Origin of the sequence: Pseudomaricurvus albidus (genome assembly GCF_018863235.1) — a bacterium.
GTDB classification, from domain to species: domain Bacteria; phylum Pseudomonadota; class Gammaproteobacteria; order Pseudomonadales; family Cellvibrionaceae; genus Pseudomaricurvus; species Pseudomaricurvus albidus.
The window spans coordinates 173015-228161 of sequence record NZ_JAHKRS010000007.1 but is presented as its reverse complement, the minus strand read 5'-3'; the positions used below and the strand labels follow the sequence as shown (position 1 = coordinate 228161).

The 55147-nt window shown below is 51.8% G+C and carries 45 protein-coding genes, 2 tRNA genes and 2 riboswitches (1 of these 49 only partly in view); of the genes, 17 read left to right on the top strand and 30 right to left on the bottom strand.

Features of this window, described 5'->3' with window-relative positions:
* From KOI40_RS13095 to KOI40_RS13075, 5 genes are all read left to right on the top strand, one after another.
* The coding region (locus KOI40_RS13095) for a substrate-binding domain-containing protein (RefSeq protein ID WP_216097973.1) at positions 1-342 on the top strand (342 nt) is incomplete at its 5' end.
* Between the two features lie 159 nt (positions 343-501).
* Positions 502-1659 (top strand): N-acetylglucosamine-6-phosphate deacetylase, encoded by a 1158-nt coding sequence (gene nagA / locus KOI40_RS13090; RefSeq protein ID WP_216097972.1) that lies wholly within the window; start codon positions 502-504, stop codon positions 1657-1659.
* 43 nt (positions 1660-1702) lie between these two features.
* On the top strand, positions 1703-2494 hold the full coding sequence (gene nagB, locus KOI40_RS13085; protein WP_216097971.1) for a glucosamine-6-phosphate deaminase: 792 nt from the start codon (positions 1703-1705) through the stop codon (positions 2492-2494).
* 94 nt (positions 2495-2588) lie between these two features.
* The gene (locus KOI40_RS13080; RefSeq protein WP_216097970.1) at positions 2589-5231 is read left to right on the top strand and encodes a beta-N-acetylhexosaminidase; all 2643 of its coding nucleotides are present in this window, start codon (positions 2589-2591) and stop codon (positions 5229-5231) included.
* Between the two features lie 45 nt (positions 5232-5276).
* Entirely contained in the window at positions 5277-7250 is a 1974-nt protein-coding gene (locus KOI40_RS13075; RefSeq protein WP_216097969.1) for an alpha/beta hydrolase family protein, read from the top strand.
* 112 nt (positions 7251-7362) lie between these two features.
* Here KOI40_RS13075 and KOI40_RS13070 read toward each other — a convergent pair whose 3' ends face one another.
* From KOI40_RS13070 to KOI40_RS13055, 4 genes are all read right to left on the bottom strand, one after another.
* Entirely contained in the window at positions 7363-8871 is a 1509-nt protein-coding gene (locus KOI40_RS13070; RefSeq protein WP_216097968.1) for a tryptophan halogenase family protein, read from the bottom strand.
* A gap of 14 nt (positions 8872-8885) precedes the next feature.
* Complete coding sequence (locus KOI40_RS13065) at positions 8886-10193, bottom strand: sugar MFS transporter (RefSeq protein WP_233710251.1); 1308 nt, start codon at positions 10191-10193, stop codon at positions 8886-8888.
* 96 nt (positions 10194-10289) lie between these two features.
* Complete coding sequence (gene nagK / locus KOI40_RS13060; RefSeq protein ID WP_216097966.1) at positions 10290-11207, bottom strand: N-acetylglucosamine kinase; 918 nt, start codon at positions 11205-11207, stop codon at positions 10290-10292.
* A 220-nt stretch (positions 11208-11427) separates the two neighbouring features.
* Positions 11428-14100, bottom strand: coding sequence for a TonB-dependent receptor (locus tag KOI40_RS13055; RefSeq protein WP_216097965.1), 2673 nt, complete (start codon positions 14098-14100; stop codon positions 11428-11430).
* Between the two features lie 534 nt (positions 14101-14634).
* On the opposite strand from KOI40_RS13055, the gene leuS reads away from it, so the two are divergent.
* From leuS to holA, 3 genes are all read left to right on the top strand, one after another.
* Positions 14635-17256 carry a leucine--tRNA ligase gene (leuS, locus tag KOI40_RS13050; protein ID WP_216097964.1) on the top strand — a complete coding sequence of 874 codons (2622 nt, stop codon included), beginning with the start codon at positions 14635-14637 and terminating at the stop codon, positions 17254-17256.
* Between the two features lie 129 nt (positions 17257-17385).
* Entirely contained in the window at positions 17386-17952 is a 567-nt protein-coding gene (locus tag KOI40_RS13045; RefSeq protein WP_216097963.1) for an LPS-assembly lipoprotein LptE, read from the top strand.
* Positions 17933-18985: a DNA polymerase III subunit delta gene (gene holA, locus KOI40_RS13040; protein ID WP_216097962.1), complete on the top strand. Its 1053-nt coding sequence runs from the start codon at positions 17933-17935 to the stop codon at positions 18983-18985. The genes KOI40_RS13045 and holA overlap by 20 nt, the downstream gene beginning before the upstream one ends.
* Before the next feature lie 65 nt (positions 18986-19050).
* Here holA and KOI40_RS13035 read toward each other — a convergent pair whose 3' ends face one another.
* The 5 genes from KOI40_RS13035 to hemA all read right to left on the bottom strand — a co-directional run bounded on the left by KOI40_RS13035 (position 19051) and on the right by hemA (position 25601).
* Entirely contained in the window at positions 19051-21351 is a 2301-nt protein-coding gene (locus KOI40_RS13035) for a putative bifunctional diguanylate cyclase/phosphodiesterase (protein WP_216097961.1), read from the bottom strand.
* An 88-nt stretch (positions 21352-21439) separates the two neighbouring features.
* Positions 21440-22186 carry a HesA/MoeB/ThiF family protein gene (locus tag KOI40_RS13030; RefSeq protein ID WP_216097960.1) on the bottom strand — a complete coding sequence of 249 codons (747 nt, stop codon included), beginning with the start codon at positions 22184-22186 and terminating at the stop codon, positions 21440-21442.
* A 47-nt stretch (positions 22187-22233) separates the two neighbouring features.
* Positions 22234-23103: a peptide chain release factor N(5)-glutamine methyltransferase gene (prmC, locus tag KOI40_RS13025; RefSeq protein ID WP_304504221.1), complete on the bottom strand. Its 870-nt coding sequence runs from the start codon at positions 23101-23103 to the stop codon at positions 22234-22236.
* 25 nt (positions 23104-23128) lie between these two features.
* A complete protein-coding gene (gene prfA, locus KOI40_RS13020; protein WP_216097959.1) occupies positions 23129-24211 on the bottom strand; it encodes a peptide chain release factor 1 in 1083 nt (360 codons plus the stop codon).
* Positions 24212-24314: 103 nt separating this feature from the next.
* The gene (hemA, locus tag KOI40_RS13015; RefSeq protein WP_216097958.1) at positions 24315-25601 is read right to left on the bottom strand and encodes a glutamyl-tRNA reductase; all 1287 of its coding nucleotides are present in this window, start codon (positions 25599-25601) and stop codon (positions 24315-24317) included.
* A gap of 432 nt (positions 25602-26033) precedes the next feature.
* Here hemA and KOI40_RS13010 point away from each other — a divergent pair, with 432 nt between their 5' ends.
* The 8 genes from KOI40_RS13010 to ychF all read left to right on the top strand — a co-directional run bounded on the left by KOI40_RS13010 (position 26034) and on the right by ychF (position 33416).
* Positions 26034-27785 carry a tetratricopeptide repeat protein gene (locus KOI40_RS13010; RefSeq protein ID WP_216097957.1) on the top strand — a complete coding sequence of 584 codons (1752 nt, stop codon included), beginning with the start codon at positions 26034-26036 and terminating at the stop codon, positions 27783-27785.
* 59 nt (positions 27786-27844) lie between these two features.
* The gene (gene lolB / locus KOI40_RS13005; RefSeq protein WP_216097956.1) at positions 27845-28540 is read left to right on the top strand and encodes a lipoprotein insertase outer membrane protein LolB; all 696 of its coding nucleotides are present in this window, start codon (positions 27845-27847) and stop codon (positions 28538-28540) included.
* Between the two features lie 44 nt (positions 28541-28584).
* Entirely contained in the window at positions 28585-29427 is an 843-nt protein-coding gene (gene ispE / locus KOI40_RS13000) for a 4-(cytidine 5'-diphospho)-2-C-methyl-D-erythritol kinase (protein ID WP_216097955.1), read from the top strand.
* 23 nt (positions 29428-29450) lie between these two features.
* Positions 29451-29525: transfer RNA gene (locus KOI40_RS12995), tRNA-Gln, on the top strand.
* Positions 29526-29732: 207 nt separating this feature from the next.
* A complete protein-coding gene (locus KOI40_RS12990; RefSeq protein ID WP_233710265.1) occupies positions 29733-30662 on the top strand; it encodes a ribose-phosphate pyrophosphokinase in 930 nt (309 codons plus the stop codon).
* Positions 30663-30830: 168 nt separating this feature from the next.
* Complete coding sequence (locus KOI40_RS12985) at positions 30831-31469, top strand: 50S ribosomal protein L25/general stress protein Ctc (RefSeq protein ID WP_216097953.1); 639 nt, start codon at positions 30831-30833, stop codon at positions 31467-31469.
* A gap of 108 nt (positions 31470-31577) precedes the next feature.
* Positions 31578-32159, top strand: a complete 582-nt coding sequence (gene pth, locus KOI40_RS12980) for an aminoacyl-tRNA hydrolase (RefSeq protein WP_216097952.1) — start codon at positions 31578-31580, stop codon at positions 32157-32159.
* A gap of 165 nt (positions 32160-32324) precedes the next feature.
* Positions 32325-33416: a redox-regulated ATPase YchF gene (gene ychF, locus KOI40_RS12975; protein ID WP_216097951.1), complete on the top strand. Its 1092-nt coding sequence runs from the start codon at positions 32325-32327 to the stop codon at positions 33414-33416.
* An 85-nt stretch (positions 33417-33501) separates the two neighbouring features.
* On the opposite strand, the gene KOI40_RS12970 is transcribed toward ychF, so the two are convergent.
* The 7 genes from KOI40_RS12970 to cobO (KOI40_RS12940) all read right to left on the bottom strand — a co-directional run bounded on the left by KOI40_RS12970 (position 33502) and on the right by cobO (KOI40_RS12940) (position 38949).
* Positions 33502-34743, bottom strand: coding sequence for a sterol desaturase family protein (locus KOI40_RS12970; protein WP_216097950.1), 1242 nt, complete (start codon positions 34741-34743; stop codon positions 33502-33504).
* Between the two features lie 254 nt (positions 34744-34997).
* Positions 34998-35074, bottom strand: a tRNA-Met gene (locus tag KOI40_RS12965).
* 166 nt (positions 35075-35240) lie between these two features.
* Positions 35241-35615 carry an META domain-containing protein gene (locus KOI40_RS12960; RefSeq protein ID WP_216097949.1) on the bottom strand — a complete coding sequence of 125 codons (375 nt, stop codon included), beginning with the start codon at positions 35613-35615 and terminating at the stop codon, positions 35241-35243.
* Between the two features lie 68 nt (positions 35616-35683).
* Positions 35684-36229: a DUF2780 domain-containing protein gene (locus tag KOI40_RS12955; protein ID WP_216097948.1), complete on the bottom strand. Its 546-nt coding sequence runs from the start codon at positions 36227-36229 to the stop codon at positions 35684-35686.
* Between the two features lie 119 nt (positions 36230-36348).
* Positions 36349-37698: a cobyrinic acid a,c-diamide synthase CobB gene (locus KOI40_RS12950; RefSeq protein WP_216097947.1), complete on the bottom strand. Its 1350-nt coding sequence runs from the start codon at positions 37696-37698 to the stop codon at positions 36349-36351.
* Positions 37698-38309, bottom strand: coding sequence for a cob(I)yrinic acid a,c-diamide adenosyltransferase (gene cobO, locus KOI40_RS12945; RefSeq protein ID WP_216097946.1), 612 nt, complete (start codon positions 38307-38309; stop codon positions 37698-37700). Before cobO (KOI40_RS12945) ends, KOI40_RS12950 begins: the two co-directional genes overlap by 1 nt.
* Before the next feature lie 28 nt (positions 38310-38337).
* Entirely contained in the window at positions 38338-38949 is a 612-nt protein-coding gene (cobO, locus tag KOI40_RS12940) for a cob(I)yrinic acid a,c-diamide adenosyltransferase (protein WP_216097945.1), read from the bottom strand.
* A 222-nt stretch (positions 38950-39171) separates the two neighbouring features.
* Positions 39172-39340: riboswitch (cobalamin riboswitch) on the bottom strand.
* Positions 39341-39545: 205 nt separating this feature from the next.
* On the opposite strand from cobO (KOI40_RS12940), the gene KOI40_RS12935 reads away from it, so the two are divergent.
* On the top strand, positions 39546-40112 hold the full coding sequence (locus KOI40_RS12935; RefSeq protein ID WP_216097944.1) for a lipid-binding SYLF domain-containing protein: 567 nt from the start codon (positions 39546-39548) through the stop codon (positions 40110-40112).
* Positions 40113-40177: 65 nt separating this feature from the next.
* Here the strand turns inward: KOI40_RS12935 and KOI40_RS12930 are convergent, their stop codons facing one another.
* From KOI40_RS12930 to KOI40_RS12865, 14 genes are all read right to left on the bottom strand, one after another.
* Positions 40178-40912: a hypothetical protein gene (locus KOI40_RS12930; RefSeq protein WP_216097943.1), complete on the bottom strand. Its 735-nt coding sequence runs from the start codon at positions 40910-40912 to the stop codon at positions 40178-40180.
* A complete protein-coding gene (locus tag KOI40_RS12925) occupies positions 40909-41715 on the bottom strand; it encodes an FTR1 family protein (protein ID WP_216097942.1) in 807 nt (268 codons plus the stop codon). Before KOI40_RS12925 ends, KOI40_RS12930 begins: the two co-directional genes overlap by 4 nt.
* A gap of 11 nt (positions 41716-41726) precedes the next feature.
* The gene (locus KOI40_RS12920; RefSeq protein ID WP_233710250.1) at positions 41727-42095 is read right to left on the bottom strand and encodes a cupredoxin domain-containing protein; all 369 of its coding nucleotides are present in this window, start codon (positions 42093-42095) and stop codon (positions 41727-41729) included.
* Between the two features lies 1 nt (position 42096).
* Positions 42097-43461 carry an ATP-binding protein gene (locus KOI40_RS12915; protein WP_216097941.1) on the bottom strand — a complete coding sequence of 455 codons (1365 nt, stop codon included), beginning with the start codon at positions 43459-43461 and terminating at the stop codon, positions 42097-42099.
* Between the two features lie 17 nt (positions 43462-43478).
* Positions 43479-44144 (bottom strand): response regulator, encoded by a 666-nt coding sequence (locus tag KOI40_RS12910; RefSeq protein ID WP_216097940.1) that lies wholly within the window; start codon positions 44142-44144, stop codon positions 43479-43481.
* Between the two features lie 112 nt (positions 44145-44256).
* The gene (locus KOI40_RS12905) at positions 44257-44967 is read right to left on the bottom strand and encodes a tetratricopeptide repeat protein (protein WP_216097939.1); all 711 of its coding nucleotides are present in this window, start codon (positions 44965-44967) and stop codon (positions 44257-44259) included.
* A gap of 57 nt (positions 44968-45024) precedes the next feature.
* Complete coding sequence (locus KOI40_RS12900) at positions 45025-45810, bottom strand: SDR family oxidoreductase (RefSeq protein ID WP_216097938.1); 786 nt, start codon at positions 45808-45810, stop codon at positions 45025-45027.
* A 39-nt stretch (positions 45811-45849) separates the two neighbouring features.
* Complete coding sequence (locus KOI40_RS12895) at positions 45850-46521, bottom strand: iron-containing redox enzyme family protein (protein ID WP_216097937.1); 672 nt, start codon at positions 46519-46521, stop codon at positions 45850-45852.
* 17 nt (positions 46522-46538) lie between these two features.
* The gene (locus KOI40_RS12890) at positions 46539-48023 is read right to left on the bottom strand and encodes an AMP-binding protein (protein WP_216097936.1); all 1485 of its coding nucleotides are present in this window, start codon (positions 48021-48023) and stop codon (positions 46539-46541) included.
* Positions 48020-48775: a thermostable hemolysin gene (locus KOI40_RS12885; protein WP_216097935.1), complete on the bottom strand. Its 756-nt coding sequence runs from the start codon at positions 48773-48775 to the stop codon at positions 48020-48022. The genes KOI40_RS12890 and KOI40_RS12885 overlap by 4 nt, the downstream gene beginning before the upstream one ends.
* A gap of 201 nt (positions 48776-48976) precedes the next feature.
* Complete coding sequence (locus tag KOI40_RS12880; RefSeq protein WP_216097934.1) at positions 48977-49288, bottom strand: DUF2149 domain-containing protein; 312 nt, start codon at positions 49286-49288, stop codon at positions 48977-48979.
* On the bottom strand, positions 49281-49823 hold the full coding sequence (locus KOI40_RS12875; protein WP_216097933.1) for a MotA/TolQ/ExbB proton channel family protein: 543 nt from the start codon (positions 49821-49823) through the stop codon (positions 49281-49283). Before KOI40_RS12875 ends, KOI40_RS12880 begins: the two co-directional genes overlap by 8 nt.
* Positions 49824-49832: 9 nt before the next feature.
* Complete coding sequence (locus KOI40_RS12870) at positions 49833-54251, bottom strand: cobaltochelatase subunit CobN (RefSeq protein WP_216097932.1); 4419 nt, start codon at positions 54249-54251, stop codon at positions 49833-49835.
* Between the two features lie 337 nt (positions 54252-54588).
* Positions 54589-54773, bottom strand: a riboswitch (cobalamin riboswitch).
* Positions 54774-54853: 80 nt separating this feature from the next.
* Positions 54854-55147, bottom strand: partial view of a DUF411 domain-containing protein gene (locus KOI40_RS12865; RefSeq protein WP_233710249.1) — the 3' portion only. The gene runs 222 nt beyond the window's last position; the window shows 294 of its 516 coding nt (coding positions 223-516); the start codon falls outside the window, past its right edge; the stop codon is at positions 54854-54856.

Genomic DNA, 55147 nt, shown 5'->3' with positions numbered 1-55147 from the left:
GAGCGAACTCAAAAATTGCTGGATCAGGACAATCCCCCCAGTGCCATCTTTGCCTGTAACGATGAAATTGCCGCGGGTACTCTGTTTGCGGCACGTCTCCAAGGTGTTGAAGTGCCCAGCCAGCTATTCATTGTCGGCTTCGAAGACAGCCCTTTCTCCCGCCAGACCTGGCCCAAACTCACCACGGCTCGCCAGCCAAACAGTGACATTGCCGCCAGCGCCACGGCTCTGCTGATCCAGTCTACCCGCACGACACGAAGCGGTGAAAACCCGGATCAGAACATCGAAAGCGCGTTTCTCCCCCAACTGGTGGTGCGCGACTCTACAGCCAAACCCGGTTAAATCCTTCCAGGACAGCGGCTATTCTTATCCTCAGAACCGGATAATTCCGCCACACTCAAAGCCACAAAAGACAACGTTGTCCCAAAAACAATAGTCTGTTACAGTGGTGATCAATGCTTGGTCATAAATACTCAAACAACATTCCGAGAGCAAAAATCGATGCTAAAAGCCCTGACTGGTGCCCGTATCTTTGATGGCTATCAATGCCTCGACAACTATGCTGTTGTCCTCAATGGCGAGTGCATAGAACACCTGCTGCCCTGCGATCAACTGCCTGATGATATCGACTGCATTGAACTGGATGGCGGCGTACTGGCGCCAGGCTTCATTGATCTGCAAGTCAACGGTGGTGGTGGCGTACTGTTCAATAACGCACCCGACACCGAAACCATTGAGACAATGCTAAAAGGCCACCGGGCAACGGGCACGACCAGTATGCTGCCGACATTGATCAGCGATACTCCTGAGCAGTTACAGGCCGGTGTAAAGGCGGTGCAACAAGCCATTGCCCATTCAATGAAAGGGATTCTCGGCGTCCACATCGAAGGCCCGTTCTTTAATCCCGACAGACGCGGCACGCACAAAGCGGAATACATCCACGCCCCAAAGGCCCGGGACTTAAACTGGATTATCGACGCCAGCAAAAACAATCCCGAAATGACGATTGTCCTCACTCTGGCTCCTGAAACCACTCAGGCAGGACAAATAGCACAACTCAATAACGCTGGCATTTTAGTCTGTGCCGGTCACACCGATGCCGATACCGAAACCATCCAGAAAGCCCTTTCGGAAGGTCTGACAGGCTTTACCCACCTATACAACGCCATGCGTCCGCTGACCGGGCGCGATCCCGGTGTGGTAGGCGCAGCACTGGCGGACCGCGAAAGCTGGTGCGGAATCATTGCCGATGGACACCATGTGCATCCGCTCTCCATAGCCGTCGCCCTCGCAGCCAAACCGGCCGGCAAACTCTTTTTGGTGACCGACGCCATGGCCACCGTCGGCAGCGAGAAAAAAAGTTTCGACATCTACGGCGAAACCATCACCGAACAGGGCGGGCGCCTCATCAATGCCGAAGGACGCCTGGCAGGCAGTGCTATTGGCATGATTGACGGTGTAAGAATCTGTGTCGAGAAGGTCGGTATCTCACTGGAAGAAGCCTTGAGAATGGCTTCGCTTTATCCCGCGCAAATGATTCGTCACTCCGACACCCTAGGGCGTATTCGCAGTGGCTATCGTGCTGATCTGGTTCATTTCACTGACGCATTCAAGGTCACCCAAACCTGGTTAGCCGGGCAATCACAAACACATATTTAACCGCAGACACAATTACTTCGCTGGGCGAATTCAGGATCTCATCATGCAAGTTGTTATTTTAGACTCACCGGAAGCCGTAGCAGAATACGGAGCACAGATTTTCATCCGTCAGCTGAAAAAGCAGCCACATTCTGTGCTCGGATTGGCCACGGGCTCGACACCGGTTGCGCTTTACCAAAAGTTGATCGATGCCAATCAGAAAAACGAAATTTCATTCCGTGATGTCACCACCTACAACCTGGATGAGTACCTTGGACTGGAAGGTGATCACCCTCAAAGTTATCGCCACTTCATGAATCAACAACTGTTCGATCACATCGACATCGATAAAACCCGTACTTATGTGCCGCCTGGTAGCGCCAGCAATCCCATACAGGCCTGTGACGAGTACGAGCAAATGATCGCTGCCAGTGGCGGCATCAATATCCAATTGCTTGGCATTGGTCGCAATGGGCACATAGGGTTTAACGAACCCTCCTCCGGCCTGCTGTCTCGCACCCGTGTGAAAACTCTCACTCAGGAAACCATTGACGATAACGCCCGTTTTTTCAGCGAAGACGAATACCAGCCTCACCTGTCAATCACCATGGGCATAGGCACTATTCTGGACAGCCAACAGGTCGTCCTGCTGGCGACGGGCAGCAGTAAGGCCGATGCGATCTATCGTGCAGTTGAAGGCCCGATGTCCGCCTCATGCCCGGCCTCAGCTTTGCAGATGCATCAAAACGCGGTCATTGTTATTGACGAAGCCGCCGCGGCCAATCTGGAGCACAGGGAGTTTTACAAACACATTGAACGCGAAAACCAAAAACTGCTGGCACAGCTGGGTAACTGACCACTTAACAGGTTCTGACTCGTTGTCAGCACCACGCCCTTACCCGCAATGAACAACCAGTGATTTGAACCGCTCTGCCATTGAGAAGATCATCATGTCGATTCGTACTGTAAGCACGTTATTCCGTAAAACCACCCTGGTCATATTCATCAGCGCCGGTATTACTGGCTGCCTTCCTGAGCCATCGATTCAACAGCCTCAGTCATTGAATCAGCAGCAACTGGCAGCCATGGCGGATACACTGCAGGTGCAATATCAAGTGATCGACAATACCACCGAAAAAAAATGCGACCCGCAACGAGCTGATGGTTTCTGTTTTCGAGGAGAGCTCCAACTGAGCACCGACGAAGGTATCTTCTCAAAAGACTGGGCCATGTACTTTTCAGACATGACCCCTATTCAGTCTATTGAAAGTACTGAATTTACTGTGACTCACGTGAATGGTGATTTGCACAGGCTGGAACCCGGACCGGATTTTAAAGGCATATCACCGGGACAAGCGATCTCGGTTCCGTTTTACGGCAGCTATTGGCATTTATCCAAAACCGATATCATGCCCAACTATTATCTCGTCAGCGGCGAGCTGAAACCCGAAATTGTTGCAAGCACGATACCACAACAGGATCCCGATACCGGACTGGAGATACTTCCCCATGCCGGCAAATTCGTCAATCACGAAAAGCATCTGAAACGCACCCCTCAGGATCAAACAGAACTGGCAACCAGCCATCATCTGTTTGACAGTATCACCACACACACCCTGCCCAGACAACAACTTTCCCGCGTGATCATTCCAACACCGGCCAAGGTTACCTTCACCGATGAGCAGCTGTCACTGGCAGACGGCATTAAACTGACCGGCGACATTCCGGATGACGCCAGCCTTGCGCCACCTCTTGCCGAACTTCAACGCTACGGAGTAAAACAACAAGACGCAGGTATCACAGTCTCGTTCACACAAGTCAGCGAAGCACATGACTCCCCGGAGTGGTATCGGCTGGACATCAACAATCAGGGTATTGAAATCCAGATGAACCACACCACGGGGGCTGTCTACGCGTTACGATCACTGGCCAGCTTATTGTTTTCTGACAGCACACACGTGCCACAACTGAGTATTGAAGACAGCCCACGCTACCCGTTTCGCGGAATGCATCTGGACGTGGCACGCAATTTTCGGGACAAAGACTACGTCGTCCATCTGCTGGAGCAAATGGCTCGTTACAAACTGAATCGTTTACACCTGCATCTGGGTGATGATGAAGGCTGGCGACTGGCCATTAATGGTCTGCCAGAACTGACTGACATCGGCAGTCGCCGCTGCCACGATCCCGCCGAAACCCGGTGCCTGATACCACAACTGGGCAGTGGTCCCAATCCTGACAATCAAGCCAACGGTTATTACACTCGGGAAGACTTTATAGAAATACTGCAGGCAGCACGGGCAAGGCACATTGAAGTCATTCCTTCTTTCGATATGCCCGGCCATTCCCGTGCCGCCGTAGTATCCATGGAAGCCCGCTACCAACGACTGATGTCTGAAGAAAAAGCGTCTGAAGCCGCTGAATACCGGTTAATTGATCCTGAAGATACAACACAATACGAATCGGTTCAGTTTTATCACGACAACACCATTAATGTTTGTCTGGATTCCAGCTATCGGTTTATCGATAAAGTACTCAACGATGTTCAAGCGGTCTATCAAGAGGCTGGAGTTTCATTAACTCGTTACCATATCGGGGCGGATGAAACTGCAGGTGCATGGATAGAGTCTCCTGCGTGTCAGGCCTTGCTGAACGATCCTTCTCTCAATCTGAAAACGTCCCATGACCTGACCGGTTACTTTATCGAAAGAGTTTCCAACATGGTCGCTGACAAGGGCATTGTGCCCGCTGGCTGGAACGACGGCATGTCAGCGACACGGGCTGAGAACATGCCCTCAACCGTACAATCCAACGCTTGGACACCTCTGTTTTGGGATGGCCATAACAGCGCCCACGAACAAGCCAATCGTCAGTGGCAAGTGGTGATTTCCACACCCGATGTCACCTACTTTGATTTTCCTTACACTGCTGACCCGATGGAAAGGGGTTATTACTGGGGCAGCCGTGCCACCAGTGTCGAACAGGTTTTTGATTTTATGCCAGACAACCTTCCCGCTCATGCCGAACTGTGGCCAGACCGGCTGGGCAACCCAATGGTTCTGGATGATACCGACAGCCATTTAAGCAAAGGGGCAGAATTTTATGGACTACAAGGGCACCTGTGGACCGAAGTGACCCGCACCGATCAACAGGCAGATTACATGATCTTCCCACGACTGACCGCGCTTGCCGAGCGTGCCTGGCATAAAGCAGAGTGGGAACTGAATTACAACTACAGTGGACAAACCTATTCGCCGGACAGCAACCATTTTAGCGCTGAAGCCAAAGAACTACGGGATCAGCAATGGAACCTGTTTGCCAATACACTCGCACAAAAGGAATTACCCAAACTCGATCTGTATCGAGTGGCCTATCGCATCCCAACAGTGGGAGCAAAGATCATCGACGGCAAACTGCAACTGAAATCTCCATTGCCAGGGTTACCACTTCAATATCAGGACACGTTTAAAAACTGGCACTCCTATCACGCCCCGATCAGTGCAACCGGAACCCCTTTAATAAGAGCTCAATCGGCGGATAACAAGCGTAATGGTCGTGCACTGTCCACAGGGAGCGATTTCAAACAACAGTAACGCTTCGAGAAAATAAGAACGGTATCCACTTGGGAAGGAGCAAGGATGTTTAGACAGAAAGTCACAACAAAAGCCAAGTGCCTGCTGGCGCTTATGATTCTTTCGCCCAGCTATCTGGACGCAGCCAGTACCACTGGACCATCGATAAGCGACTATGGTTCACTGCCGGCTCTACAACTAATGACGCTGTCCCCCAGTGGTAAACATATCGCATTCAGGAATACCAAGGGCGACTCGGATGTAGTCGTTATCTATTCCCGGGAGAAGAAAAAAATGGAGGCTGCGTACGACATTTCTGCCGTATTGCCTTACAAACTCTCTTTTCTTGATGAGCAGCGACTTGTTCTGATCGGTTCACACTATAAGAAATTACCAGGCTATCGCAGAGCATTCAGCTTACAAACCGCATTCCTGTTGGACAAGCACAACAGCAAGCCTCTACAACTTCTCACGCCCGGCGATGTTATCTATAAGGGTCAAACCGGATCCGGGCGCATTATCGGTATCAACATAGAGAAAGATGAAATCTACATGCCGGCGTATGTAGGCAAATCAAATTCTGATCCGACGCCCAAATACTCATTGCTCAGAGTGGATCTATCGAGCCCCAAAGGCCCTAAAATCCATGAAAAAGGAAGCGATCACACAAAAGATTATTTTATCAATACGGATGGGGAAGTCATTGTCGAAATTATCTATAACAGACTTAAAGGTCAGCACTCTGTTATCGTCCACCATGAAGAAACCGAAAAAGTTATTTTTGAAGAACAGACCCCTCTACCCAGCTATCAGTTTGTTGCTCTCACTCCTACACTGAAATCAATTATTGCCATCCGCAAAGATCCCCAAACAGGACATGACTCTTACTATGAAATGTCACTGCAAGATGGCAAGGTGCAAAAAACAGCATATGGTAAAGCCCATGCCGATATTGAAAGTATCATCACGGACTTCAATCGTGTGGCTCAGGGTATCAAATACACTGGGTTTAACCCCAGCTATCACATGTTTGATCCAGAACTTCAAACACAGATCGATCAGATTGTGGAACAGTTTCCTCAGCAATCTGTACATTTGGAAGACTTCAATCAAAATCTGGGACAAGTCTTGATCTATGTAGAAGGACCAAGCTATTCCGGTGATTATTTTCTGTTTTCAAAATCCAGGAATCCCGTGCACCTGGGATCCACACGCCCCAACATTGCTGAAAATGCCATTCATCCTGTAACCCCGATCCAGTATCAGTCTCGGGACGGCCTTAACATTCCGGCCCTGCTTACAGTTCCCAGAGACAAGATTCAAACCTTAAAAAACTTGCCTGCCATCATACTTCCCCACGGTGGTCCTGAAGCTTACGATCCGATTCAGTTTGACTGGATCGCACAGGCTTTCGCCAATCAGGGTTATCTGGTTCTCCAGCCACAATACCGTGGCTCCAGCGGTTTTGGGGCAGGTTTTGCCAAAGCAGGATATGGAGAATGGGGGAAAAAGATACAGGATGACATTACCGATGGTGTCCAATTTTTATCCAGACAAAGCATTATTGACCCACAAAGAGTCTGTATCGTTGGCGCAAGCTACGGCGGATATGCCGCTCTGGCAGGTGGCGCCCTCACTCCCGAGCTATATCAGTGTATTGTGTCCATAAATGGCATTGGCAATTTAGTGAAGCTATTGGATACAGAAGAATTCAAGCACGGAAAAGACTCTATCAATCACAACTATTGGCAAAACATCATTACCAACAACAATCTGACCGAGGAACAACTTGAAAGTATATCCCCCGTAAATCTCTCAGAGAAGTTTCAGGCTCCTGTTCTTCTGATTCATGGGGAAAACGATGAAGTTGTTAGATCCCGTCAATCAGAAGAAATGTATAAAAGCCTAAAACGAGCCCAAAAAGAAGTCACATTCATTGAATTGGATAACGAAAATCATAACTTAATGAGCGAAGCAGGTAGACAAAGAGCCTTGCAGCAAACCATTGAATTTATCAACTCCCATATTGGCGAGAACTAAACCCTTCTCTTCTCAAGAAAAACCTGACAATACCCGACAAGAAACCAGGTAAAAAAAAAGGGTAAATGTATATTTACCCTAAGACCTTACAGACAGGAGAACAAAAAAAGATCTAATTTCCCATAGCCATAAGCCAACTGGCTTGATGAGTTTCGAATTTTTTAGCCGTCCGATGACACAGGCGTCTTGCTCTTTCAGCCGACAGAGTGTATTCCGGGACACTCTCTTCAAAATCGGGATAGCAGCCCATTCCGGAAAAAATCGAATACCAGGATGGGCGCATATAAATTTGATAAGACTTTTCTACAGCCAGTGCTGCATCAAAATCCTCACCTTGCTTCCAGGCCTCGATCAAATGCGTGAGACTGGCAGAGGTTTTGGCAATTTCTCGATTATCCTTCCAATACTGCGAATCCTCACGTGAATTCAAGCGATAATGCAGTGAGACATAATCCCTGGTCCCATCAAACGCCTTATTGACACTATCATTAAAGCCTTGTCGTTGGGCATCAGTGAATTCACCCTTCTCAAAATTGGCAATAAATTGCTCAATGGTAAATTGGATAAGACCGATAGCCGTCGCTTCCAAAGGCTCTATAAACCCCTGCGACAAACCTGCAGCGACACAATTACCCTTCCAGTGCTGAGAGACCCGGCCAACACGCATTTTCAAATGCCGCGCCTCAATGCCTTCAGCTTCGGCACCAAGTTTATTCCTCAGTTCCGACTCGGCCTCGTCTTCAGACAAGTACTGTGAAGAATACACATACCCGTTGCCGTATCGCGTAGTCAGAGGAATACGCCACATCCAACCGGCACTGGCAGCTTTGGAGACAGTTTCAGAGGGTATAGGTTTACTCGTATCCAAAGGTGTAGGCATGGCTACTGCCCGATCATTAAACAAAACATCTGAATAAGAAATAAACGGCTCATCCAGTGTCTTACCCATCAACAAGGAAGCAAAACCTGTGCAATCAAAAAACAAATCTGCCGCTAGCTCTCCGTGATTCTGAGTGACCAGATGAGAGATATTACCAGCTTCCGCTGTGATGACTTCCAACACGTTATCAATAACATGATGCACATTACGTTCGCGGGCATAATTCTTTAAAAAAGTCGCAAGACGACCCGCATCAAAGTGATAAGCATAGTCATGTTCATAAGCAAATGCCTGACGAGGTATCGGTGATTTCTTCTGTCGGGCCAGCTCTGCAGCCACGAAATAGTCATCCGGGTGGGCTGACACACGTTGCCCACGCCGACGTAAATTACAATTCCGGAAGAAATCTGCAGCGGGTTCCAAATCCATACGGGAGAAAAACGGATGAAAATAGCTTTCAAACCCAGGCTTGGTGGACCATTCTGGAAAGCTGATGCCGCACTTGTAGGTGGCACTACATGCCGGCATCCAATCTTTTTCAGCAAGGCCCAAGCGCTTGAAAAACTCTCTCATATAAGGCGTGGAGCCCTCGCCCACACCTATGGTATCAATATCAGCTGATTCGATAAGCGTGACCCTCGTTGGCTGCTCACCCTCACCCCAGGCATGATTTAACAAGCAGGCGGCCATCCAACCCGCAGTGCCACCACCAACAACAACTATATGTTCCGGTTTGCTCATCGATCCGATACCTGTTAACGGCCCCAGCTTTTCAGCTTATGTCCTTTAAGTGCATAAAAGAGAATAAACAGATAACACGGAATCATAATCCAGTAGGCGCTCTGTGAATCACCTGTGGTATCCGCGATGGCGCCATAAAGAAACGGGAATATGGCACCACCTGAGATTGCCATAATCAGCAGCGCAGAACCGGTACTGGTCAAGGAGCCCAGGCCAGCCAGCGCCATCGGCCAGATTGCTGGCCAAACCAAGGCATTTGCAAAGCCCAAAAGTGCAATAAAAAGCACAACGTTTGGAATCCCAGGTACACCCGTCCAGGCGAAAAGCGCATTCCAGACCGCATAACTCTCACCGCTGCCAAACATCACCAGGATAGAAAGCAGCAGCCCCAAAATTGCGGAGATTACCAATGCTGTTTCCTGTTTGATCCAGCGAGGGATGACCATCATGCCCACGATATAGGCCGTCACCATAAACACCATGGTGTAGGAGGTTAACTGACCGAAATTGGTCACGCCCATCTCTTTACCAAACAAACCGATGGTATCGCCGGCAATAACTTCAACGCCGACATAGAAAAACAGGGCAACCACACCAAGAATCAGGTTTGGATGCTGAGTCACTTTACGAGACGGTACATTGTCGCCATCTTCTTCAGTTGCAATCTCAGGAAGTGGAGAGAAATGGACCAATCCAGCCAGCACCAACAACATACCCGCCATGACCAGATAAGGCATAACCAGTCTGGATGACAACGCTTCCAGCTCTGCAATCTTATGAGCTGGATCCAGCGTCGCCAGATGTTCTTCAGTGAACTGGGACATGTCACTAAGGATAAAAGCGGTAAACACCAGGGGTGCAACGATACCCGCACCTTTATTCATCAGCCCCATAATACTGATTCGAACCGCAGCGGTTTCGTGTGGACCAATATGTACAATGTAGGGATTTGAAGCGGTTTGAAGGATCGTTAATCCAGTTCCAAGAACAAATAAAGCAACGAGAAAAATACTGAACATCCGCGCTTCTGCTGCAGGAATGAAGATCAACGACCCCACAGCCATGATGATCAAACCCAGCATCATTCCCTTACGGTAACCCGTACGGCGAAGAATCACCGACATTGGCAGTGCCATCACCGTGTAGGATATATAGAAAGCCATGGTGACCAGATAGGCCTCCATGTGAGTCAGTTCACAGGCAATTTGCAAGAATGGAATCAGAGAGCCATTCAACCAGGTTACAAAGCCAAAGATAAAGAACAATGTGCCTACAATAAACATAGGCATAAAGCTCGCTCCCTGCTTCTCCGTTTGACTCATTACTGTATCCATCTGCTCACCTTTATAAATATTATTTTACAGCTCACCTACAAGGTGAGCCTTTAACGTTATTTCTTTCAATTCTCACATGGCAGCTCAGACTACCGCACTCACCTGAGAAATACGTTCTTTATGACGCTCCCGGGCAAAGTACACTGCTCCCATTTCAGGCTGATCCAAAGGCTGCTCTACTTTCTCAGCAACTTCCGCTGACAACCATTTTTGTAAAGGAGCGGAAATCCCCCCTAACATTGACAGTCGGGGCGGTTCCAGTAAAAGCAGTTTTTTAGCCAGACGATCAATATAGCCAGCGCCCTGCTTCACAATGGTCGTCGCCACCTCATCACCGGCAACGGCAGCTGCCAAGACAGATGGCGCTAACCTGGCGAACTCAGAAGAAGACGCTTTGCTCATAGTTTCGACGATCTTTAAGCCATCAACGCCATAGATATCTGTGACTTTATCGACCAGCTCCGTCGACCCGGATAAACCGTCCTCTGCCATCAAAACGGCTTTGATGGCTTCCAGTCCCATCCAGGCTCCACTCCCCATATCTCCCAGTAAAAAGCCATGGCCACCCAGGGTCACACTTTCACCTTTTACCGAGGCAAAACCACAGGACCCGGTTCCAGCAACAATGACAGCGCCATCACCACCGCGATGAGCTCCCAAACAGGCGGCATGAAGATCAGTGGTTAAATACATCTCGGCAAACGGATGCTGCCATTCTTTCATTGCAGCAAACATACCCGGCAAATTAATACCGGCAAGTGCTACACCTGCGATGATTTCATTCATCTTTGCAGGCGAAACGGCCGCTGATTCCAGGGCTTGCTCAGCAGCTTCAGTTATCGAGGCCAAAGTCCGGGTTAAACCATGCAATGGGTTAGCAGGCCCGGACAGCCCTACACCCAGTATCTCTCCTGAGGATGACACCAGACAGGCACGGCACTTTGTGCCACCGCCATCCACACCCAAATATAAAGTGTCATCTGTTATTACTGTGGAAGACATTTCCAAACCTCTTGACCGCCCGTTAAAGTTTTAAACCAGGCAATCAATTAAATTCTTTAACTTACAGGTTACGCAGGCATGATAAGCCTTTTGCTATACACCCGATCCATCCCTGGATCGGGATCTGATGCTGGTAAGTGACTCGCACCAGACCGTCAGGACATTGCTTTAAATACTACCAATCAATGCCCATCCTGTATTTAACGCTCCAACTTCAAGCTTAGAACTTGAAACTGGCGCCCACAAAGAAACGGCGTCCGTTATAGATTTGAGTACCGGTGACTTCCTGACCATTGCCTGCACGGTAGATATCATCGATGGTTTCATCGGTAATATTCAGCAATTCCGCACGCAAGGTAATATTGTCAGTAATGGCATACGAGATCTGTGCATCCCACTGGACTTGCTCATCACCCAGCAACTCTCCGTTTTCCTGTAAAGTCTTGAAAAACTCGGAACGATAGCTGTAGTTCAGGCGAGCTGTGAAGTTGTTGCCTTCATAGTAGGCTGTTGCGTTGAATACATCTTCAGACAACATTGGGAAGGCAACATCACCCTCAGTTTGATTGGTATAGGTATAGTTAGCACCCAGACCAAAGCCGTTGTCGAAACTGTATTGTGCACTCAACTCGACCCCTTCCAGACCTGCATTATCACCGTTTTCAAAGGTAGTTAACGCATTAATGTAGGTACCATTAATCGTGCCTGACTTGGTAGTCGTGTAGATATAACCTTCAATATCTTTTTTGAACATGGTGGCACTGAGCAAAGATGCATCAGATAAGTACCACTCGGCACCAAATTCGAACTGCGTTGCCTCCTCCGGTTCCAATGCTGGATTACCCGCAGTACCAGAACTGGTTTCCGGAGTCAGGTTAACCGCGTAAGACAAAGCAAACGGCGCGGGGCGAGAGATCGATTTACCGGCAGCAAAACGCAGCAGCAAGTCATCTGTCAGATCATAAACAAAGTTCAGGCTTGGGAGTACATTATCGTAAGAGCCGTCAGCTGAAATGGCTTTGTCATTAGCCAGATCCCAGCCACTGGACGTGGTATCGGTTTCTACGTAGCGAAGGCCCACATTACCGCGGAAACGATTACCTTCAAACTTTGCCATGGCGTAGACTGAGTTGATGTCTTCATCAATCTCATACGAAGAAGCTCGCTCGATAGAATACTTTGTACGGCACAGGGTTGTGGAGCCAGAGGTACAGGTGGAGAGACCAAAAAATGCATCTCGCATAGCGCCTTCGTTCGGCAGAAATACTGTTGTTGAGCCCATACTGGTCTCGTCATGATCCACAGTAAAGCTTCCTGCAGCGAAATCGCCCGCCCAACCCAGAGATTCAGTACCTGGGGCTCCGTTCATCATTTCTGATTTGTAACGCTCTTGCTCAAAGCTACGAGAACGAGCTTTCGCCCCGAACTTTAATTCATTCACAGGCCCCAGAGCTACGTCAAAATTAACATCAACCTGAGCATAATCTTCAGTATCATCGGTCTTGTTGGTCTGATCAAATACTCCAGTAAGAGCCATTTGATCTGTTGGATTGCTTAACCATGGACTGCGAGAATAGTCGATCGATGGCGCATCACCACCCGGATTATAGAAATCAAAGTTAACGCGTGGATCTTGGGAATAAGCGAAGAATTCCGTAAAGAAATCGTTGTTCACGCCCTTACCAGAAGTAGTACCCACTTGCGCGCTGATAGCATAAGAATCACCCTGGAAGTCAAATTCCAGATCAAGGATTTCTGTCTCCATGGTCGAGCCATCACGATAAATATTATCGAAAGCCACATGGTTTGCCCAACCAGCCGGATCACCACCATCCACAGCCAACTCAGTAATAACACCGTTTTCAACGGTACCCTCAGAAACATTGTTTGGCCCGAACACGCCGCGGAAAGGAATACCAATCAGGTTGGAGTTGGTGTTATCAGCCTCCATTTCTGAATTGAAATAGTGCAGCCCTGTCGTGAAAGCATCGGTTGGAGCCCACTGCAGGTTGATATCAACACCGGTGCGCTCACGCTCCTGCTCAAATAATGCAGAACCCACACCCCAAGGCACCATACCTTGCTCAGTTTCACCAGCAGGCGGATTGAAAGGTGTCGCAGGATTCGTTGATGCATCCCAATCGCGATCGTACTGAGTAAAGTATGCAGGCGTGAATAACTCGGTGGTTTCACGTCGTACAGTTCGCTCCTGACGAGATACCGCAATCATCGCACCAAACGTTTCGCTTTCATTTTTCCAGCTGTACAAGCCAGAGAATGATGGATCGGTCTCTTCAGAAAGATCACTGTACTGTGCATCCACTGACAAATTGATGGTGTTAGCATCCAAGTCCAGAGGTTTACGGGTGTTCAGAATAACCGTGCCGCCCAGACCACCTTCATCAATATCCGCCTGTGCGGACTTGTATACTTCCACCGAGCCAATCATCTCGGGAGACAGCAATTCATAGTTAAAGTTACGGGTTGCATCAGCCAAAACGAACCACTGGGAAGTACCAACCGCCTGTCCATTGACCAGGGTCAGGTTACGAGAAGGCTCCATACCACGAATGGTCACCCCCTGGCCTTCACCGAAGTCTCGGGAGATAGCAACACCAGGAATACGCGCAAGAGATTCTGCGACGTTCTTGTCTGGGAACTTGCCAATATCTTCTGATGTAATGGCATCAACGACAGAGCTTGAAAAGCGCTTGATGTCCATACTCTTCTGAAGGCTTTGGCGAATTCCCAAAACCTCAATCTCTTCAATCCGTTCCAGCTTGTCTTCATCAGCCGCAAAAACAGCACCTGACAAAGCCATCGCACTTAAAGAACCGCCAACCAAAACCGCACTATTAATAGCCCGGATCGCACCCCGTAGATTTATCGCCATGATTTAGTCTCCTCAGACCTGGAGTTCATTTGCTCTTAACTTTTAGCAATATCGTTATTTAGGAAAACAACTCCCCGCCTCTTTAACCCTTGAGCAGGAGGACAACGTTGTCTTAAAAACAAAACTACACCCCTAAAGACAACGTTGTCAACAATATTTAACAATTATCCATGTAAACTCTCTGCACCCGCATTCCGCGCCTTCGTGGAGTGCGCAAACCTCGCACGGTGCACCAGCTGTAACCACTTGATCTGTCTGGGTTTCTTGAAAATTCCAGCGGCCCACTCCCGACTCGCTCAGTTTTTGAGCAACCACTTTCGTAATGACAACCCTCGCATGCGTCACAGGTCGCAGCGGGCAGTAATGCCGCATCGCTTTCTCACTCGACAGCGCCTATAATGTTGCGCTTTGCGGCGTTCCACCGGCCACACAGGTGCGACGCTCTCACGTATCATTTATTCCCGCGACATCAGACGTCCTTTATTTACCCTCTGATCGTCCAATTGCAGGTTCACAGACAGGTCCACGGAGACAATGGAAGAGCAATACCAACCATCGGCGATTGAAGCCCAGGCCCAGCAAGACTGGGACACACAACAGTGTTTTGAAGTAACCGAAGACGCATCCAAAGAAAAATTCTATTGTCTGGCCATGTTCCCCTACCCCAGCGGCAAGCTGCATATGGGACACGTGCGCAACTACACCATTACCGATGTGATCTCCCGCTATCAGCGCATGCAGGGCAAAAATGTTCTGCACCCCATGGGATGGGACGCCTTCGGCCTACCAGCTGAGAATGCTGCTATTGCCAACAAGACCGCACCGGCCAAATGGACCTACAGCAACGTTGAGTACATGAAAGGCCAGCTGAAAAGCCTGGGCTTTGGGTTTGACTGGAGTCGCGAACTGGCCACCTGCCAGCCGAGCTATTACAAGTGGGAACAATGGTTCTTTACCCGCCTGTACGAAAAAGGGCTGGTTTACAAGAAAATGGCCACCGTTAACTGGGATCCCGTGGATCAAACGGTACTCGCCAACGAACAGGTCATCGACGGTCGTGGCTGGCGCTCCGGTGCTCTGGTAGAGCGCAAGGAAATCCCCCAGTGGTTTATCAAGATTACCGATTACGCCGACGAGCTATTGACCAGCCTCGACGGTCTGCCGGATTGGCCCGAGCAGGTCAAAACCATGCAGAAGAACTGGATCGGCAAGTCAAAAGGCGTCGAGATGACCTTTGACCTGGCCACTCCGGTTGCCGGCCACAGCAGTTTTGATGTCTACACCACCCGCCCGGACACCTTGATGGGTGTGACTTATGTCAGCCTGGCTGCCGAGCACCCCATCAGCCTGAAGCTGGCCGAAGACAATGCCGAGCTGGCCGCCTTTATTCAGGAATGCAAAACCAACTCTGTGGCTGAAGCCGACATGGCCACCATGGACAAAAAGGGATTGGATACCGGACTGAAAGCCATTCACCCGCTGACCGGCGAAGAAGTCCCGGTATGGGTCGCCAACTATGTACTGATGGATTACGGCTCAGGTGCCGTGATGGCCGTGCCTGCTCACGACGAGCGGGATTTCGCCTTCGCCAACAAGTACGACCTGCCCATCAAACAAGTGATTGCCAGCACGGCCAAGGGCGATAACGATTTCTCGGGTACCGAATGGCAAGAGTGGTACGCCCGCAAGACCGATATTCAGCTGGTCAACTCCAGCCAGTTCGATGGCCTGACCTTTAAAAAGGCCTTCGACGCCATTGCCAAAGCGCTCTACGATGCCGGCAAAGGGTCGGTGAAAACCAATTTCCGTCTGCGCGACTGGGGAGTATCCCGTCAGCGTTACTGGGGTGCCCCTATTCCCATGCTGAACCTGCCTGAGGGCGGCGAAATTCCGGTTCCGATGGAAAAACTGCCGGTTTTACTGCCTGAAGACGTGATCATGGATGGCACCAACAGCCCCATCAAATCGGATACCGAGTGGCGCAAAGCCGACTGGCACAGTGCCGGTACGGAACACGAAACCGACACCTTCGACACCTTTATGGAGTCTTCCTGGTACTACGCCCGCTACACCTGTCCGGATTTCGAACAGGGCATGCTGGATCCAGAGCGCGCCAACTACTGGTTGCCGGTAGATCAGTATGTGGGCGGTATTGAGCACGCAATCCTGCACCTTCTGTACGCCCGTTTCTTCCATAAACTGATGCGCGACGAAGGCCTGGTTAACTCTGACGAACCCTTCAAGCAACTGTTGTGTCAGGGCATGGTGCTTGCCGACTCCTTCTTCAAGCAAAACGACGACGGCAGCAAAACCTGGTACAACCCGGCCGATGTTGAACTGGAACGCGACGACAAGGGTAAAGTCATCAAGGCCACTCACCCGGAAGCCGGCGAGCTGGAAATGGGTGGCATGACCAAGATGTCCAAGTCCAAGAACAACGGTATCGATCCGCAGACCGCCGTTGACCAATACGGCGCGGACACCGTTCGTTTGTTCACCATGTTTGCCGCACCCCCGGAGCAGACTCTGGAGTGGAGCGACTCCGGCGTTGAAGGCGCCAGCCGCTTCCTGCGCCGCCTGTGGAAAGCGGTTCACGGCCACCTGGCTGCCGGCGATGTTGCCGAGCTGTCCACCGACGTTGTCGAGTCACTGAACGACAGCCAGAAAGACCTGCGCCGCAAGGTACACGAGACCATCGCCAAGGTCAGCGACGATTACGGTCGCCGCCAGACCTTCAACACCGCCGTTGCTGCAGTGATGGAATTGCTGAACGAAATCAACCGCAATGCCGATCGCGCCACACCGGAAACCCGTGCGGTTGAGCGTGAAGCTCTGGAATCCGCGACCTTACTGCTGGCCCCAATCGTGCCACACATTGCCCATGCCCTTTGGCAGACGCTGGGTAACGGCGATCAGGTGATCGATGCTCCGTGGCCTCAGGTCGATGAAGCAGCGCTGGTCAAAACCTCGATTCAACTGGTGGTACAAATTAATGGTAAAGTACGGGCCAAGCTCGACGTTGCCGCCGATGCCAGCGAAGACAGCATCATCGAACTCGCCAAAAGCGACGCCAATGTGCAGAAATTCCTGGAAGGGAAAGAGATCAAAATGTGCAAGGTTATCCCCGGCAAGCTCGTCACTTTTGCCGTGAAATAGCACAGAAAGATGAGTTCATCGCGAGCGTGCACAGCAACAAGGTGAATTGCCTTAATGGCTCGTCACATGGCTTTGCCCCTCGCGATGACGTTATCCGACTTATACAGATAATCAGAAAATGGATATTTTATGAAGAAATTGCTCACCACCCTCGTAACTACGGTATTAACAGCGACCCTGCTGAGCGCCTGTGGCTGGCACCTGAGGGGCTCCATGAGTATGCCAATGGACCTTGAGAGCGTGTACGTGACTGCCGAAGACAGTCACGGTGCCCTGATCACCGATCTGAAACGCACTCTGGTATCCAACCATGTCGCTACCACCGACAGTTCCGCCGAAGCTCAATACAGCATTGCCCTGGGTAATGAGGAGCGCGAACGCCGCACGGTCTCGGTCGGCAACGATGCGCTGGCAGCAGAATACGAACTCAATATGAGTGTCGACTACCAAATCACTAATCAGGCTGGTGAAGTGATCGCTTCAAACAATGCGACAACTTACCGCTCTTACACGTTTGACCGAGATGCGGTTGTCGCCAAGGCTGAAGAAGAACGTCTGATTGAGCAGGAGATGCGCAACAACCTGGTTCAACAGATTCTGCGTCGTCTGCGTTTTGTCACCCAGGAACAATCCACTTCGGGCCCTTCAACTGACGCTCCTGCCGACACTGAAAACAATGGCCAAACTGCGCCCTGATCAACTGAACGGAGCCCTGCGCAAGCAACTGGCTCCTGTCTACCTGATCAGCGGGGATGAACCCCTGCTGGTGCAGGAAAGCTGCGACCAGATTCGGCAGGCCGCACGCAAAGCGGGCTTTAACGAGCGCGAACTGCATCATGCCGAAGCCAGTTTCGACTGGGATCAACTGCTGACCTCAGCCAACAGCCTGTCTCTCTTTGCCGAGCGCAAGATCATCGAGCTGCGTATCGACAATGGCAAACCCGGCGATAAGGGTGGCAAGGCCCTGATCAGCTATTGTGAAAATCCTCCCGAAGACACACTGCTGCTGATTGTGATGCCCAAACTGGACGGCAGCAGCCAACGCAGCAAGTGGTTCAAAGCCGTTGAAAAGGTCGCCGCCTTTGTGCAGATCTGGCCTATTGCACCGCAACAACTGCCGCGCTGGATTGATCAGCGTATCCAGCAGGCAGGCATGACTGCCAGTCACGACGCGATTGAAATGCTGGCCGCACGCATTGAAGGTAATCTGCTCGCCGCCGCCCAGGAAATTGAAAAGCTCAAACTGTTGGCAGCCGACGGCCAGATCAGCGCCGAAATGATTGCCGGCTCGGTGGCCGACAGCGCTCGCTACGATGTATTTACCCTGATCGACAAAGCCCTGCACGGCGATGCCCGGGCGGCGGTACGCACACTGCAAGGTCTCAAAGGGGAAGGAACAGACGCCACCGTTGTCCTGTGGGCACTGGCCAGAGAAATTCGCACGCTGTCTCAGGTTGCACACGCCATGCAACAGGGACAACCGCTGGACAGGGCTGCCAAAAGCGCCGGCGTCTGGGACAAGCGCAAAGCATTGGTATCCAACGCCCTGCGCCGCTTGAAGTTGTCTCAGTTACAAATGCTATTGCGCAAGGCAAACGGAATCGACAAGGCCATTAAGGGTTTGCGCAGTGCCGATGCCTGGGATGAACTCATGGATTTAACCCTGAACCTGAGCGGCACTTTCAGCTTGTCACCTCAGGTACAAAAGCTGTCTTTGGCTATCAATTAACCCAAGAAGCCTTCAAGCTCAGCCGCTGCAAACCAGAACTTCAGCACCAGCCAATACCCCTACCTCTATGCCAGCTGATTGAGCGGCACCACATTCGCCGATGAATAAAACTCACCACCCCGCAAATGCTGTCCCAGCAACGCAGCGGACATGGGCTTGGCGTACAAAAAGCCCTGAACCATATCGCAACCTTGCTGGCGCAACCATTCCGCCTGATCTTCATACTCAACCCCTTCGGCAACCACATTCAGGGCCATATTGTGAGCGAGATTGATGATGGATTTTGCAATCGCGGCATCATTTTGATCAGTGGCAATGTCATTGATAAAGCTGCGATCGATTTTCAGCTTTTGTATCGGGAAACGCTTCAGGTACGCCAGAGATGAATAACCGGTGCCAAAATCATCAATCGCCAGGGAAACTCCCATGGCATTGAGCTCATTCATCATGTTGATGGTTTGGCCTGCATGCTCCATTGCAGAGCTTTCCGTAATTTCGAGTTCAAGGTAGCGGGCAGGCAGTCCAGTCTCTCTGAGAATTTCCGCCACTCGCTTGGTAAAACTGCGCTCGCGCAACTGCCTGGGTGAGAGGTTTACAGAGACCTTTTGGCTGTATTTTCCCTCTCGCAACCAAATCTTTTGCTGCTGACAGGCGGCTCTCAAGACCCAGTCACCGAGATGAACAATTAAATCCGTCTCTTCCGCCAGCGGTATAAAGTGGGCCGGAGAAACCAGGCCTCGCTCGGGATGCTCCCAACGTACAAGTGCTTCCATCCCCAACAGACTGCCGGTTTGCAGATCAAACTGCGGCTGGTAATAAAGCAGCAACTGATCGGTATCGATGGCACGTCGCAGATCGTTTTCCAACAGCAGGAAGTTCACGGCCGACGCACTCATACCATCGGCATAGAATTTGAAATTGTCTTTACCCGCTTCTTTGGCTTTGTACATGGCAATATCAGCGTGTTTGAGCAAGCTGTCCGCCTCATCACCATCCTGCGGAAAGACACTGATACCAATACTGGCGGTCGTCGAGATTTCATGCTCCATGACGTTGATGGGATTTGCCACGCTCGCCAGAACCTTGCGAGCGACAAAGGCAATATCATCGTCAGAGTGAACCCCTTCAAGCACCAGTACAAATTCGTCCCCGCCAAGACGCGCGACCGTGTCCATATCGCGTACATTTTCTTCCAGGCGTTTGGAAAGTGCTTTCAGAAACAAGTCTCCGGCATCGTGGCCAAGACTGTCATTGATGTACTTGAAGCGATCCAGATCCAGAAGCATCAACGCCAGGCGATTGCCACTGCGTCGGGCTCTGGCCAAACCGTGGTTGATGCGATCGTAAAACAGTGCCCGGTTGGGCAGAGACGTCAGCGAGTCGTGGAACGCCATGTAATTAAGACGCGATTGCTGGTCACGCAGAGCGTCCTGGGCGTTTTTACGCTCTGTGATATCGGTACTGATGCTACAGAGGCCAAAGACTTTGCCCTTTTTGTCCCTCAGAGGGAAACGCACCATCCAATAGGAATGCATGGAGCCATCTTTGTGACGGATTTCTTCCTCGAGCTCAAGGGGTTCAAGCGTCTCAAGGACCTGCATATCCGCCGCATTGATTTTACTGGCGAGCTCGGGAGAATAAACATCCTGAATGTTTCGGCCCACATAACCCTCGTCCGAGACTCCGTCGATGTATTTGAAATGGTCGCTGGCCAAAACCACATTGCCATCGAGATCCTTCACAGAAATCAATGCCGGGGAGTAATACAGGATCGCATTCAGATAGGTTTCGCTGGCCCAGAGTGCCTGCTCGGCAATTCTGAATTTATCAGCCTGATCGGCATAGTGGCGCATCTGTATGACCTGATAAATCATCAGGCCACTGAATGCCCACAAGCTCTCCAGACGTTTCATAGCCACTTGCAACTGCGCCAGATCCTCTCTGGATTCACAGTAATATACTGCCACCGGGCTGTCCTGATCACCGACAGGCTGAACCGCCACACTGTTTACTTCCGACTTGATGGCACTGAGATTCAGTGACGGGGGCAGTTCAGCACCCGTAGAAATTGAAAAGTCCGCAGCCTCTCCGGATTGGAACACCTGGCGAATCAGACCCTGCGGTAGATTCTGAAAACTTTCCAGCGGGGCTGACAAGCTCACTGATGAGCCGCTCTCGGCCACCGACTCAACATGCAACTTATTGTCACGACAGACGACCAGCACACAGCGGTGAATCAACGGCTGAGTCACAACCAACGTCACCAAACGCTCGGCAATTTGCTTGTGGTCCAGGTCCTTGAACAGCTGCTGGAACTTGCGAATCAGTTCAACGGCCGTGTGCTTCGCCTCGGGTTTCGACTGCATATCTGTCAACTTATAACCGCCATTTCAATAATCAACCAACGCAAGAGACTCATCCCAACTTCCTGCACCAGCTAATCCCCATCTAACTTCAGCTTTTATGGCACACTGGACAAGCCGGATCACGAGGAAGCTTAAGTGTTCGCCAATCGGCACTCAGGCCATCAAACATCAATAATTTTCCGGTCAATGTCTCGCCTACCTGCGCCAGAACTTTCAACGTTTCCAGTGCCTGCATGGAGCCTATCACCCCCACCAGAGGTGAAATCACCCCACTCTCGGAGCAGCTCAGATTCTCATCCGACTCTTCGGCATAGAGGCAGCGATAACAAGGTGCCTCTTCATCTCTGGGGTCGAACACCGCCACCTGCCCTTCAAACCGAATCGCAGCCCCCGACACCAACGGTGTTCCACTGCTTACACAGGCCCGGTTAATGGCGTGCCGGGTAGAAAAGTTATCACTGCAATCCACTACTACATCGGCCGATTTCGCTTCTTCATGAAGTCTCATTTCGTCCAATCGCTCTGTAATTACGACGGTCTCTACCGTGTCATTAAGTGTTTTCAGGGTTTTCTGGGCCGACACCGCTTTCAAAGTCCCGATATCGGCGCTGCCATGAGCGATCTGACGCTGCAAATTGGACAGATCCACCTCATCAAAATCGGCAAGCACCAATTGCCCAACTCCCGCCGCAGCCAAATACATGGCTACAGGACAACCCAGACCACCCAGCCCTACGATCAAAACCCGGCTGTTTAGAATTTTTTCCTGCCCACCAATGTCCCACTGGGGCAACATGATCTGCCGGCTGTAGCGTAAGAGCTGTTCATCGTTCATGGCTGAAAATTCACCGTCACTTGATTCTTTTCCCTGCTACTCTTTTTCTACCACTCAGCAGAGCCTGTGTTCGGGGAGCGCCCGCGAGTGACCCGATCGTTATCGCCGAAGTCCCTCAGGGTCTCAACACCTTCGTAGCCCGCTTGCTCCATCAGACCGCGGACTGCGCCCCCCTGAGTATATCCATGCTCAAGAAAGAGCCAACCGCCGGGCAGTAAATGATCCCGTCCAGCCTCGATAATATGTTGTAAATCGGCCAATCCCTGATTCTTCGCTACCAGTGCAGACAGTGGTTCAAAACGCACGTCACCCTGAGACAGATGCGGGTCATCCTCATCAATATAAGGCGGATTGCTGACAATAAGATGAAAACGGCGGTCTGTCAGCTGAGAAAACCAGTCGCTGGCGAAGATTTCAACATTGTCCAGAGCCAGAGCACGCCGGTTACGCTCTGCCAGTGCGACGGCGGCCGAGGAAAAATCCACGGCTACCACAACCCATTCGGGGTACTCACTGGCCAGGGCCAGGGCAATGGCTCCTGTCCCGGTTCCCAAATCCAGAACCCTGGCGTTATCGGGCAACCCCAAATCCAGTACTGACTCCACCAGGGTTTCTGTATCTGGCCTGGGTATCAGGGTGGAATCATTCACTGCGAGGGGTAATCCCCAAAACTCTCGCTCTCCGAGCAGGTGTGCCACTGGCTGCCCCTCTCGTCGGGCCAGCAGCAATGCTTCAAAGGCCGAGAGCTGAGGCTCAGTCAGAATTTTTTCCGGCCAGGTGTAAAGGTAAGAGCGATCACGCTCCAGAACCGACGCAAGCAGCAGTTCGACATCGAGACGGGCCGAGTCACTGTCCGGTAATTCCCGGGCGCGCAGTAGGCACTGCTGAATGGTCATTGGTTGCGAGACGTCTGTCATGATGATCCCTGCCCGACCGTCGGGGTTATTCCGCCAGAGCCGCCAGTTGATCCGCCTGGTATTCATTCACCAGAGGTTGCACCACTTCATCCAGATCCCCTTCCATGACCTCACCCAGTTTGTAGAGCGTCAGGTTAATACGGTGGTCGGTGACACGCCCCTGAGGGAAATTGTAGGTTCGGATTCGCTCTGACCGATCACCGCTGCCCACCAGATTGCGCCGCTCGTCAGCAATGCTTTTCGCCGCCACTTCTTCCTGTGCGTTTTTCAGACGAGCTGCCAGCAATGACATGGCGCGCGCACGGTTTTTGTGTTGCGAACGCTCATCCTGACACTCCACCACAACACCGGTTGGAATGTGGGTAATGCGAATCGCCGAGTCGGTTTTGTTCACGTGCTGACCGCCGGCGCCGCTGGCCCGGAAGGTATCGATACGCAAATCCGCCTTGTTGATGTTCACCTCTTCCATTTCATCGGCTTCAGGCATGATGGCAACGGTACAGGCCGAAGTATGGATACGTCCCTGAGATTCGGTCTCCGGCACACGTTGCACGCGGTGAGCACCGGATTCGAATTTCAGTTTGGAGTACACGCCCTGCCCCACCACGCGGGTAATGATTTCCTTATAGCCACCGTGATCGCCTTCGCTTTCACTGAGAATTTCAATTTTCCACTTTTGGCTCTCGGCGTATTTGGAATACATGCGGAACAGATCGCCGGAAAAGATGGCCGCTTCGTCGCCACCGGTACCGGCCCTGATTTCGAGGAACACATTCTTTTCGTCATTGGGATCTTTGGGCAGCAGCAGTTTTTGCAACTCTTCCTCTAACGGCTCCAGACGCTCTTCGCTGTCCTTGAGTTCTTCCTGTGCCATTTCACGCATGTCCGCATCGCCGTCTTTCAGCAGCCCTTTGGCCTCTTCAATATCTTCGAGTACCTGACGGTATTCCTTGAAGCACTTCACCACCGGTTCCAGTTCGGCATACTCTTTGGATAATTCCCGAAACTTGTTTTGATCCGAGATAATACCCGCATCGCTGAGCAACGCGCTGACTTCGTCATAGCGATCCTGCAGGTTGTCGAGTTTTTCCAGTATTGAAGCTTTCATAGTGTGGTTCTCAGGTATTCGATTTCAAAAGAAAATGTTGGCATGGCGCCGCGTCGTTGCCAACAGAGTCACCAGCGTAGAGATGAAAGAAACCGTAGCGTCGCTACAAATCCCGCTCTTTGCTATCGCCGCGGGACAAATCAAACAGTTCGTGAGTCAGGTCAAGCAAGTGATTGTCGCCGGAGGCGCCAGCCTGCTTCAAGCGGGTAGTAGGGGCATGCAGGAGCTTGTTGGTCAAGCCGCGCGCCAACTGGTTAAGCACTTGCTCCGGTGCCGTGCCGGCCTCAAGGGATTTTAGGGCTTTGCTCAATTCCTGATCGCGCAGCTCTTCCGCTTTCTGGCGATAGGCACGGATGGTGGACACCGAGTCGAGAGCCCGCTGCTCACGCAGGTATTGCTCAACGCCATCGGCCACTATCGACGAGGCTTTTTCAGCGGCCTGTTGACGGGAGCGCATGCCCTCATCGATCACTTCACGCAAATCATCAACGCTGTAAAGGTAGACATCATCCAGCTCGCCCACTTCCGCTTCAATATCGCGGGGCACCGCTATATCCACCATAAACATGGGCTTGTGGCGACGCTTTTTCAGGGCAGACTCGACAGCGCCTTTGCCCAATAACGGCAACTGACTTGCAGTCGAGGTAATCACAATATCAGCCCGGTGCAAATGTTCCGGGATGTCCGCCAGCAAAACAGCTTCGGCGTTAAATCTTTCGGCCAACTGGCTGGCTCGCTCCAGCGTTCGGTTGGCGACGATGATTTGGCCGATTCCCTGTTGCGATAAGTGCTGGGCTACCAGCTCAATGGTCTCGCCGGCCCCAACCAACAGCGCGGTATCACGCTTGAGATCGGAAAAGATTTGTTGTGCCAACGCCACAGCGGCATAGGCAACCGAAACCGGGTTTTCACCAATCGCGGTTTCGGTGCGAACGCGCTTGGCAATTCCAAACACCTGATGAAAGGCATTATGCAGGGAACGGCCAACCGTTCCGGCATCACAGGCCACGGAATAAGCCGATTTCATCTGCCCCAGAATCTGTGGCTCGCCCAGCACAAGAGAGTCCAGACCACTGGCGACCTTCATCATATGACCGATCGCCTCACCATCGCAGTACCAGTAATGACAGGCATCCAGATCCTCGCGCTCCAGCTGGTGATAACTGGCCAGCCAGCTTTGCACCTGGTCCGGAGACGCAGTCGCGCCTGCCGACAGCTGGGCATACACTTCAGTGCGATTGCAGGTTGAAAGGATGGCAATCTCGTCCAGTTCCGGACAATTGCATGCCTGCAGCAGGGCCTCACGCATCTGCTCCGGCGCAAACGCCACCCGCTCCCGTATATCCAGAGAAGCGGTATTGTGATTAATGCCAAAAGCCAGAAGCGTCATAGAGTAATAGAGTTCACGGGAGTCATGTCGGTATGCGCCACTCGGGCGGCGTGATTTTCCGGTTACAGCGACCATCTGACAAGTGGCCAGCCCAAACAGGCGCCTATTATTACAAAGATAACGCCGGATTACTCGCAGATCCTGCACGAAATCAGGTCAAAAACCGGCCTCATCGGCTGCTTTTTCCCTTTCCTGCAAAATCAAACCTATACTGGCTATTGAGTAGAGCAACCTTTCAGGGATATGGTTGTCCTAATGTTTATGAGTTGAAACCTACGGCACCGGTCTGTGGAGAAGACTGACACAGACTTCACCCCATCCACTTGCCAACACACCCCGGCCGGAACGGGAAACACCGGCCAACAAGCCAGGTACGAACCCCCAGACAATGCAGACGAGAATCCTTTGCCCAACCAGAATAGCAGTCAACCCATGATCCGACGTCCCTTCACGACGACAGCCACATCCATTCTGGCCATCGCCGCCCTGTTTCTACAGGGGTGCTCTTATCTGACCTCTCAAGCCAGCACTGAAACTACCGCGGCAATCAGCCCACAGGAGCAGCCCAAGGCGCCAGAGCGGCCATTTCCCGCTGAAACCCTGTATGCACTGCTGGTGGCCGAAATGGCGGGCAGCCGTGAACGCTACGACATCGCACTGGGCAACTACATACAGCAGGCCCACAAAACTCGGGACCCCGGAGTTGCCGCCCGCGCCACTCGCATTGCTCGCTACCTCAATGCCCGTCAAGCTGCATTGAACACGGCCCTGTTGTGGGCAGAACTCAGCCCCGATGATCTTGAAGCCCGGTTCACCGCCGGTACCGAACTGGCTCTGAGCGGCCGACTTGAAGAAGCCATGACGCACTCCAATTATCTGCTGGAGCACCGCGGCGAAGGCATTTATCAGCCAATCGCAGCCCGGGCGGAGTCACTCAGCAACAATCAACGCGAGCAATTGATCCAGCAGTACCTGGACCTCCACAAGCAGCACCCCAAAAATACCGAACTCCTGATCGGCCTCGGCTTGCTGTACCAACAGCAAAACCAACTGGATGACGCCCTGACAATGGCCGACAAGGCGCTCGACATTGATGACCAACTGATGCCCGCGGTCATTCTCGAAACCCGATTACTGACCATACTGGACCGACAGGATGAGGCCATCGAGCGGGTTTCCTCGCTGCTTAAAAAACACCCGGACAACGAACGCCTGCGCCTTCAATATGCAAGGTTGCTGGCCTCTACGGATCTGGAAAAAGCCGAACAGCAATTTGATGAGCTACTGAAAAACAGCCCCAATGACCCCGAGCTCATCTACGCCCTGGCACTGATCAACAATGAACGCGGCGATCTGGAAGACGCCAAGGGTTATTTCCTCGAACTGACCGCTTTCGAGCATCATCGCTCGTCGGCCTATTACTATCTGGGGCAGATTGCCGAAAAAGATCAGCAATGGGATCTGGCACTGCAATACTTTCTGCAAGTAGAACCCGGCCCTGATTTTTTGCGAGCAACCTATCAGTCCACCGACATTCTGGTTCGCGGCGGTCAGGCCAGTGCCGCCAACAAGCGCATGGACGTTCTGCGCGAGCAATTTCCCGAGCAGGCAGAACGCTTTTATCTGCTGGAAGGCGAGGTACTGAGCAATCATCTGCAATTGACGGACGCTCAGAAAGTGCTGTCGGAAGGGCTTACCCGCTTCCCCAACAGTCCTCCGCTGCTGTACAGCCGCGCCATGATCAATGAACAACTCGATCGCCTGGACGAGATGGAAGATGATCTGCGACTGATTATTAAAACCGACCCGGATAACGCCACAGCGCTCAATGCTCTGGGTTATACGCTGGCTGATCGCACCACCCGCTACGACGAGGCCTACGTACTGATCGCTCAGGCACTGGAACTGAAACCCGATGACCCCGCCATCCTGGACAGCATGGGCTGGGTTCAGTATCGCCTGGGGAATTATCCGGAAGCCATAATGAAATTGCAGGAGGCCATGAAAGCTTACCCCGATCACGAAATCGCCGCACACCTGGGCGAAGTCTATTGGGTAAGTGGTCAGCGAGAGAAAGCGGAAGAGGTCTGGTCCGAGGGTCTGAAACTGAAGCCCAACAGCCGTGTTATCACTGAAGCCATAAACCGGTTGAAAGCCATTGAAAGCACCACTTCCAATCCTTAGAGTACGGTGCACCCGCAAGATTCTGAGATTTTCCTGACAACCTGATGCCCGGCAACCCTATGATTTCTGCCCAAACCTGCACTTTCGGCTCACCTGTCAGCCTGCGTCTGCCCCTGCTGGCCTGCATCGCGCTGTTACTCTCCGCCTGTGCCAGCCAGATGCCGGACCAGTCTTCCCAGTTGCCACCCATTCCGGCCGCCCCCTCCATTCAATCCCAGTGGCAGGAATACCAGCAACTGCTTGGCAGCCTTGAGTTCTGGAATCTAGAGGGCAAACTCGGCATCCGCACGCCCAACGATTCCGGCAGCGCCCACCTCAACTGGAAGCAACGACCCGAGCAATTTGCAATCCACCTGAGCGGGCCGCTTGGGCAGGGCTCTATCTGGATTCGCGGCGACGATACACAGGTATCACTCGAACGCTCGGGAGAGGAAACACTCTACGCCACCACCCCCGAACAACTGATGTACAATGCCATGGGCTGGTGGTTGCCCGTCAGTGATCTGCACTACTGGGTCAAGGGAATTCCCGCTCCGGACACCCCGATTGAAGAACAGCAACGCAATGACGACGGAACGCTCATGAGCCTGACCCAAAACCAGTGGCAACTGAGCTACTCCCGCTACCAGCAGTCAAAAGGCTGGTACCTGCCCACCAAGGTCATCGCCCAGCACTTCCCCGCCGGACAGGAGGATGCCATCAAGCTCACCCTGATCATTAAGGACTGGCAACTTAACGGATTTCCGCTGGATTAAGCCACAACCATGAATCACCAATAGACCAAGACGATTACAGCCCGATGGACTCTCTCACTCTGCCTTCCCCAGCCAAACTCAACCTGTTTTTGCACATTACCGGGCAGCGGGAAGATGGTTACCACACCCTGCAGACCCTGTTTCAACTGCTGGATTTTGGCGACGAACTCAGTTTTCAGACACGTAACGACGGTATTATCACCCTGCAACCTGATATTGAAGGCGTTGCCACAGAGGACAACCTGATCGTCAAGGCAGCACGCATCCTGCAAAACCAGAAACCCGACACACCTCTGGGGGTCGACATACAGCTGAACAAACGACTGCCAATGGGGGGCGGTATTGGCGGAGGCAGCAGCAACGCCGCCACCACACTGCTGGCACTGAATACCCTTTGGCAGCTGCAACTGGACCTTGACACCCTGGCCAACCTGGGCAGACAACTGGGAGCCGACGTTCCCGTCTTTGTCCGGGGACAAACCGCCTGGGCCGAAGGTATCGGCGAACAACTGCAAGCTGTTGAAATGCCTGAATATTGGTTTCTGGTGCTAACGCCAAACTGCCACGTTTCCACCGCTGAAATTTTTTCACACAAAGATTTGACAAGAGACACTTCGAACATTACAGTAGCGGCCTTTCTTGAGCAGGGTGGCCACAATGACTGCCAGCCACTGGTGCTAAACCTCTACCCCGAGGTCAAAAAAGCACTGGAATGGTTAAGCCAATATGGCGATGCCAAGATGACCGGAACAGGTGCCTGTGTTTTTGCCCCGTTCGACAACAAAGCCTCAGCTGAGGCAGTACTGGCCAAAGCGCCAGACAGCCTGCAAGGGTTTGTTGCTCGCGGAGTAAACCAATCACAAGTACATCAACTGTTAAACCGGTAAGTTAAGTTGCTAGACAACACTACTGGGGTGTAGCCAAGCGGTAAGGCAGCGGGTTTTGATCCCGTCATGCGAAGGTTCGAATCCTTCCACCCCAGCCATTTTTATGAACTCTGTCGCCAAGTACAGAGCCAAACAAGGACAGCTGATCTGAGAAGGTCGGCTGTTTTTGTATTAGCAGCCGTGATGGGCGCTCACAACAAGCAGACTACTCAATGTCGACACGTGGCCTCAATTTTCAAAAAACTGCTAACCTCTCATTACAGATTTGTTCAAACCAAGAAAAGGTACCGCTCGTGTCTGATTTAATGGTCTTCACCGGCAACGCTAACCCCGAACTGGCCAATCTGATCGTGGATCGCCTGGGCATCCCCATGGGAGACGCCACCGTCAGCAAATTCTCAGACGGCGAGATCAACATCGAACTGAATGAAAACGTTCGCGGACGGGATGTCTTCGTGGTGCAATCTACCTGCGCACCGACCAACGACAACCTGATGGAGCTGATCGTGATGGTCGACGCACTGCGTCGTGCCTCTGCTGCCCGCATTACCGTCGTGGTACCCTACTTCGGCTACGCCCGCCAGGATCGTCGGGTTCGCTCTTCACGAGTACCCATCACTGCGAAAGTGGTTGCCGACATGATGGTTGGCGCAGGCATTGACCGCGTTTTGACCGTTGACCTGCACGCCGAACAAATCCAGGGCTTCTTCGACGTACCTGTCGACAACGTTTACGGCTCCCCGGTACTGCTCGATGACATCAACAAACAGGGCTACGAAGACCTGATTATTGTCTCTCCAGACATCGGCGGCGTGGTTCGCGCACGCGCACTGGCCAAACAACTGGGCATCGAGCTGGCAATCATCGACAAACGTCGCCCGAAAGCCAATGTGGCTGAGGTCATGAACCTCATCGGTGACGTAGAAGGTCGCACCTGCCTGCTGGTCGATGACATGGTTGATACCGCGGGCACCCTTTGTGGTGCCGCCAAAGCCCTGAAAGATTTCGGCGCCAAGAAAGTCATCGCTTACTGTACGCACCCTGTCCTGTCAGGCAAAGCAATGGACAACATCACCAATTCCGTTCTCGACGAATTAGTTGTCACCGATTCCATTCCTTTGAGTGACGCAGCGAAAAATTGTGGTAGAATCCGCCAGCTCACATTGTCGGTCATGCTGGCCGAAGCGGTACGCCGCTTGAGCAACGAAGAATCTCTGAGTGCCATGTTCCGCTAAAATCGGGCAAAAGGTTTACTAACCTCCTGATTTAGTTAGCATTTCACTTGGAAAACGCCGCTAAAGCCTGCCCATCCCCGATCCGGGGCAAGACGCAGGCTTTAGTGTTTTTAAATCTGCCAGGTTTCTGGTCGCGGAACCTGAACAGAACTTTTTGAGGAAAGACACATGTCTGAAGATTTTGTATTGAATGCCACAGTCCGTGAGGATGCGGGGAAAGGTGCGAGCCGCCGCCTGCGTCGTCTGGAAGGCCAGGTTCCTGCCATCGTTTACGGCGGCAAGAAAAACCCAGCCAACATCCAGATCCCACACAAAGATCTGGTTAAGCAACTGGAAAACGAAGCGTTTTACTCGCACATTATCACCATTAACATCGGTGACAAGAGCGAAGACGTTCTGCTGAAAGACCTGCAGCGTCACCCTTCCAAAGCGCTGATCCTGCACGCTGACTTCCTGCGCGTCTCCAAGACCAAGAAAGTTACCGTTAAAGTACCTCTGCACTTCCTGAACGAAGAAACCAGCAAAGGTATTAAAGAGCAAGGCGGTAAAGCCATCCACACCATGACTGAGCTGGAAATTGAATGTCTGCCAGCCAATCTGCCAGAGTTCATTGAAGTTGATCTGGCCGGTGTTGAACTGGGTCAAACCATCCACATCTCTGAGCTGACCCTGCCAAAAGGTGTAACTTCTGTTGCCCTGTCTCACGGTGAAGATCACGACGGTGCGGTAGTTTCTATCATCAAGCCTAAAGGCATGGCAGAAGCTGACGAATCCACCGAAGAAGGTGAGGAAGGCGGCGCCGAGTAATATTCGGCACAAGCCTCTGGGGCTGGCGACTATGCAGCCCTTGACGAACGGCCGGCGAGTGGAGACACTCCCGGCCGTTTTTGTTTGTTTACACTGGAATTCTAGTTTATGGACACGCCCATTCAGCTGATCGTCGGGCTGGGAAACCCCGGCAGCGAATACGACCAGACACGCCACAACGCTGGCGCCGACTTTGTCACTGAACTTGCCCGCCAATGCGGAGCCAGCCTGACGCCTGAAAAGAAGTTTTTTGGCAATATCGCCCAGGTGTCTATCGACAACCGCCCCATCCGCCTGCTGATTCCGGCCACTTACATGAACCGCAGCGGTCAGTCGGTGAGCGCACTGGCCAACTTCTACAAGATCCCGCCGGAAGCGATACTGGTCGCTCACGACGAGCTGGACATGCCTCCCGGCGTGGCCAAACTGAAAATTGGCGGCGGCCACGGCGGCCACAACGGTCTGCGCGATATCATCAGCTCGCTGGGCAACAACAACGGCTTTGCCCGTCTGCGCATTGGTATTGGCCACCCCGGCAACGCCAAACAGGTGGCCAGCTACGTACTCAAAAAAGCCCCCGCAGACGAGTTTAACAAGACCGAAGACAGCATTTACGCCGCCTGCAAAGTCATGCCTCAACTCACACGCGGTGAGTGGAATGCCGCCATGAAGGAACTTCACTCCTCCTGATTGGCTGAGACGGGCTTATACCCTGCGACGGCAGACAAAAAGCCTCAGCACATTCACCACCTCTGGTGTAGAATGTGCGCCTTTAACCATTGCGCTCCGGGGCTTGGCAGCCTTTGCTTATGGCACTCCGGGCACAAACAGACACTACTGAGACGAGATTCCATCATGGGTTTTAATTGCGGCATCGTCGGCCTGCCCAACGTCGGCAAATCCACACTGTTCAACGCCTTGACCAAGAACGGCATCGCTGCGGAAAACTTTCCCTTCTGTACCATTGAACCCAATGAAGGCACCGTCACCGTACCGGATCCACGCCAGGACAAGCTGGCGGAGATCGTCAAGCCAGAGCGTGTGATACCCACCACCATGGAATTCGTCGACATTGCCGGTCTGGTAGCAGGCGCCTCCAAAGGTGAGGGCCTGGGCAACAAGTTCCTCGCCAACATTCGCGAGACCGACGCCATCGCTCACGTGGTTCGCTGCTTTGAAGATGAAAACGTCATTCACGTGGAAGGCAAGATCAATCCTGCCGATGACATCGATGTCATCAACACCGAGCTGGCACTGGCCGACCTGGAAACCTGCGAGAAAGCACTTACCCGCTTTACCAAGCTGGCCAAAGGGCAAGACAAAGACGCCATGAAGATGAAGGCACTGATCGAAAAGATCCTGCCGCACCTGAACGAAGCACAACCTCTGCGCAGCTTTGGCCTGAACGATGACGAATTAAAACTGCTTCGCGACCTGAACCTCCTGACCCTCAAGCCCACCATGTACATCGCCAACGTCGATGAAGACGGCTTTGAAGACAATCCGTTTCTGGATATCGTGCGCGAAATTGCGGCGAAAGAAAACGCCGTCGTTGTACCCATCTGCAACAAGCTGGAAGCCGAAATTGCCGAGCTGGACGACGACGAAAAGGCTGAGTTCCTGGAAGATCTGGGCATGGACGAACCCGGTCTTAACCGGGTGATTCGCGGTGGCTATAACCTGCTGAACCTGCACACCTACTTCACCGCTGGCGTAAAAGAAGTGCGCGCCTGGACCATCCCTGTAGGTGCTACTGCTCCGCAGGCAGCCGGCAAGATCCACACCGACTTCGAGAAAGGTTTCATCCGCGCCGAGATCGTAGGCTATGAAGACTTTGTTGCCAACAATGGTGAACAGGGTGCAAAAGACGCCGGCAAATGGCGACTGGAAGGTAAGGACTATATCGTTGCCGACGGCGATGTTATCCACTTCCGTTTCAACGTATAACGCATCCTTACGATGAAACCCGGGCGGGGGGATATTTCCCCTCGCCCAAATCCTGCCGCGATTTCCTGCCTACAGTACAACCCCGCTAACCATTCTCCGCACGTCGTTCTTTGAGCACAAACCTGTCGCTTTTGAAAAGCACCAAATACACTATCGAGTTCAGCAACAGATAACCACCAAACACCATCGCACTGTCTGGTGACATAAGGTTCCAGGCCAACGCCAGGACGACCCACGACACGATTAACCGGGTACTCTCCCACCCCTCTCTTCGCCCCTCCAGCAACCATGCGGTTGTAATTAAAGGCAATGTGATCAGAACAAACCCCAGCAGCACCTGACTGTAACTCAGCGCTTTATAGTGCTCCAGAAAGAACACCAGCAAAGGCACTGCCGCCGCCAACTGAAACAGACAATACCACTGGGCAACCCTGGGGGCAGAAGGGTTGTATTTGTGGAAGTTATCCAGATCACTGAGCTGTGAGGGATACGCCTGCTGCACATCAGCAGGCCGCCAGCCTGTTGGCATAAACCAGATTCGACACTTGTCCCACCAACTCGCGGTATGCCACGCATCGCGAACCAAAGAGAACCACACCTGGCAATTGGCCCACACAGGGTTTAGCGAATGCAACGGCGAGCGGGCACCATAGATCGTTTCCACATGATCCAGCTCAGGCTGAAAGGTGCCAAACAGCCGGTCCCATACAATGAACACACCACCGTGATTTTTATCGATGTACTCAGGGTTCTGTCCGTGATGCACCCGATGATTGGATGGCGTCACCATCACATGCTCCATCCACCCCAACTTATCGATATGCTGTGTGTGCACCCAGAATTGGTAAATCAGATTAAGCGCACCACACGTTAAGTACACCTCAAGCGGAATACCCAGCATCAACAGAGGCACGCCAAACACCCAGCCCCAGATTTCACTGCTGGTTTGCCGTAATGCGGTGGTGAGATTGTAATCTTCACTCTGATGGTGAATGGCGTGGCCCGCCCAGAACACATTCAGGGAATGGCCCGTGCGGTGTAGCCAGTAATACATAAAATCGTAGGCGACAAACGTGAACACCCACGTCCACAGACTGGAACTGTCCCACTCCATCAACCGAACCTGGGGCAGCAAGCGATCGATCACCAGACCACCCAGACTGAATATCACCAGAGTGCTGGAACGACTGAGAATCCCCAGAGACAGGCTGCCAAAGGCATCGTTAAAACGGTAATAGCCTGTACCGCGACGACGATCCACCCACAACTCCAGCGCAATAGCCAACAGAAACAAAGGCGTCGCCAGGAGCAAAATCAGATCTTTCATACAGACTCTCTTTTGTATGACCGCAACGGACAACCCGGTCAACTTATTATAGTGAGAACAATGTATGCCCAGAGGATAAGCGGCGCAATGACCAATACGGCCAGATAGAGGTCAATTCGTGACACGCAGGCTGCGACAGAAAATAAACCATTAAAGGTATTGTGAGGACAAACAGAAGGAAGAAAGGTACGGGGGAAATTTTTGATCCCCCAAAAACAAGAAAACCCGCATAGGGCGGGGTTTCTATCGAAAAATGGTAGCTAGGGGCGGACTTGAACCGCCGACCCCAGCATTATGAGTGCTGTGCTCTAACCAGCTGAGCTACCTAGCCATCGTTTCGAGGTGCGCTATTCTGCTTATTTGCCTGTTGCTTGTCAAGGCTCTAAGCAACTGATTTTCATGAATTTACGCGAGCCAGACAGAATAACCAATCCGGCTCTGGATATCTGCACTATAAACCTTTGCTAGCGTGGCTCGAAACCTCTGAAAGCGTGGTTTCAGGGAGCCTTGTCACCGCCATCGTTCCAGCGCCCCCCCCGAAACAGCTCAACGCCCTGGTCATCATAGAGATACATCAGTCCCTTATCCGACTTCCAGCTGTGAGCCCGCTTCAAGGCAGCAAGAAATCGACTTTCCTGCTCCATCAAGGCCCGTGGACATAATTTGCGGGTAGTCGCCAGCTCACCGACTACGATGGCTCCTTCTTCGATACGGTAGGTACCGTTAAACCGGTTACAGCTGGCGTTGCCGCTCAGGGTCATATCGTCCCCGAACTGGTAGTGGGCGGGGCTGTAATCCATGACGCCACGCCCCTCGATATAGTCTACATGCCATTTACCCGCTAACGGCGCTGCGTTATCAGATTCGTTCACCGCACACCCTCCTGCGACCAGTGTGAAGCCCAGGACAACAGACAATAGATAAGATTTTCTCATTGATATCACCATAACTCTTGCAGCGCTCCAACCAATTCACCACCACCATTGTCGCCCACGTAGGACTCAATCAGCGGGGTAAACTGATCCACCATGGACGGATCCATCCCCAGTCCACTGAAGGCTGTTTTCACGGAATCCATGCTGCTGACATTGCTCATAAGGCTGCCCATCAGACTGCCGGAGCCCGTTTCGCTGCCACTCTTATTAAAGGCCGGGAACATTTGATTTAGCTGATCAGCGTATTCCGGAGGGAGACTGGAGCTGGCATATCCCACCAGAGCGCCCAGACCTCCAATCGCCTGATTTTTGGAAATTCCCAACTGGTTGCTCACCATACCCACCAAGCCATCTGCCATTGCCGAGCCTGTGGTGGCGGTAGCCTCCTGAGTGCCGGAGACGGCTTCCGCCGCTGAGCTGGCCGCCTTCTGGACATCCGAATCCGTGCCGCCAAGCAGACCACCCAGGTCAAAAGCTTGAGCAGCAGAACTCAAAGCCAAAGCGGCAAGTAGAGGACAAAAAGTTTTTAATACATAACGAGATACCGTCATAGAGCTTTCCTTAAATCAGATTAGATCCATTGCTTTTAGAATATAGAAGAAAATGAGCCACTCACAACCAACAGAAAAATGTTCGCCCATTTTTCAACAACCCACTATGAAAGGGTGCGCTAAGCTTTAGACATCGAGCCAAATAGTCTGGCAATGGCTTCCGGGTTCGACGGAAAAAACAAATGCAGGTAACTGGCTGTCAGCCCTTGCTGACGATAGACTGATTCTCCCGGTGCGGGATGACGCTGGCGACGCCCATACGCCAGCGGCTCAGGGGTTGAGCGACTGAGTGACCGATGGTGAGAGTGACCACGAACATCACCTTCCGGCAAGGGTGCTGTTTGCATTCCCTGGCAACCGCCTTTGTTGCGCATCACCGCCTCGCCTGACAGCAATCCAAGCATCGGGAAAGATTGTCCCGCCAGATCAACCAAATGATCCAGGCAATACATAAACCCGCCGCACTCTGCCAGTATCAATTTTCCTGACTGATAAAATGCCTGAATGGCGTCACGCATTCGGCCATTTGCGGACAACTGTTCGACATGCAGCTCGGGATACCCTCCCGGTAACCAGAGTGCATCAGCATCCGGTAACGACGAATCAGTCAACGGAGAAAAGAACACCACCTCTGCGCCAAAGTGTTGTAGCAACTCCAGATTGGCGCGATAAATAAACGTAAATGCGGCATCCCGGGCCACAGCGATGATTTTGCCCTGCAGAACATCTTTGGTGTTGGCGTACGCCTTCAGACGATCTTCTTGCAGTGCTGGCGCAACCGGTGAAAACGCAACCGCGTCAGGCAACTGGGTTAATCCACTGGTTTGTAGCCAGTCTGCGCCACGCTCTAAACGCTCTTCAATTTCAGTTTCGACTTCACTGGGCTGAACCAACCCCAGATGACGTTCAGGCAATGCCACGGCATCATCCCGACCCAGGGTTGCCAACAGAGGCAGATCATCGGGAAGCGCCTCCTGAATTAACTGAGCGTGCCTTTCTGTCCCGCAGCCATTGGCAATCAGACCGGCGATCTGTAAATCGTCCCGGTAACCCGCCAGTCCAACCGCAATCGCCGCCGCGGTTTGCGCCATGCCTTTAACATCCATCAACAGCGCCACTGGCACACCAAAGGTCACAGCCAGATCGGCGCTGGAGGGCTCACCATCAAACAAGCCCATCGCGCCTTCAATCAGGATCAGATCGGAGATGACTGCAGCTTCATATAAAGCCTGACGACAGAAAGCTTCTCCGGACATCCACAGGTCCAACGGTTCAACCGGGTTCCCTGATGCCTGCTCGAGGATTTGCGGGTCCAGATAATCCGGTCCGGTTTTAAACACCCGGACCTTGTAACCCTGTCTCTTAAACAGGCGAGCCATAGCCGCTGTCACGGTGGTTTTTCCCTGACCCGAAGAAGGAGCCGCAATAAAGAGCGCTGGGCAAAAAGCGGTTGAAGACGCCGCAGTCATCAGAACTCAATGCCTTGCTGAGCTTTCACGCCAAGCCGAAAGGCATGGCGTTCATCCTGAATAACACTGATGGTATCGGCGATGTCCTGCAAGGGTGTGGCCATGGTGCGGCCGGTTATAATCACGTTTTGCATTTTAGGTCTCGCCTTGAGCGCCGCCACCACTGGCTCCACCTCAAGATAGCCATACTTGAACATGTAGCTCATCTCATCAAAAATCAGGATGTTGTAACTGTCGTCCTGCAACAACTTCTCAGCCACAGCCCAGGCTTGCTGAGCGGCCTCGATATCCTTGGCTTTGTCCTGTGTTTCCCAGGTAAAACCGTGCCCCATAACATGCCAGTCAATTTGGGGATGGTCCTGAAACAGCTTGTATTCGCCCGTTTGCAAACGACCCTTAATAAACTGAACCACCCCCGCTTTCTGACCATGCCCGACCGAACGCGCCATGGTGCCAAAGGCCGAGCTGCTCTTACCTTTGCCATTTCCCTTTAGCAGAATTAAAACACCACGTTCTTCCGTGGCTTTCGCAATACGCTCATCCACAATCGCTTTGCGTTTGGCCATCCGTTTCTGGTGAGCTGCCTGAGATTCATTACTTATGTCAGTCATCGCGTGTACTCAATATCTCAAACGGGGATCAGTAGTCGACGCCTTTACGCGCTTTAATGCCGGCTTTAAAGGCATGCTTGATTTCTTTGACTTCGGAAACGGTATCCATGATGTCTTTTAAGGCAGCGCCACCACCACGACCCGTGACCACCACACTTTGCTCGTAGGGTCTGTTTTTGATGGCGTTAATTACACGCTCTTCATCGAGGTATTTGTAGGCCAGCATATAGGTCAGCTCATCCATGACAACCAGATCGTAGCTGTCATCTTTCAACAAGGGCTCGACAAATGCCCAGGTTTCTTCTGCGGCTGCGATATCACCGCTGCGATCCTGTGTATCCCAGGTAAAGCCTGTTCCCATTTGATGAAAGGTAACTTCCGGGCAATGATCGCGCAGGTAAATCTCTTCACCGGATAATTGCTGGCCCTTGATAAACTGAACCACAGCCACCTTGTGACCATAACCCAGCGCACGCATGACGATACCGAATGCAGAGCTGGACTTGCCCTTGCCATTACCGGTCAACAGCAAAGCGACACCGCGCTCCAGTGACGCCTCTTCGATATTGGCATCTACTTTGGCCTTCTGTTTTTCCATGGCCGCTTTGTGTTTTTGATCTTTTTTATCTTGCTCAGACATGACTGTCCCCTGATCAGTGCCAACCCAAAACCTGAGAGGGCAATTCATCGATGTATACAAAGGGAAAATCAAAGAGGATAGATGCCCGTGAAAACCGGCATAAAAAGGAATCCACTTCGACGAGGCCCTCCGCGCTGTCGTCAGTTTAAAGCATCCCCGAAATGAGTTCTTGTCTGATCCGGCTAAACACAGCGTGTGAACCAAAAAAGTAGTCAAGGACTGTTTTCAGGAATGATCAGGGCTGGTATCGGGCTTCTGGTGTCAAAGGCAGCCATTAAAAATGACCAAAGATTAACCAGTTACCGTTGCGGGGGCAGCGTTGGACTTTAACCAAACTTCCCATTTAGCGAGGTACAGGCAAGTACTTCGCGCCCTAAATGTGGCAGGTACTGTATTCATACGGTGGTTTAAAGTCAACCAGCTCCCACGGGGCCGGGGTCGTCACGAGCCGTTGCCAACAGCGCAGTTTTCCGCAACAGATCACAGTTTTAATGATTACCGCGCCCTCTTCTATCGCTTGTTCATTTCGGTTCACAGTCCGTTCATTTTTTTTGTGATCTACTAAACTGGACTTAAGCAATCTCTTTGGAGTTTCTATGATGTACCGAATCAGTTCGTTTATTTTGGCTTTACTATTCACGGCAGGTGCCGTTGCAGGAACTGCCGATATTGAAAGAGAAAAAGCTCAAAAAATGCGCGCCGAGGTTCTGCAACGACTCTATAAAGAAGAGCCCGGCACAGAAGAGGATATTAAAAATGCTGCTGGTTATGCCGTTTTCTCAAACGTTGGCATCAACTTCGTTTTTCTCTCCGGTGCTGGCGGCACAGGCATTGCTCACAACAACAGCAACGGTAAAGACACTTATATGAACATGGCTGCGGCCGGTGTTGGCTTGGGTCTGGGCGTGAAAGATTTCCGTGCGGTGTTTATCTTCCATACCGCCGAAGCTTACCAAAAATTCATTGAAAGCGGCTGGGACTTTTCAGGCCAGGCTGACGCCGCTGCAAAATCCACAGGCAAGGGCAATGAAACCAGTGTGGCAGCAACCGCTGTACCCAATGTCACCGTATATCAGCTGACAGAAGCAGGACTGACCATTCAGGCAACCCTGCAAGGAACCAAGTATTGGCCAAGCAGCAAATTGAACAGCCCGAATTACTAAACGCTGGAATGGCCCTCCCGATTTACACGGGAGGGCTTTAAACTTGTTTATTTTCCCAGTGTTGCTCAGAACTCATACTCAAGTGAGAACTTCCAGGTCTGATCGGCCGTTTCACTATCGACACCCAGTATCACACCAAACTCCCACATCAGCTGTTTTCGACCACCCAACCTTTGAGTCCCGGAAACAACCGGCCCTACCCCTTGAGTAGCATCACTCCAATAGACCTCCAGGGCTGGTTCAAGAGTCGCCCGATACCGATACCGCAACTGACCTGAAAAAGCGGTTTCAAATTCGTTCTCGATATCATTGCCCCACTCGTATGCCAGCGTCAGGTTTGCCGTTCCAACCCAGCGCGACCATTGATGAAGCATGATCAATGTAGAGCTGGCTTCGCGAATATGTTGATCCCGTTCAGCTTCAAGTTCAAACATCAGTCCCCAATCACTGCTGTATTCGCCTTGCTCGGTCAGCTGCCACTTGAATTCAGCCTCAATAGCAGACAGATCAAAATCATCATCCGGAGTTTTGTCTCCAATAAAATACAACTCCGTAAACAGGCGATCGGACCAGGACATGCCTGCACCAAACTTATGGGTTTGCACATTATCTTTGGCTTTATCTTCGTCATTCTGATGCAAAAGCCGATATTCAAGTTCTTTTTCCAATTGATTGACGTACGGGTCATACACCTTATCAATGGTAGAACTGTCAGCCAGCACCTGCAAAGGCACCAAAGAGACAATCAGAACATAGCTTTTGCTTCTGGAAAGTAACCGTTTGATGTGAGGTATTTTCATGTTAACTCAGAAGAGACTCTGCGAGATTTCAAAAAATAATGGACACCAATCACAATGACTGGAATCAACAATAATGACCCTATATACATCAGGGCTTCTATCTGAGTCGGTGAGGCCTCATAACCAAATATGGCATACACCAACTGTCCGATAATGGAAGATTCAGACAAAAAGAAACTGGTATTCCAAACTGGCTCCGTAGATGGCAGCCAATCAACCTGTACCAGAAGCTGAGTCGCCTGAATAACCATTCCACCGGCCACCAGCATCATTAAACTCAATTGAATAATGCGAGATATTGGTTTTCTCTGCATCATGATGATGTAGTAACAGAGAGCACCCACACTGACACCAATCATCAATCCCACAAAGCCGCTGGTCATCGCTTTCACCATGACATCCCGGTCTGTCAGGTACCCGAGGAAAAAGATCATTATTTCTGATCCCTCCCTGACACAGGCCAAGACCACCGATATGCCCAGAAAGGTGGCCATAACATGTCGGGATGAGGGCAATGGTAATTTTTGCCAATTGAAACTCAGCACACAAATGACCACCAAACACCAATACAGCGAATACTGCAAAAGTGCATTAACAACCTCTTGGCCAGCATAATCAAACCACTGAGATATTGCCCCCAGATAGCGAGCATACAAGAACGATCCTGCAATACCGGCGATCAGGGCTACCGCAAACCAACGGCCTTGTATTTCCAGCTGCCGCCCTACTGTGAGCAACACACTCATCAGTATGCCGGCCTCCAGAGTTTCACGTAACACGATAACAATTGCATTTAACAGCACTCAGCACACTCCTACCGGGCTATGATTTTTCCCTGAGCGGTGGAAATATTAAACTCACCAAAAAAGGGATATTCACCCGGAGGCAAAGGTCCAACAAAAATAACCGTTTGGCTGTTTCCCAGAATGACCTTTTCCCGATTCAGCTCATAACTTTCAAACTCTTCCGGGGTGTCATCACGGTTAATAACCCTCAGACGCACTTTGGTATTCGCTGGAATAACAATTTCTGCGGGATAAAAAAGATGATTCTTGATTTCGAGAGTGAACGTAGGGGCAGCCCAAACAGCCCCGATAGACACGGCATTCATCAAAACAGTAAACACACAAAACCGTAACGTTGAAACCCACCTGCTTTGTAAAATAACTTTATTTTTAATCATTCTAATGAACCGGATTCTCTCGAGCAGGTAGGTTAATGGTGACACAAAGTCCGCCAAGCGCTTCAGACTGACCCAGTGTAATCGATCCCTTATGCAAACGGACAATATGCTCGACTATCGACAGCCCCAACCCACTCCCGATAATGTTGGAATCATGCTGGTCGCCTCCGAGACGGTAAAACCGGTCAAATACTCGCTTATGGCTGTCTTCTGGTATCCCTGGGCCTGAATCCTCCACCCGTAATACAATGCCATCCATTTCTGCTGTCTTATCACTCAATGGTTGCAGCGTTATCAAAATATCCCCCTTTTCAGGAGTGTATTTGACCGCATTGTCTACCAGATTTCTCAGCAAAGTCGTCATCGCTATCGGATCACTCTTTATACTGACCGAATCAGCATCCAGTTCGATTTTTTGATCTTTAGCCAGACAGCTTTCATAGAAACTGGCGACCACTTCACGGGCAATCTTAGTTACATTAACCACCTCGATATTCGAACTGTGCTCTTGTGAAGCCGTCCGATAAAGGGACAACAACTGCTCAATAGAGCTTCCAATTCTATCGGCACTGTTAATCAATGCCTGATAATCTTCCGCATCAATATGACTGTTACGCGCCAGATTGTGTAAATTGATTTTCAAGACAGACAAAGGAGTTCTTAATTCATGCGCAGCATCGGCTGTAAAACGCTTTTCCCTTTCAAACGCATCCGACAAACCATTTAACAATTCATTGGTAGAATCTACCAGTACCAACAACTCTGAAGGGTAACCTTCGCGGTTCAACACAGTAAAATCATCCGACTTTCTATGCCCCAGCAAACCTGCCAATCGATGCAGGGGCTTGAGACCAACACCGACAATGACCCAGATCAAAATGCCAAGCAACGGCAAAACCCAAATAATGGGCAATACGGATTCAAGAATAATCCCTTCTGTTAGCGCCGAGTAGCTGCTTTCCTGTACACCTACCACGACACGAACCGAGTTGCCCGTCGTATCATCAAACTCCCTGGAAATCACACGCCAGCTATGGCCCTGATAACTGACCCGATGCAATTGCTGATCACTGAGTGGACTTAAAGGCAGAAGTTCTTTGTCCGGAGCGTTTTCGGAGCGGAAACGGAGAGTGTTATCTTCCGACCAAAGCTGAAACCATATATCTGAAGAGTAATGATCCAGAATACGCGCATCATGGGTCTTCTCGATGACTGCAGCCAGCTTCCCCAGATCAACCAAATGACGATCAATAAGATCTTCGGCCTCAACCAGACTGCTGCGGTAACCATGCATTACAGCCACAAAAGTGACCAGACAAATGGTCGACAACAAGACAACAACCAAAAACGTTCTAATGGATCGCACGTCAACAACCGTCGATATCAGTTAGTAGGTTTACTGATACTGTAACCGACACCGCGCACCGTTTTGATAAAGTCAGCGGGTAATTTTTTTCGAAGATTACTCACATGCACCTCTATGGCATTGCTCACCACTTCTTCTCCCCAACCATACAGCTTCTGCTCCAGCATTTCTTTGGTTTGCACCCGACCGGAATTTTCCATCAGCGCCATCAACAACATATATTCTCGCCGTGAAACTTTGACAGGGATATTGTCTACCAACACCTCGTGATGACGTGTATCCAATGACACCCCATGCAATTCAATTTTGCTGTTTTGAGAAGTCCCAAGGCGGCGGGCAACCACTCTCAGCCTGGCCAGCAACTCATCCATTTCAAAGGGTTTGGAAAGATAGTCATCCGCTCCGGTATCCAATGCCATGACTTTATCATCAAGGCCGTCCCGGGCAGTCAGAATCAGAACCGGTAGCGAACGATGACTGCTGCGGATACCTTGAAGTACCTGCAACCCATCAATATCAGGTAACCCCAGGTCCAATATCACCATATCGGGTGCTTCCGTTTTTACCGAGAGAACTGCCTCGCGCCCATAAGGAACATGATTAACGGTAAACCCCTCCCTGCGCAGGGCTTTAACCAATCCGGCGGCCAAATCCAGATCGTCTTCTACCAACAGGACATTCACTCAAGATCCTTTTCTATCAATTCATTTTCCGGGAAAAACAGAATAGCAGAAGACCACTCATAGAGTCTTCTGCCTCTTAGCCCAGCATTGACCGACCAAAGCTAAACCTATCCTAGTTTAGCTTATTTTGTATCTCCCCCAGAGCCTTGTGGATTTCCGCCCTGCGGCCTTCATCCGCTAACGGCCGATCGGATCTTGCAGGAGCGTTGAGCGCTTTCTGATAATAGCGGTCTGCATCCTGATACTTCCCCTGATCCCGAAGGTATTCGGCGTAGAAGTAGTTAGGGTCGATGCCTTCAGGATTGACCTTTAAGGCCTGAGTGAGAAGCTCTTCAGCCTTATCGTCATCTCCGAACCCAAGCGGCCAACCGGGGACTTTGAAATACAGTGTACCAAGGCTTGTATAAGCCGAACCATCCAGTGCATTCGCATCAATCTTCATGGCTTGCTCAAGATCTTTCTTTGAGGCCTTGGCGTATTTTAAAGCGCCCAAACCACCTTTTACACCTGCATAACTGGATTCAACAATACCGCTCCAGATAAGTACCGCGGCATCGGCCGGGTAGTCTTTTTTGGCTTGCTCTACTGTATTCAGCAATGTCTCGTAGGCTTCTAACTGAGCCTTACCCTCTAACTGATAATTGGCGATTGCCCACTGTTGCTGCAGTGTGTGCACGGTATCGGAAGGGCTTGCCAGACAGATACTGCTGAGCAGCCACAATGGTGCAACAATAACGAGTAGACCTTTACTCCATTGTTTTCGGTTGCGCATATGGTTAAGGGAATTATTTTGCAGGCGGTTTGATGATACAAGCTTTTCCACACTCATCACTTTAACCCTCTCTGACTGATCGATTGTGTTGTTTGATAATTAAACCGGTTAACGAGCATAGGACAATACCGTTGGCAGCTGCTTCTTTAGCGCTCTATCCACCACACCGGGCAATACCGCATTAATGCGGACAAAGAGTTTTTCCGGCCAACCCAGATATTGCTCAGTGCAATTGGATTTTGAAATAACAGACAACAGCTGATTGGCCACTTCCCCTGGGTTATCCATCGCGGTACCCAGAGCTTGATTCATCGCCATCATCTGTTCGCTGTTTATGGATGTTGACGTCATTCTTGGAGCAAAATACACCACACGAATATTGCTGTCCGCCAACTCTCTTCTCAGTGATTCGGTAAACCCGCGCAGTCCAAATTTACTGGCACAATAGGTCGCTGATCCCGCCATGCCGATGCTGCCCATGATGGATCCCACATTGACAATCAAGGCCTCGGGACGCTGCATCAATACAGGAATCAACCGACTGCAGAGAATCATTGGTGCGCAGAGATTTACCGTCATCATGCGCGATATGGCTTCGGATGACATATGTTCGTGTGTCGCCAGCTGATTCACGCCGGCATTATTGATCAGAATATCCACGGCATGCTCTTCTGCGATGGATGCCAGCTCGTTCACTCCCTCATCACTGGCAACATCCAGTGCGACAGCAATATGCCCTTCGCCCGGCAGCTCTTGTTTGAGCTCTGCGAGCCGACCAGATGTACGTCCGGTCAGTATCAGCTTCGCGCCTGCAGCTGCCAAAACCCTGGCTATTTCCTGCCCTATACCGCCCGATGCTCCAGTCAGCAAAACGGTCTTATCGTTCACATTCATTGCTTAACCTCATCATTTCAGAACCCGCTACTTTTACCGTCAGGCTGCAAAGGGCAACGCCTGTTCCGGGCTTAATTGACGATACATATTGCTATACAACTGATAAAACATGCGTGCACTGTGGATAATCTGGTTTTGCTCATCCACATCGTCAATGCGATTCATCAGATTCTCAAAAAACACAATATGTTCTTGATCAATAGCACCATGTGAACGCAAATAACTGAAAGCAGTATCAGGAAGATGCAGTGCACTCTGGATTTTATCTGCCGCCAAATCCGCGATTTTGATACTGGTGCCTTCCAGCACCTGAACGGACCCGAAAAAACCTAAAGGGTTCACCCGCTGGACGGTATCGTAGGCATAGGCCACCCAGAGTTCCGTTGAGCTGTTGGGCCGGCTGGAGCGCACTTTTTCTTTATCAAAACCACAGGCTTCGATGTCATTGAGAATCCATTCCTGATGACCAAGTTCTTCTTCAATGTATTCGGCAACGGCATTACGTAACCACTCTTTGGATTCTGGAAGCCGCGCTCCGGTTGCCATCAGCAAAGGGGTTGTGTGCTTGACGTGATGATAAGCCTGACTCAAAAATGCGACATATTCAGCCGTCGTAATATCACCATTCAGGCACCGTCCGATAATAGGAGCAGACAACAGCTCTTCTCTTTCTGCTTTGGTTTCCTGTTGCAATCGATCGTAAAAATTCATAATCGTCTACCTGTTACTTAATTAACGTTCAACGTTTTGTGTTCGGAATAAAGAGCTTCAATTAACCCGGCAAAGTCTTTGGTAATTAAATCCCGCCTGGGTCGGCCATTGGCCGTCAGGTATGGCTGCCAAACGGGTGTCTCCAAACGAGACCAGTTTTTAATGCGAGCATAATCCGGCAAAGAGGTATTAACGGTTTCGATCCAATCCCGAATGGCTTCATCGCTAACGGCCTCTACAGCACTCACCAGTGCAATCAGATTGGGTTTGCCATCGCCCAGCACCACACACTGGCTCATTAAGGGCATGGCCAACACTGCACTCTCAACCCACTCCGGGCTGATATTGCGCCCAAAGCTGCTGATCAAAAGGTTTTTCTTGCGTCCGTTGATGGTCAACCAAGAGCCATCGATACTCCCCAGATCGCCAGTGCGAACCGTCTGCGGATTCCAACTCTCAGGTTGCCCCATATACCCCAGAAACGACGCACCTCTGACGACGATCTCATCGTCTTCTACCGTGACCTGACAGTGAGGCAAACACTTGCCCACACTGCCGGGCTGATCATTACCCGGTGTATTCAGAGCAACTACCGATGCACATTCAGACAAACCATAGCCTTCATAGACAGGCAGCCCGGCACGTCTGGCCTGCTCAATTAATGATGGCGCAACCTTGCCCCCACCCACGGCCATAAAGGTCAGCGATTCCGGCGGCTGCCAACCTTGCTGGCAAGCAACCACCAGAGCCTGCAACAACTGCGGCAATAAAATCAGGGTGTTGGGTTTGTGCTGCTCTATACACGCCAGCAAGGCCCGAAGATTCAATCCCGAACTGCCGCTGAGACCACGCTGACTGGCGTCGGGCAAAATGATCCGTCCACCACACAACAGCGGTACATAGATGCCGGCAATGTTTTCCAGCAAGGTCGCCAGAGGTAACAAACACAGATGTCTGGGCTTGGCGACATCAATCACCTCGGCCAAGGATTGCGCGACTTGCCACTGATGCTTAAGACTCAGGCAAACCCCTTTGGGGGTTCCTGTGGAACCAGATGTAAACGTGATCTTTTGGGTTTCGTCCGGCAGGGCGGTTTCACCATGACAAGTCTGGTCGTCAGACTGACTGATCCGCTGAGCAAACAAGCGGGTACCGGGGACGGAAACAGACTCGGCCGATACAGGCGTTTCAATAACAGACTGCTGATCACTGATTAAAAGATCTACCCCAGTGAGACAATGACGTGTCTGTTCCTCAGAGAAAAATGCCGGAATGGGCAAACAGACACGACCCGCCATCTGACTCGCAAGATCCACCAGCACCCAGTCACGGCTGTTGTCAGCAATCAAACCCACCACTGACACTGGCTGGCCACTGAGCCATAAGGCCAGGGCTTCCACCTTTTCCATCAGCTGTCGATAACTTAAGCTGCCCTGCTCATCTTCCAGCGCAATATCCGCTGAATATTCGCGAGCCATTTCCAGAAAGTGCTCAAGGCTCATTCCGCTACACTCCCCGCGCGGCAATCCTCCTGACGGCGATGTCGCAGGACCTGACTTGCCAGATCATCGATCGCGTCCTCATGCTCCAGTAGCACCTGTTGCAACAAGGGCACTTCGCGAACGTTTTTTATTGCCTCAACCACATCCAGAGCCATGACTTTGGGGCATTGTTGGTAATAGCGTCCCCAGTCGTCCTGATGACTGCCCAATCGACAGGCTGGTGCAGGCGCCAAAACGGTAGGTGATTTGGTAAGACGCTTGATCAGTTTTTCCACTTCCGGAGTCGCGGTAAACACCAGCCAGGAAAACCCCGCCCGCTCGACAATCGCCGCCATCACCAAAAACAGGACCAGACTGCTGCCTCGCTGAGTGGCGACCAGATTGCCAACCTCCACGATGCTGCCGCGATCCACAGGAGCTGAGGCCGCTTTTGCCACGGCCTGTTCAACCGGCTGATCCAGATAGGCCTCCAGGAACAGCCTTGACACCAGCGCAGGACGCAGCCCAACCACACCAGACAGTTCCCGATTGCGAGACGTATTTGACTGGCGTGACATCGATAACAACAGCGGGAGAAATGCGCGGATATGTGCGTCGTAAACCTTAAGGTATTGCCTGGCAATATACGCTTCCGTCTCCTGACGCTGAGAATCAGAAAGCCCCTGAAGCGCAAAAGACGATCGGTTTTCGTCGTTTTTTGGCTCAGATTGCGTCAAAAATCGTGGTTTTATACTGCATTTTGAAGAATGCATGGACACAGCTCCTACATCCAGATCACTGAATCAACTCCTGATATACGCATAGTAGTGAGCGTTTCTTAAGAAAGACTTAAGACAGAAATTAATGATCTGAAATGCAGAAATAACTGCTGTGGGCTATTGCTTTGGTTTTTTTTTGGGGGGGGTATGTAAAGCCGCCTGCGACGGCTATTGGGGAAGGATTACAGTGTCACCTCAGGGGGCAATCAGGATGAGCTTGCCGGTTTTAGGGTCCCGATAGACCTGCCCGACGGACTCGTAGCCATCACCGCCTACAGCCCCGTCGCCCGGCAAGTTGGGCAGCTCCTTGCCTCGTTCGATAACGGTCTTGGCCTGAGTATCCTGTAACTCTGATTGAAAGTGTTCCTGCAGCTGCTCACTCATGGCAATCAGCGCCGCAATCAAACCGCAGGCAAACACCAGCATCAGATCCAACAAATTGGCCATCGGCCCCAGAGGCTCTTCATCGGCAGGGCTGAACCGATCTGAGTTCCATCGGCTAGACATGGTCAGACTCCTCCGCCTTATGACGAGCCGCATGGTTGCTGGCAACCGGGACATTAACCCGCTTCGGGAAAACGCCGGTGGTTGCACGAGCCTTCGCTTCCGCCTCCATATGATTCAGCAACTGATCGTACCAGCGACGACGTGTGCGACCGATAACAAAACCAATAATCCCGACCAGCAAACCCATGACGGTGGTATCAAAAGCCACACTCATGGCGGTCGTGAGAATGCTCAACTCACCTTCCCCCAATGCGGCGAGACCGGGCCCCAGTGGGATCAGGGTTCCCATTAAACCCAGCATGGGAGCAATGCGTGCCATAAAATCACTGCGCTCAATGCGTTTCTTCGCCAGCTGCTCAAAGCCGGCAATGTCTTCACTGCGACGCCAGGCAGACAGTCCTTTCACCCGCTCGGCAATCAGGGTGCCGATATCCAGCACGGCTAACGCAGCCAGCAACATCAGCAGCCAGAGGACGGGCTCCAGCAAGTAACTGACCAGCAGATGCAAAATCCCGATGGACGATGACGTTAACATGATGACCCCTTATCTCTTTAAATGATTGTGAGATGGGGCACGACTGCCTCGCACCCACCCAATGGCCAACAGCAATCCCAGCAGTGCTGCCAACCAGTAATACTGAAAATTATCTCCCGACTGGGATTTTTCTGACGACTGCTCATCAATCTTTTTGTCGTCTGCCTGCTCACGCTGTTTGTTTTGAGCGTCTGCCGTTTTGGTCGACGGCTCAGCCTCGGAAGCCATGGAGATTTCAGCAACCACGGAAGGTGCACTCTCCACACGGGCGTCAACCCGTGTCTCGTTTAACAATGTTTGCAGCTGTTGGTACTGCTCTGCATCAAGGTAGTCTTTTATAAAGTCATACATGGGATGACTCTGGGTCGTATGACCACTGCCGGGCAAGCCGTTCTCCAGCACCAGTTCGGTAAACTTCTGTGCCACAGCGCTGAGGGTTTCTTCGTCGGCCTGCCAAAAACCTTTTTGCGCAGCGACCAACATGATGGCCAACATATTGGCTTTTACATGCACGTTTTGGCCGCTCTCCAGAAACTCATCGAGGCCGATATCCAACCGGTCATCCACGTAAACGGCTTTGACTTCATCCCACACCCAACTCTTCACTATCCCGGGGTTGGTCACCTGCCAGCCCCACAGGTATTCGAGAAACTCACTGCCCATGGTTCTGGCACCGGCATAGCCTTCTTTCATCAAAGGCGTTAGCCATTGCGGGTTTAAAAAGCGTCCGCGCAATTCCGACAGTAGCGCCGTTTGCAAGGGTTCCATAGACAGGCTGTTGGCGTCCGGATGAAACAAAATGTAGTTATCCGGAGCTTCGCCGGTCAGCGTTTCCACCGCCAGACTCAAACCACCCAGATAATCAAACGCATCATTATTATCCAGCAAACCATAGAGATTACTGGAGCGGCCAAGGTAGGTTTGTGTCACAGTCGCCAGACGTTTCTTGAACAGCTCCTGCATGGGCTCACCTTGCAATTGCGCACCGTAGGCGTGTCCCATGCGCTGCATATAAACCGCAGCCACTTCAGAGCGCTCTTGCCAACTGCCCGAGCGTTCAACCAGACGGTTCACGCCGGCACCGTAGGTTCCGGGGGCATCACCAAAAATACGGTAAGCCGATTGCTTGCCCGCCTGCTCACCGGGAATACCCAGTTTTAACGCATCGCGGGCATCCTGTACCCAGCTGGCCGCCACCTGATTGATGGCCAGCGGTTCCTTGCCCGATGGATACTGCGAACCCAGAGGGACCAGTGCCGAGTTGAGCGCGAAGGTTAATGCGGGGTACTGCTCCCGGATCAGATCGGCAGAAGCATTCAAGGCCATCAACACCGCCTTCTCCAACAGCACCAGATGTGCGCCGTACAAATCGCGGAACAGTCCCGAGGTGGTGTAGACCGTATCGCGACGGATTCGCGGCTGGCCGTTCTCGGTCATGCTCGCGATATCCAGCAGTTCGAGATCCTTCACAATGCCCCGGCTGCTCCAGACGGGTTTTACCCCCAGCATATCCATACCGAACGCGATCATGGCGCCTTCATCGCGCACCACATCCGACGCCCAAAGTACGATGGCTTCGGAGTCTTGCGAATCGCCAGCGGCATTACCGTGACTAGAGTTGTTACCCTGAACCGCAGTGTGCTTATCCGATTCACGAGCCGTCCTGGCGAGCTCCACACCAACCTGATACCCGAGTTTTGAAGGAATCAGACTGCCATCCAGCGCATAAAAGTTGCGTCCGGTGGGCAAGGCTTCCGGCGTGCGGATTGGGTCATTGCCTTTGCCCGGCGCCACATACTGGCCACTTAAACCGCCCAGCAGCCCTGTCATTTCAAGGGCCGGCGATTGGCTGAGGCGATCTTTCCATTCCGGCTCAATGTCGCTGCCCTGCGCCATGGAATTCAACATGGTATTGATCGCATCATCCGACCAGTCACGACCGAACACATGCAGCCCCAGGGGCATAAAGTCTTCCTGCAGCTTGGTCAGGTAATGGCCAACCTCATGCACCAGCAACTCATCTTCCACCTGATCAAAATCTGTAATGCCGCGCACAGCCAGTTCGCCTTCCATACTGGCCAGTAACTCATCCTGCAATTTGAGTTCGTTGACTTTTTCCTTGATGGCTACAATGGCACGCTGCCGCATGGCACCGGCAGCTTCGGGTGCCGCTTCAAAGCTTTCGACCAGATGACGCAGTTCCAGCAACTGATCGTAAAGTTCGGTGCTGTCCAGCGGAGGTGTGAGGTGATCCACCATCACCGCCAGTCCACGGCGCTTGGCCTGAATGCCTTCACCAACGCCATCGACGATGTACGGATAGACACTGGGCAGGTCGCCCAACAGAGCCTGGGAGTAATCTTCATCACTCAACCCCACACGATGACGCGGCAGGAATTCATAGGTGGAGTGCCGCCCCAAATGCACCACGGCATCCGCATGAAAATCGTGGCGCAACCACTGATAAAAGGCCATGTACTGATGCGGCGGCGGGAAAGACATATTCGCGTGCAGCAGCTCTTCATTCAGCTCCCACCCCCGTGGCGGCTGAGGGCCAACGAACACATTGCCAAACTGAATACCGGGAATCAGTATCTTCTGGTCATTAACCATCACCTTGCTAGGTAACTTGCCCCAACCACGAACACCTTCAATGCCGCTTTCGGCAATGGCTTTCACCAATTGCTGTGCCGCGGCCCAGTCAATCTGGCTGTCGTCGTTTTCCGTGTAGGAACTCTGTAGCTGTTGCAACAATCGCAGAACCCGTTCACGCGCAGGGTGATCGGCGCCTTCCACGGCGTGCCGCAGATCTTCCACCACCCGCATCACCAGATGCTTGCCAACTTCACGATCCTTGAGTTCTACCGCCTGCTGCAACATCTGGTGCAGATACCCCAGAGGCCCGTTCACCATTTCCTGCTGCAGGGATTGGGGCAAGGTCTCAAACCACTGGGAATACTGCTTCACCGAAACCGTTTCGACTTTGGTTGACATGGCCTGCAAGGCTTTACGATCTTCCGGCAGATTGACGCCTTTTTCCTGCATCAAATCCAGCAGGGCTTCTTTGGATTCCGGGAGTACTCCCGTGTCAAAACCGGCCTTTTTCATTTCGTTCAGAATGTGAAACAGTGAATCCGGCACATTCAGGTTATCTGCACCAATGTTGTGGCGCCCCGGCGGGTGGTTGTAATAAATAATGGCCACTTTTTTATCGGCATTGCCCTTGTTCTGTAAGGTCAACCATCGGTCTGCCCGTTGCGCCAACAGTGATACCTGAGTATCCACCGGCTGCGACAACTCCACCCGCAAGCCTGTCACTTGATCAATACTGGGTGGTGTCATGGCGGCAACCACCATGGGCTGTGACACGCCCTGCAACTCTGGCATGGCAATTCGATAGTGGACGCTGTCCCAGCGTATGCCCTCTTCTGACAGACGCCACTCTTTTTCCGTCGCATCACTCAGGCGTATGGCGTTCAGAACCGGAACATTCAGCGAAGCCAAATGTTCGGTAACCGTCTCGCGGCCTTCACCGCCGCCCACGACAAAATTTTGCAGCGAGATAATCACACCGACCCGATCGCTGTGATTGCGCAAAATTTCCACCGCCCGCACACTGGCCTCGCCCCATTTGGCGAGCACGTTCAGACACTGCTGACCCTTTTGCAGCAGCTGCGCACAGAGTTGTTCGGTCAGTGCTTTCTCGCCCGGACGATCGCCATGATCATAATCCAGCACAACCACCCAGCGTTGCGGCTCGTCTGCAGATGCTGGCAGTAGCAAGGTGTCTTTCTGAATCGTCAGCTGCTGATTGCCCAAAAAGAAACGCAACGGCTGGTGCAGCTCCGGTGCCGGTATCTCCATGGGTTCACCGGTCAGTTGCACCAGTAAGCGAAAGAGTCCGTCGATATTGTGAGTATTGCGATCGGCCCAGAAGGTCTTGGCCAACAGCCAGTCGCGATACTCAGGGTACTGCTCCAGTCTTTGCGCCAGCCAGCCTTCGAGATCCATATCGGGGGCCAGCGGCGGATCTTCCATCAGCACATCCAGATCTGCACCGTCGAGCAGATTCTGCCCCGCTATGCGTGATGCGTTCACCAACCGACGATCACTGTGCACGGCAATAAAGTCACTCATGAGCTGGCGATCCGCCAGATAACCGTTCAACAGTGCCGAGGCATCACCAAACACACCGCCGGCAAACACCACATCGGCGCTGTCGAGCAGCTGACGACGGTCGGCCTCGGTCATATCACTGAATTGATCGGTGGTTCGGAGCAACAGCTGATGCTGTGGGTACGCCTGATGAAACGCCTGAGCCCCGCTCATCACATCGGCACTGTTGCGAGGCGTGACAATACCCAGCAGGGTCTTTTCCTCGGCAGACAGCGTCACGCTCCCCAGACACAACAGCAGCAACACAGCCATGTGTGCACCATGTCGGCAAGCTTTGCTGATGAAAGTTAATGGAAAGCCAAACAAACCACGGAGGTTCGACGATGCTGAGAAAAAGGCCATACTGTCTCCAAAAGAATCGGGTCGGCCCTGAGGCCACCAAAAACAATTGAACGACAAAGCAATGGGTCTGTAAGTCTATGTGTCGCCTACGCAGACAACGACAGACAATTCAGACAGGAGGAGAGATCAATAAGGCGTGCTGTTTGCGGTTGCCAAAAACCTTCGAACCTTTGGGGTTAAGTCTTGAGGCGATAACAAATCAGCAATGAAAAGAAACTGCCCAGGATAAAGCCCTCCGCTTCATCGTTGCAAAATGCTGCAAAGGGCCGGTTTCGGGCTCACCACCAGAGTTCATTCAGGCGGATTACCGTTGCGGGGGCAGCGGTGGAATCAATTGGGTTCCGCAGAACACCAAACACCACACTTCCCGTTTAACCTGTTCCAGACGATCAACACAGCGATCGCCGACAGGCACCCTTTTACAGAAGGCGCCTATACTAGAAGCGAATGACTTTCAGGTCAAAGAGTTTTCCAGGAGGGCCAAGAAAGGCGACTGTCCTTCAAAACAGGCCTTAATGGTTATGGTCATGAGAAGACGCCACTGGCGCGCTGATATGCTCGTACACCTCGCTGCTGCCATCCTTCTTCAGTAACAGGACATCATAATCGTCGTGGCGATTGCCCATTTCCATACCCGGGCTGCCCATCGGCATACCCGGAACCGCCAGACCGATGGCATTTTCAGGCTTTTCTTTCAGAAACTTCTGCATCACCGCGGCAGGCACATGGCCTTCAAAGACATAACCATCCACCACGCCGGTATGGCAAGACTGGTACTGAGACGAGATACCGTGCTCGTGCTTGAT

Coding starts and splice junctions, on each gene's coding strand:
- nagA (WP_216097972.1), top strand. CDS start 502: ATGCTAAAAGCCCTGACTGGTGCCCGTATCTTTGATGGCTATCAATGC.
- nagB (WP_216097971.1), top strand. CDS start 1,703: ATGCAAGTTGTTATTTTAGACTCACCGGAAGCCGTAGCAGAATACGGA.
- KOI40_RS13080 (WP_216097970.1), top strand. CDS start 2,589: ATGTCGATTCGTACTGTAAGCACGTTATTCCGTAAAACCACCCTGGTC.
- KOI40_RS13075 (WP_216097969.1), top strand. CDS start 5,277: ATGTTTAGACAGAAAGTCACAACAAAAGCCAAGTGCCTGCTGGCGCTT.
- KOI40_RS13070 (WP_216097968.1), bottom strand. CDS start 8,871: ATGAGCAAACCGGAACATATAGTTGTTGTTGGTGGTGGCACTGCGGGT.
- KOI40_RS13065 (WP_233710251.1), bottom strand. CDS start 10,193: ATGAGTCAAACGGAGAAGCAGGGAGCGAGCTTTATGCCTATGTTTATT.
- nagK (WP_216097966.1), bottom strand. CDS start 11,207: ATGTCTTCCACAGTAATAACAGATGACACTTTATATTTGGGTGTGGAT.
- KOI40_RS13055 (WP_216097965.1), bottom strand. CDS start 14,100: ATGGCGATAAATCTACGGGGTGCGATCCGGGCTATTAATAGTGCGGTT.
- leuS (WP_216097964.1), top strand. CDS start 14,635: ATGGAAGAGCAATACCAACCATCGGCGATTGAAGCCCAGGCCCAGCAA.
- KOI40_RS13045 (WP_216097963.1), top strand. CDS start 17,386: ATGAAGAAATTGCTCACCACCCTCGTAACTACGGTATTAACAGCGACC.
- holA (WP_216097962.1), top strand. CDS start 17,933: ATGGCCAAACTGCGCCCTGATCAACTGAACGGAGCCCTGCGCAAGCAA.
- KOI40_RS13035 (WP_216097961.1), bottom strand. CDS start 21,351: ATGCAGTCGAAACCCGAGGCGAAGCACACGGCCGTTGAACTGATTCGC.
- KOI40_RS13030 (WP_216097960.1), bottom strand. CDS start 22,186: ATGAACGATGAACAGCTCTTACGCTACAGCCGGCAGATCATGTTGCCC.
- prmC (WP_304504221.1), bottom strand. CDS start 23,103: ATGACAGACGTCTCGCAACCAATGACCATTCAGCAGTGCCTACTGCGC.
- prfA (WP_216097959.1), bottom strand. CDS start 24,211: ATGAAAGCTTCAATACTGGAAAAACTCGACAACCTGCAGGATCGCTAT.
- hemA (WP_216097958.1), bottom strand. CDS start 25,601: ATGACGCTTCTGGCTTTTGGCATTAATCACAATACCGCTTCTCTGGAT.
- KOI40_RS13010 (WP_216097957.1), top strand. CDS start 26,034: ATGATCCGACGTCCCTTCACGACGACAGCCACATCCATTCTGGCCATC.
- lolB (WP_216097956.1), top strand. CDS start 27,845: ATGATTTCTGCCCAAACCTGCACTTTCGGCTCACCTGTCAGCCTGCGT.
- ispE (WP_216097955.1), top strand. CDS start 28,585: ATGGACTCTCTCACTCTGCCTTCCCCAGCCAAACTCAACCTGTTTTTG.
- KOI40_RS12990 (WP_233710265.1), top strand. CDS start 29,733: ATGGTCTTCACCGGCAACGCTAACCCCGAACTGGCCAATCTGATCGTG.
- KOI40_RS12985 (WP_216097953.1), top strand. CDS start 30,831: ATGTCTGAAGATTTTGTATTGAATGCCACAGTCCGTGAGGATGCGGGG.
- pth (WP_216097952.1), top strand. CDS start 31,578: ATGGACACGCCCATTCAGCTGATCGTCGGGCTGGGAAACCCCGGCAGC.
- ychF (WP_216097951.1), top strand. CDS start 32,325: ATGGGTTTTAATTGCGGCATCGTCGGCCTGCCCAACGTCGGCAAATCC.
- KOI40_RS12970 (WP_216097950.1), bottom strand. CDS start 34,743: ATGAAAGATCTGATTTTGCTCCTGGCGACGCCTTTGTTTCTGTTGGCT.
- KOI40_RS12955 (WP_216097948.1), bottom strand. CDS start 36,229: ATGACGGTATCTCGTTATGTATTAAAAACTTTTTGTCCTCTACTTGCC.
- KOI40_RS12950 (WP_216097947.1), bottom strand. CDS start 37,698: ATGACTGCGGCGTCTTCAACCGCTTTTTGCCCAGCGCTCTTTATTGCG.
- cobO (WP_216097946.1), bottom strand. CDS start 38,309: ATGACTGACATAAGTAATGAATCTCAGGCAGCTCACCAGAAACGGATG.
- cobO (WP_216097945.1), bottom strand. CDS start 38,949: ATGTCTGAGCAAGATAAAAAAGATCAAAAACACAAAGCGGCCATGGAA.
- KOI40_RS12935 (WP_216097944.1), top strand. CDS start 39,546: ATGATGTACCGAATCAGTTCGTTTATTTTGGCTTTACTATTCACGGCA.
- KOI40_RS12930 (WP_216097943.1), bottom strand. CDS start 40,912: ATGAAAATACCTCACATCAAACGGTTACTTTCCAGAAGCAAAAGCTAT.
- KOI40_RS12920 (WP_233710250.1), bottom strand. CDS start 42,095: ATGATTAAAAATAAAGTTATTTTACAAAGCAGGTGGGTTTCAACGTTA.
- KOI40_RS12900 (WP_216097938.1), bottom strand. CDS start 45,810: ATGAATGTGAACGATAAGACCGTTTTGCTGACTGGAGCATCGGGCGGT.
- KOI40_RS12895 (WP_216097937.1), bottom strand. CDS start 46,521: ATGAATTTTTACGATCGATTGCAACAGGAAACCAAAGCAGAAAGAGAA.
- KOI40_RS12890 (WP_216097936.1), bottom strand. CDS start 48,023: ATGAGCCTTGAGCACTTTCTGGAAATGGCTCGCGAATATTCAGCGGAT.
- KOI40_RS12885 (WP_216097935.1), bottom strand. CDS start 48,775: ATGCATTCTTCAAAATGCAGTATAAAACCACGATTTTTGACGCAATCT.
- KOI40_RS12880 (WP_216097934.1), bottom strand. CDS start 49,288: ATGTCTAGCCGATGGAACTCAGATCGGTTCAGCCCTGCCGATGAAGAG.
- KOI40_RS12875 (WP_216097933.1), bottom strand. CDS start 49,823: ATGTTAACGTCATCGTCCATCGGGATTTTGCATCTGCTGGTCAGTTAC.
- KOI40_RS12870 (WP_216097932.1), bottom strand. CDS start 54,251: ATGGCTGTGTTGCTGCTGTTGTGTCTGGGGAGCGTGACGCTGTCTGCC.